53 protein-coding genes (1 of these 53 running past the window's edge) are annotated in these 54,863 nt (G+C 72.8%); 21 read left to right on the top strand and 32 right to left on the bottom strand.

Annotated elements, in window-relative coordinates; all coding sequences use genetic code 11:
- The coding region (locus tag MFF61_RS02595) for a transketolase C-terminal domain-containing protein (protein WP_283205957.1) at positions 1-325 on the top strand (325 nt) is incomplete at its 5' end.
- Here MFF61_RS02595 and MFF61_RS02600 read toward each other — a convergent pair.
- Positions 300-1,127 carry a tetratricopeptide repeat protein gene (locus tag MFF61_RS02600; protein ID WP_238233559.1) on the bottom strand — a complete coding sequence of 276 codons (828 nt, stop codon included), beginning with the start codon at positions 1,125-1,127 and terminating at the stop codon, positions 300-302. The genes MFF61_RS02595 and MFF61_RS02600 overlap by 26 nt on opposite strands.
- Before the next feature lie 120 nt (positions 1,128-1,247).
- On the opposite strand from MFF61_RS02600, the gene MFF61_RS02605 reads away from it, so the two are divergent.
- Positions 1,248-2,627, top strand: a complete 1,380-nt coding sequence (locus MFF61_RS02605; protein ID WP_238233560.1) for a leucyl aminopeptidase family protein — start codon at positions 1,248-1,250, stop codon at positions 2,625-2,627.
- On the opposite strand, the gene MFF61_RS02610 is transcribed toward MFF61_RS02605, so the two are convergent.
- A complete protein-coding gene (locus tag MFF61_RS02610; protein ID WP_238233561.1) occupies positions 2,618-3,571 on the bottom strand; it encodes an EcsC family protein in 954 nt (317 codons plus the stop codon). The two genes, MFF61_RS02605 and MFF61_RS02610, sit on opposite strands and share 10 nt — an antisense overlap.
- 158 nt (positions 3,572-3,729) lie before the next feature.
- On the opposite strand from MFF61_RS02610, the gene MFF61_RS02615 reads away from it, so the two are divergent.
- Complete coding sequence (locus MFF61_RS02615) at positions 3,730-4,170, top strand: acyl-CoA thioesterase (RefSeq protein WP_238233562.1); 441 nt, start codon at positions 3,730-3,732, stop codon at positions 4,168-4,170.
- Positions 4,171-4,219: 49 nt separating this feature from the next.
- Here MFF61_RS02615 and MFF61_RS02620 read toward each other — a convergent pair whose 3' ends face one another.
- Entirely contained in the window at positions 4,220-5,557 is a 1,338-nt protein-coding gene (locus MFF61_RS02620; protein ID WP_238233563.1) for an AmpG family muropeptide MFS transporter, read from the bottom strand.
- Between the two features lie 294 nt (positions 5,558-5,851).
- Here MFF61_RS02620 and MFF61_RS02625 point away from each other — a divergent pair, with 294 nt between their 5' ends.
- Positions 5,852-6,934: a sensor histidine kinase gene (locus MFF61_RS02625; protein WP_238233564.1), complete on the top strand. Its 1,083-nt coding sequence runs from the start codon at positions 5,852-5,854 to the stop codon at positions 6,932-6,934.
- 25 nt (positions 6,935-6,959) lie between these two features.
- On the opposite strand, the gene MFF61_RS02630 is transcribed toward MFF61_RS02625, so the two are convergent.
- The 7 genes from MFF61_RS02630 to sppA form a co-directional block, all read right to left on the bottom strand.
- On the bottom strand, positions 6,960-7,334 hold the full coding sequence (locus MFF61_RS02630) for a response regulator (protein ID WP_238233565.1): 375 nt from the start codon (positions 7,332-7,334) through the stop codon (positions 6,960-6,962).
- Between the two features lie 4 nt (positions 7,335-7,338).
- The gene (locus MFF61_RS02635; protein WP_238233566.1) at positions 7,339-8,844 is read right to left on the bottom strand and encodes an RAD55 family ATPase; all 1,506 of its coding nucleotides are present in this window, start codon (positions 8,842-8,844) and stop codon (positions 7,339-7,341) included.
- Positions 8,845-8,862: 18 nt separating this feature from the next.
- Positions 8,863-9,690 carry a sensor histidine kinase gene (locus MFF61_RS02640; protein WP_238233567.1) on the bottom strand — a complete coding sequence of 276 codons (828 nt, stop codon included), beginning with the start codon at positions 9,688-9,690 and terminating at the stop codon, positions 8,863-8,865.
- Positions 9,691-9,805: 115 nt separating this feature from the next.
- Positions 9,806-10,741, bottom strand: a complete 936-nt coding sequence (gene lhpI, locus MFF61_RS02645; RefSeq protein WP_238233568.1) for a bifunctional Delta(1)-pyrroline-2-carboxylate/Delta(1)-piperideine-2-carboxylate reductase — start codon at positions 10,739-10,741, stop codon at positions 9,806-9,808.
- 5 nt (positions 10,742-10,746) lie between these two features.
- The gene (locus tag MFF61_RS02650) at positions 10,747-11,091 is read right to left on the bottom strand and encodes a DUF1049 domain-containing protein (RefSeq protein ID WP_238233569.1); all 345 of its coding nucleotides are present in this window, start codon (positions 11,089-11,091) and stop codon (positions 10,747-10,749) included.
- Between the two features lie 187 nt (positions 11,092-11,278).
- Positions 11,279-11,599, bottom strand: a complete 321-nt coding sequence (gene ihfB / locus MFF61_RS02655) for an integration host factor subunit beta (RefSeq protein WP_238233570.1) — start codon at positions 11,597-11,599, stop codon at positions 11,279-11,281.
- Between the two features lie 71 nt (positions 11,600-11,670).
- Positions 11,671-12,627 carry a signal peptide peptidase SppA gene (gene sppA, locus MFF61_RS02660; protein WP_238233571.1) on the bottom strand — a complete coding sequence of 319 codons (957 nt, stop codon included), beginning with the start codon at positions 12,625-12,627 and terminating at the stop codon, positions 11,671-11,673.
- Between the two features lie 353 nt (positions 12,628-12,980).
- Here sppA and uvrA point away from each other — a divergent pair, with 353 nt between their 5' ends.
- The 5 genes from uvrA to trmFO all read left to right on the top strand — a co-directional run bounded on the left by uvrA (position 12,981) and on the right by trmFO (position 20,405).
- Positions 12,981-15,905 carry an excinuclease ABC subunit UvrA gene (uvrA, locus tag MFF61_RS02665; protein ID WP_238233572.1) on the top strand — a complete coding sequence of 975 codons (2,925 nt, stop codon included), beginning with the start codon at positions 12,981-12,983 and terminating at the stop codon, positions 15,903-15,905.
- Positions 15,906-16,297: 392 nt separating this feature from the next.
- Positions 16,298-17,302 carry a transporter family protein gene (locus MFF61_RS02670; RefSeq protein WP_238233573.1) on the top strand — a complete coding sequence of 335 codons (1,005 nt, stop codon included), beginning with the start codon at positions 16,298-16,300 and terminating at the stop codon, positions 17,300-17,302.
- Positions 17,303-17,500: 198 nt separating this feature from the next.
- Positions 17,501-18,472 carry a S1C family serine protease gene (locus tag MFF61_RS02675; protein WP_238233574.1) on the top strand — a complete coding sequence of 324 codons (972 nt, stop codon included), beginning with the start codon at positions 17,501-17,503 and terminating at the stop codon, positions 18,470-18,472.
- Positions 18,473-18,698: 226 nt separating this feature from the next.
- Positions 18,699-18,851: a DUF1127 domain-containing protein gene (locus MFF61_RS02680; RefSeq protein WP_238233575.1), complete on the top strand. Its 153-nt coding sequence runs from the start codon at positions 18,699-18,701 to the stop codon at positions 18,849-18,851.
- 132 nt (positions 18,852-18,983) lie between these two features.
- Positions 18,984-20,405, top strand: coding sequence for a methylenetetrahydrofolate--tRNA-(uracil(54)-C(5))-methyltransferase (FADH(2)-oxidizing) TrmFO (gene trmFO, locus MFF61_RS02685; RefSeq protein ID WP_238233576.1), 1,422 nt, complete (start codon positions 18,984-18,986; stop codon positions 20,403-20,405).
- A gap of 15 nt (positions 20,406-20,420) precedes the next feature.
- On the opposite strand, the gene MFF61_RS02690 is transcribed toward trmFO, so the two are convergent.
- Complete coding sequence (locus MFF61_RS02690) at positions 20,421-20,960, bottom strand: DUF3828 domain-containing protein (protein WP_238233577.1); 540 nt, start codon at positions 20,958-20,960, stop codon at positions 20,421-20,423.
- Between the two features lie 512 nt (positions 20,961-21,472).
- Here MFF61_RS02690 and MFF61_RS02695 point away from each other — a divergent pair.
- Positions 21,473-22,447, top strand: coding sequence for a sulfurtransferase (locus MFF61_RS02695; RefSeq protein WP_238233578.1), 975 nt, complete (start codon positions 21,473-21,475; stop codon positions 22,445-22,447).
- A 23-nt stretch (positions 22,448-22,470) separates the two neighbouring features.
- A complete protein-coding gene (locus tag MFF61_RS02700) occupies positions 22,471-23,724 on the top strand; it encodes a YeeE/YedE thiosulfate transporter family protein (RefSeq protein WP_238233579.1) in 1,254 nt (417 codons plus the stop codon).
- A gap of 19 nt (positions 23,725-23,743) precedes the next feature.
- Here the strand turns inward: MFF61_RS02700 and MFF61_RS02705 are convergent, their stop codons facing one another.
- From MFF61_RS02705 to yajC, 5 genes are read right to left on the bottom strand one after another with little or no spacing between them, the layout of a single operon-like run.
- Positions 23,744-24,604 (bottom strand): phytoene/squalene synthase family protein, encoded by an 861-nt coding sequence (locus tag MFF61_RS02705; protein WP_238233580.1) that lies wholly within the window; start codon positions 24,602-24,604, stop codon positions 23,744-23,746.
- 10 nt (positions 24,605-24,614) lie between these two features.
- Positions 24,615-25,004 (bottom strand): Mth938-like domain-containing protein, encoded by a 390-nt coding sequence (locus MFF61_RS02710; RefSeq protein ID WP_238233581.1) that lies wholly within the window; start codon positions 25,002-25,004, stop codon positions 24,615-24,617.
- A gap of 3 nt (positions 25,005-25,007) precedes the next feature.
- The gene (gene secF / locus MFF61_RS02715) at positions 25,008-25,955 is read right to left on the bottom strand and encodes a protein translocase subunit SecF (protein WP_238233582.1); all 948 of its coding nucleotides are present in this window, start codon (positions 25,953-25,955) and stop codon (positions 25,008-25,010) included.
- Positions 25,956-26,009: 54 nt separating this feature from the next.
- Positions 26,010-27,614, bottom strand: coding sequence for a protein translocase subunit SecD (gene secD, locus MFF61_RS02720; protein WP_238233583.1), 1,605 nt, complete (start codon positions 27,612-27,614; stop codon positions 26,010-26,012).
- 20 nt (positions 27,615-27,634) lie between these two features.
- A complete protein-coding gene (yajC, locus tag MFF61_RS02725) occupies positions 27,635-27,970 on the bottom strand; it encodes a preprotein translocase subunit YajC (protein WP_238233584.1) in 336 nt (111 codons plus the stop codon).
- A 320-nt stretch (positions 27,971-28,290) separates the two neighbouring features.
- On the opposite strand from yajC, the gene MFF61_RS02730 reads away from it, so the two are divergent.
- Both MFF61_RS02730 and MFF61_RS02735 read left to right on the top strand, forming a co-directional pair.
- The gene (locus MFF61_RS02730) at positions 28,291-29,616 is read left to right on the top strand and encodes a pilus assembly protein TadG-related protein (RefSeq protein ID WP_283205958.1); all 1,326 of its coding nucleotides are present in this window, start codon (positions 28,291-28,293) and stop codon (positions 29,614-29,616) included.
- 101 nt (positions 29,617-29,717) lie between these two features.
- On the top strand, positions 29,718-30,602 hold the full coding sequence (locus tag MFF61_RS02735) for an ATP-binding protein (protein WP_238233586.1): 885 nt from the start codon (positions 29,718-29,720) through the stop codon (positions 30,600-30,602).
- A 15-nt stretch (positions 30,603-30,617) separates the two neighbouring features.
- Here the strand turns inward: MFF61_RS02735 and tatC are convergent, their stop codons facing one another.
- From tatC to argS, 8 genes are all read right to left on the bottom strand, one after another.
- Complete coding sequence (gene tatC, locus MFF61_RS02740) at positions 30,618-31,412, bottom strand: twin-arginine translocase subunit TatC (protein ID WP_238233587.1); 795 nt, start codon at positions 31,410-31,412, stop codon at positions 30,618-30,620.
- Entirely contained in the window at positions 31,409-31,948 is a 540-nt protein-coding gene (gene tatB, locus MFF61_RS02745; protein WP_238233588.1) for a Sec-independent protein translocase protein TatB, read from the bottom strand. The genes tatC and tatB overlap by 4 nt, the downstream gene beginning before the upstream one ends.
- Positions 31,949-32,116: 168 nt before the next feature.
- Entirely contained in the window at positions 32,117-32,389 is a 273-nt protein-coding gene (locus tag MFF61_RS02750) for a twin-arginine translocase TatA/TatE family subunit (RefSeq protein ID WP_238233589.1), read from the bottom strand.
- 115 nt (positions 32,390-32,504) lie between these two features.
- A complete protein-coding gene (scpB, locus tag MFF61_RS02755; protein ID WP_238233590.1) occupies positions 32,505-33,188 on the bottom strand; it encodes an SMC-Scp complex subunit ScpB in 684 nt (227 codons plus the stop codon).
- A 3-nt stretch (positions 33,189-33,191) separates the two neighbouring features.
- Positions 33,192-33,965: a segregation and condensation protein A gene (locus MFF61_RS02760; RefSeq protein WP_238233591.1), complete on the bottom strand. Its 774-nt coding sequence runs from the start codon at positions 33,963-33,965 to the stop codon at positions 33,192-33,194.
- Positions 33,966-33,995: 30 nt separating this feature from the next.
- Positions 33,996-35,009: a beta-N-acetylhexosaminidase gene (nagZ, locus tag MFF61_RS02765; protein WP_238233592.1), complete on the bottom strand. Its 1,014-nt coding sequence runs from the start codon at positions 35,007-35,009 to the stop codon at positions 33,996-33,998.
- Positions 35,010-35,129: 120 nt separating this feature from the next.
- Entirely contained in the window at positions 35,130-36,452 is a 1,323-nt protein-coding gene (locus MFF61_RS02770) for an SPOR domain-containing protein (protein ID WP_238233593.1), read from the bottom strand.
- 147 nt (positions 36,453-36,599) lie between these two features.
- Positions 36,600-38,378 (bottom strand): arginine--tRNA ligase, encoded by a 1,779-nt coding sequence (gene argS, locus MFF61_RS02775; protein ID WP_238233594.1) that lies wholly within the window; start codon positions 38,376-38,378, stop codon positions 36,600-36,602.
- A 162-nt stretch (positions 38,379-38,540) separates the two neighbouring features.
- Here argS and MFF61_RS02780 point away from each other — a divergent pair, with 162 nt between their 5' ends.
- The gene (locus MFF61_RS02780; protein WP_238233595.1) at positions 38,541-38,747 is read left to right on the top strand and encodes a hypothetical protein; all 207 of its coding nucleotides are present in this window, start codon (positions 38,541-38,543) and stop codon (positions 38,745-38,747) included.
- A gap of 83 nt (positions 38,748-38,830) precedes the next feature.
- Here MFF61_RS02780 and MFF61_RS02785 read toward each other — a convergent pair whose 3' ends face one another.
- From MFF61_RS02785 to mmsB, 3 genes are all read right to left on the bottom strand, one after another.
- Complete coding sequence (locus tag MFF61_RS02785) at positions 38,831-39,064, bottom strand: hypothetical protein (protein ID WP_238233596.1); 234 nt, start codon at positions 39,062-39,064, stop codon at positions 38,831-38,833.
- Positions 39,065-39,204: 140 nt separating this feature from the next.
- Positions 39,205-39,402 carry a hypothetical protein gene (locus MFF61_RS02790; RefSeq protein WP_238233597.1) on the bottom strand — a complete coding sequence of 66 codons (198 nt, stop codon included), beginning with the start codon at positions 39,400-39,402 and terminating at the stop codon, positions 39,205-39,207.
- A gap of 165 nt (positions 39,403-39,567) precedes the next feature.
- Positions 39,568-40,458 (bottom strand): 3-hydroxyisobutyrate dehydrogenase, encoded by an 891-nt coding sequence (gene mmsB, locus MFF61_RS02795; protein ID WP_238233598.1) that lies wholly within the window; start codon positions 40,456-40,458, stop codon positions 39,568-39,570.
- Between the two features lie 188 nt (positions 40,459-40,646).
- Between mmsB and MFF61_RS02800 the strand changes: the two genes are divergently transcribed.
- On the top strand, positions 40,647-40,946 hold the full coding sequence (locus MFF61_RS02800) for a HigA family addiction module antitoxin (protein ID WP_238233599.1): 300 nt from the start codon (positions 40,647-40,649) through the stop codon (positions 40,944-40,946).
- 8 nt (positions 40,947-40,954) lie between these two features.
- Here the strand turns inward: MFF61_RS02800 and MFF61_RS02805 are convergent, their stop codons facing one another.
- The gene (locus tag MFF61_RS02805; protein ID WP_283205959.1) at positions 40,955-42,097 is read right to left on the bottom strand and encodes an acyl-CoA dehydrogenase family protein; all 1,143 of its coding nucleotides are present in this window, start codon (positions 42,095-42,097) and stop codon (positions 40,955-40,957) included.
- 157 nt (positions 42,098-42,254) lie between these two features.
- Positions 42,255-43,751, bottom strand: a complete 1,497-nt coding sequence (locus MFF61_RS02810) for a CoA-acylating methylmalonate-semialdehyde dehydrogenase (protein ID WP_238233600.1) — start codon at positions 43,749-43,751, stop codon at positions 42,255-42,257.
- Positions 43,752-43,854: 103 nt separating this feature from the next.
- Here MFF61_RS02810 and MFF61_RS02815 point away from each other — a divergent pair, with 103 nt between their 5' ends.
- Positions 43,855-44,766, top strand: coding sequence for a LysR family transcriptional regulator (locus tag MFF61_RS02815; RefSeq protein ID WP_238233601.1), 912 nt, complete (start codon positions 43,855-43,857; stop codon positions 44,764-44,766).
- Positions 44,767-44,999: 233 nt separating this feature from the next.
- Complete coding sequence (locus tag MFF61_RS02820; RefSeq protein WP_238233602.1) at positions 45,000-46,445, top strand: methyl-accepting chemotaxis protein; 1,446 nt, start codon at positions 45,000-45,002, stop codon at positions 46,443-46,445.
- Between the two features lie 112 nt (positions 46,446-46,557).
- Here the strand turns inward: MFF61_RS02820 and MFF61_RS02825 are convergent, their stop codons facing one another.
- Entirely contained in the window at positions 46,558-47,796 is a 1,239-nt protein-coding gene (locus MFF61_RS02825; protein WP_238233603.1) for a deoxyguanosinetriphosphate triphosphohydrolase, read from the bottom strand.
- A gap of 216 nt (positions 47,797-48,012) precedes the next feature.
- Here MFF61_RS02825 and MFF61_RS02830 point away from each other — a divergent pair, with 216 nt between their 5' ends.
- The 3 genes from MFF61_RS02830 to MFF61_RS02840 all read left to right on the top strand — a co-directional run bounded on the left by MFF61_RS02830 (position 48,013) and on the right by MFF61_RS02840 (position 50,612).
- Positions 48,013-48,339 carry a HesB/IscA family protein gene (locus MFF61_RS02830; protein WP_238233604.1) on the top strand — a complete coding sequence of 109 codons (327 nt, stop codon included), beginning with the start codon at positions 48,013-48,015 and terminating at the stop codon, positions 48,337-48,339.
- Between the two features lie 68 nt (positions 48,340-48,407).
- Positions 48,408-50,261 carry an aq_1923 C-terminal domain gene (locus MFF61_RS02835; protein ID WP_238233605.1) on the top strand — a complete coding sequence of 618 codons (1,854 nt, stop codon included), beginning with the start codon at positions 48,408-48,410 and terminating at the stop codon, positions 50,259-50,261.
- A gap of 75 nt (positions 50,262-50,336) precedes the next feature.
- The gene (locus MFF61_RS02840; protein WP_373324555.1) at positions 50,337-50,612 is read left to right on the top strand and encodes a hypothetical protein; all 276 of its coding nucleotides are present in this window, start codon (positions 50,337-50,339) and stop codon (positions 50,610-50,612) included.
- Between the two features lie 368 nt (positions 50,613-50,980).
- Here the strand turns inward: MFF61_RS02840 and MFF61_RS02845 are convergent, their stop codons facing one another.
- The gene (locus MFF61_RS02845) at positions 50,981-51,499 is read right to left on the bottom strand and encodes a hypothetical protein (RefSeq protein ID WP_238233606.1); all 519 of its coding nucleotides are present in this window, start codon (positions 51,497-51,499) and stop codon (positions 50,981-50,983) included.
- A 316-nt stretch (positions 51,500-51,815) separates the two neighbouring features.
- Here MFF61_RS02845 and MFF61_RS02850 point away from each other — a divergent pair, with 316 nt between their 5' ends.
- Positions 51,816-54,674: a GDSL-type esterase/lipase family protein gene (locus MFF61_RS02850; protein ID WP_238233607.1), complete on the top strand. Its 2,859-nt coding sequence runs from the start codon at positions 51,816-51,818 to the stop codon at positions 54,672-54,674.
- Between the two features lie 34 nt (positions 54,675-54,708).
- Here MFF61_RS02850 and MFF61_RS02855 read toward each other — a convergent pair whose 3' ends face one another.
- Positions 54,709-54,863 carry the 3' portion of a hypothetical protein gene (locus tag MFF61_RS02855; RefSeq protein ID WP_238233608.1) on the bottom strand. The gene runs 37 nt beyond the window's last position, so the window shows 155 of its 192 coding nt (coding positions 38-192); the start codon falls outside the window, past its right edge — the gene reads right to left on this strand; the stop codon is at positions 54,709-54,711.

A 54,863-nucleotide genomic window follows, 5' to 3' on the forward strand; every position in this document is an offset into this window, starting at 1 on the left:
GCCGCTGGACGAGGATCTGCTTCTGGACCTTGCGGGGAGCCACGAGGTTCTGGTGACGCTGGAGGAGGGCTCGACGGGAGGGTTCGGGGCTCTGGTGCTGCATCTTTTGTCGGCGCGGGGCGCTCTGGACGGGGGGAGCGTGCGGGTGCGGACGCTGACGCTGCCGGACGCCTACCAGGACCACGACACGCCGGAGCGGATGTACGCGCAGGCGGGGCTGGACGCGCCGGCCATCGTCAGGACCGTCCGCGACCTCCTCCCCGCGCAGCCGCGGGCCTCCAGCCGCGAGGCCGCCGTCGTCAGCGTCGCGCGGCGCCCGCGCTGAGCGACGCCTCGGTTCCGGGCCGGCGCTTCTCGGCCGAACGGATCGCCTGCCACGCGTTCGGCTGCGACACGAAGGCCCGCAGGGCCGCGGCGTTGCGGGCCGCCTCCTCGCCCCCGAGGTCGCGGCGCATCACCTCCTCGGCCTCCGCCGGGCGGCCTGCCAGCCCCAGCACCAGGGCGAGGTTCTGGCGCACCCGCGCATCCGCCCGCGGATCGGCCGCCGCCTGCCGCAGCACCCGCTCGGCCTCGCCGAGGCGCTTGGCGAGGGCGTAGGACAGGCCGAGATTCGACAGGATCGTCGGCTCGCCCGGCACGATCTTCAGGGCGGCCTCGTAGAAGCGCTGGGCCTGGGCGTGATCGCCCATCTGGTCGGCCACCGTGCCCTGCGCCGAGAGCACCCGCCAGTCCGGGTTCGCGGGCGAGTGCGCGTTCTGCAGCACCTCGGCCGCCTCGCCGTAGCGCCCGGCCTCCGCCAGGGTCTTGCCGTAGGCCGCCAGCACGGTCGGGTTCTTGGGGTTGCGCAGGGCCGCCTGCTGCAGCACCGCCGCGGCCTGCGCCGTCTGCTCGGTGCGCCGCAGGGCGTTCGCGTAGGCGATGGCCGTGCCGACATCGCCCGGATTGGCGTTGTGGCGCGCGCCGAGGCGGTCGAGGTCGCGCCGGTCGGGGGCGGCCTGCGCCCGCGCGTCGATCGAGCCGGTGGTGGCGGGCGAGCGCGACAGGCAGCCCGAGGCGAGGAGCGCCACCGCGCCGGCCGCCAGCAGGCGACGCAGTCCGGCCCGCGACACTTCGAACCCAGCACTCATCCGCCGCTCCACCCCGAGATCATGGCCGGCGGGCCTGCGTCGCGCCGCGCCGTCTGCGGTGGTAGAGCGTTAACCCTAACCGCGGGTTAAGCCGCGCCTCCAGCCAGGGGATCCTCCGCCGTGACAGCCCTCCTGCCCGCCGCCGACGCTGCCGCCGCGATCCCGATCTGGTGCGTCGAGGCCGGCGGCTGGCCGGCGCTCGCCGCATCCCTGGCCGAGACCCTGCCGGCCCCGGCCGCCGCCTTCGCCCGGGCGACCGGCTTCACCGCCAAGCCCGGCAGCCACTGCCTCCTGCCCGATGCCGGCGGCGGCTTGGCCGGCGTGCTGTTCGGGATCGATCCGGCCGGGGACCGCTTCGCCCCGGCCAAGCTCGCGGATCTCCTGCCGGAGGGGGCCTACCGGTTCGCCGCCCCCCCGCCCGACCCGGCCCTGGCGGCGCTCGGCTGGCGGCTGTCCGCCTACCGCTTCGGGCGCTACCGCGACAGGCCGGTGCCGGGCGCCCGGCTGGTTGCGCCGGAGGGCGTGGACGCGGCCGAGATCGGGCGCATCGCCGATGCCGTCGCGGCCGGCCGCGACCTCGTCAACACCCCGGCGAACGATCTCGGGCCGGGCGAGATTGAGACCGCCGCCCGCAGCCTCGCGGAGCGCTGGGGGGCGGCCTGCGCGGTCGTGTCCGGCGAGGACCTCGCGCGCGGTTTCCCGATGATCGCGGCGGTCGGCCGCGCCTCCGAGCGGGCGCCGCGGCTGATCGACCTGACCTGGGGCGACGCCGCCGCCCCGAAGGTGACGCTCGTCGGCAAGGGCGTCGCCTTCGACACCGGAGGCCTCGACATCAAGCCCTCCGCGGCGATGCTGCTGATGAAGAAGGACATGGCGGGGGCCGCCGCGGCGCTCGCCGCGGCCGAGATGGTGATGGGCGCGGGATTGCGGCTGCGCCTGCGCGTGCTCGTGCCCGCCGTCGAGAACGCCATCTCGGGCAGCGCCTTCCGCCCGGGCGACGTGCTGCGCAGCCGCCGCGGCCTCTCGGTCGAGATCGGCAACACCGACGCGGAGGGTCGTCTGATCCTCGCCGATGCGCTCGCCCTCGCCGACGAGGAGAGCCCGGATCTCGTGATCGACTTCGCGACCCTGACGGGCGCCGCCCGGGTGGCGCTCGGCCCCGACCTCCCGGCCCTGTTCACCCAGGACGACGCGCTCGCCGCCGCCATGGCCGAGGCGGGCCAGGCGGTGAACGATCCGGTCTGGCGCCTGCCGCTCTGGGCGCCCTACGCGAGCCTGCTCGACTCCAAGATCGCGGACATCAACCACGTCTCCGGCGGCTCCTTCGCGGGTGCCATCACGGCCGCGCTGTTCCTGCGCCGCTTCGCCCCGCAGGCCGGGGCGCACGCCCATCTCGACCTCTACGGCTGGAACCCGGGCACCAAGCCCGGCCGTCCGGAGGGCGGCGAGGTGCAGACCGCGCGGCTGGTCTACGAGCTCCTGAAGCGCCGCTACGCCTGAGGCGCCGCCTCCCCGGCCAGCGCCGCCCGCTCCGCCTCGTAGGCCTCGCGCACCACCTCCTTGCCGTAGGCGCGCTCCAGGCGCCGCACCGTGAAGTGGGCGCGGGCGATGCCCTGGAAGTGGTCCATGAAGGCGGCGTTGACCGCGGCGCCGCCGAGCGCGCCGATCACCGGCACCGCCTGGGCGGCGACCTTCTGCGAGACGACGAGGCCGAAGCGCGAGGCCACCTGCGCGGCGAAGCGCATCAGCACGGGCGCGCCCTCGTCGAGGAGGCCGCGGCCCGCCGCGTAGCGCGTCACCTCCGCCATGGTCTTGGCCAGCGCCCCCCGCACCGCGAAGTAGCCGCTGTCGGTGGCGGTCGCGGTCTCCGGGCCGCCGCGCCCGCCCAGCGCGAAGACCTGCATGCAGGCGAGCGCGGCCTCCGGCCGGCTCAGGTCCTCGCCCTCGCGCTGGGCGATCTCGGCGATGGAGCGCAGCATCAGGGTGGTGGAGACCGGCAGTTCCACGGCGAGCGTCGCGAGGCCGAAGGCGCCCCCGACCGCCCCCGAGACGGCGGCGAGCGCCTTGTGGCCGAAATCGCCCGGCGGGTAGCGCTCCAGGAGGTCGAGGGCGCGGGCGCGCAGGCCCGGGCGCCCGGCCTCTGCGGCCGGCACGATCGCGGCGCCCTCCCCGGCCTGCCGCGGCAGGGTGGCGAGCGCCACGGTGAGCGCGCCCTTCATGGCGGTCTCGGTGGCGTGGGTGATGGCCTCGCTCACCGTCTCGGGCAGCGCGCGGCCGATGAGGTCGAGGGGCGCGCCCGCGACGGCGGAGAGCCGGGCGGCGAGGCTCGGGCGCTCCAGCACCGCGACGGCCCGGCGAAGCGCCGCGCGGTCCGCCTCGCTCAGCGGCTCCGGCGCACGGGGCGGGACGGGAAGCGCGATGTCGGCGGCGACGATCTCGGTCACGGGAGCACCTCGGCCAGTGCGGGACGATCCGGTCCCTGACAAGCTGGGGAGCCCGGTCCGGGTTCCGCAAGGGCGTTCCGGTGGATCCGGCGCGCAAGTCCTGTAGCGGAAGGGCGTGCCGGCCGGCTACGAAGGGCGGACCGACCGGAGCCCGCCCGATGACCAGCGACCCGCCCGCCGCGCCCAATTGGGGCGCCCCCGTCATCCGCACCATCGCGATGCCGGCCGACACCAACCCGGCCGGCGACATCTTCGGCGGCTGGCTGATGGCGCAGATGGACCTCGCCGCCGGCAATGTCGCGGCCCGCCGGGCGCGCGGGCGCTGCGCCACCATCGCGGTCGAGGGCATGACCTTCCTGCAGCCGGTCTCGGTCGGGGACGAGGTCAGCCTTTACGCCCGCATCGTCGCGGTCGGGCGCTCCTCGATGCGCATCCAGATCGAGGCGTGGCGGCGCGCCCGCGAGAGCGAGGAGACCATCAAGGTCACGCAGGCCCTGTTCACCTTCGTGGCGATCGACCAGGACCGCCGCCCGCGCCCGGTGCCGCCCGAGCCGCCGCCCGCGACGGGCGGGCCGGGCTTCGACGCGTGGTCGATCTGAGCCCGCCGACGGGCCGCCGGCTCGGCGGCAGGGACGAGCCCGGGGCGTGTCAGGCCCGCGCGGCGATCCCGTCCGCGTGCAGCGCCGCGGGTGCGGCGTCGGGCGCTGGGCGCTCCTCCGGCAGCAGGCGCAGGGCGAGGCACAGGCCCACCACCGGCAGGCCGACCGCGGCGGTGGCGACGAAGAAGGCCGGGTAGCCCATCGCCTCGACGGCGAAGCCCGAGAGCCCGCCCACGAACTTGCCGGGCAGCGCGTAGAGCGAGGAGAGCAGCGCGTACTGCGTCGCCGCGAAGGCCGGCGAGGTCAGGCTCGACATGTAGGCGATCAAGGCGGTGCCCGCGAAGGCGCCCGCGAAGTTGTCGATGCTGATGCTGGCGACCAGCAGCGGCAGGTCGTGGCCGGCGAGCGCCAGCCACGCGAACATCAGGTTCGAGGCGGCCGCCGCGATGCCGCCTACCAGGAGTGAGGCGGTGAGGCCGATGCGGCTCACCGCGATGCCGCCCGCGAAGGCCCCGGCGATGCCGATCCAGACGCCGTAGACCTTCGACACCGTGGCGATCTCGGAGAGCGTGAACTTCATGTCGATGTAGAGCGGGTTCGCCATGATGCCCGAGACGATGTCGGGCAGGCGGTAGAGCATGATCAGCAGCAGGATCAGCACGAGGCCGAGCCCCTTGCGGCGCATCAGGTCCGAGAAGGGGTCGACCACCGCCTCGCGGGCCGCCACCCGCCAGCCCCGGCCCGCCGGCGGGTCGACGGCCGCGGCCTTCGGGGCGGCGAGGCAGCCCGCCACCGCGATCAGCATCAGGGCCGCCATGGTCGCGTAGGCGGGCGTCCAGCCGAACGCATCGGCGAGGTAGAGCGCGCCCGCCCCCGCGCAGATCCGCGCGAGGCTGTAGCCGAGCTGGTAGGCGGCCAGCATCATGCCCTGGCGCTCGGCCGGCGCGGAATCGATGCGCCAGCCGTCCACCACGATGTCCTGCGTCGCCGACGCGAAGGCGATCACCAGCGCGCAGACCACCATGTAGCCGAGCGAGCGCGACGGATCGCCGAAACTCATCGCGATCATGCCGGCCGCCACCCCGAGCTGGGCCGCCAGCATCCAGGCTCGCCGCCGCCCGAGGAGCCGCGCCAGCCCCGGCAGGTCGAAGCGGTCGATCACCGGCGCCCAGAGGAACTTCAGCGTATAGGCCAGGGAGACGTAGCTGAGCAGGCCGATGCTGGACCGCTCGATCCCGGCCGTGCGCAGCCACGCCGACAGCGTCGCGAAGACGAGCAGGATCGGCAGGCCGGCGCCGAAGCCGAGCAGCAGCATCAGCGCCATGCGCCGGTCGCGCGCGACGTCGCGCAGCGTGCGCTTGGTGCCCTCCAGCCAGCCGACGCTCATGGCTCTTCGTTCCCCGCGATGGTTCCGGCGCAGTACATCCGACGAGTGAGGCCGCATGATGGTTCGCGACCGGTTAACGGAGGTTGGGCCGCGGACGGGTGGCGAACGGAATTTCTCCCCACGAATGAACAATTTGCGTTCTAAAACAATGGTTGATGACATGTGTCGGTTCGTGGAACACTGGCATTTGTCGCAAGTCTGAGTGCGGCCGACGCGGATCGGGCGCCGGGATCGCGGATGGCCCGCGGAGCACAGCGAGGGGCGATGGCCGGCGCAGCCCGCCGATCGACCAAGATGTCCGGCAAGCGGATCGGCCGTCAGGTCGATCAGCGGCTCGGCGCGGCCGAGCCCGACGCGTTGCTCGCGGCGGCCTTCCAGGCCAGCGACGTCCCCATGCTGCTCGCGGAGGCCGGCCGGCCCGACCAGCCGATCCAGTTCGCCAACGCGGCCTTCTGCCGCCTCACCGGCTATGCCCCGGAGGAGGTGGTGGGCCGCGACCTGCAGATGCTGCGGGGGCCCGGGACGGATCCCGTGGCGCTCGCCCGCCTGTGCGCGGCGGCCGCCCGCGGCGAGACCCTGTCGACCGAGATCCTGGCCTGCCGCAAGGACGGGACGGCGCTCCTCGTGGCCGTCCGGCTGAGTCCCGTCCGGACGGCGTCGGGGGGGCGCTACGCCTTCGCGGTCGTGGAGGAGCTGGAGACCGGCCGGGCGGTGCTGCAGGCCGCCCTCGACCGCGCGACCGCCCGGGTGCACGAGGTCGATCACCGGGCCAAGAACACCCTGCAGGTCGTCGCCTCGCTGGTGCTGCTCAAGGCCCGCCGCACCGAGAATCCGGCCTGCCGCACCGCCCTCGACCGGGTGGCCGAGCGGATCGGCGCGCTCGCCTCCGTTCAGCGCCTGCTGCCGGCCGGCGAGGAGGCGGGCCATCTCGATCTGCGGGCCTTCGCGGTTGACCTCGCCGAGGAGCTCGCGGCCGAACTCGATCCCCCGCGCATCGCGTTGACGGTCGAGGTCGAGCCGGTGGCGGTCGCGGTCGACAAGGCGGCGCCCCTGGCGCTCCTCGTGCACGAACTCGCCACCAACGCCGTGCGCCACGCCTTTCCGGACGGCCGGCGGGGCCGGGTGCGGATCGCCGCCGGTTGCTCGGAGGACCGTCTCGTCCTGTCGGTCGAGGATGACGGGGTCGGTCTCGACGCCACTGCTCCGCCGTCGGATGCCTTCGGCCTCGCGGTGGTGGCGATGGTGACGCGGCAATTGTCCGGCACGCTCACCTGGGACCGGACGCCGCCGGGCACCCGGGTGCATGTGTCCCTGCCCTGGGCGCCGCCCGACGCACCCGATGCGCGAGCGGGGCTCGATGCCCTGAGCGGGGCTTGAAGCCTGAGCGGGGCTTGCCCCCGGCTCAGCCGCCGCGGCCCGCCCCGTCGAGCGCCGCCGCCACGGCTGCCCGGGCCTCCTTCAGCCGGAAGGGCTTGCGCAGGAACACCGCGTAGCCGTCGCAGCGCGCCCGCACCGCCGCCTCGGGCATCGAGCTCATCATCACGACCGGGATGTCCCGGGTCGCCTCCTCGGCCTGGAGCGCGCGCAGCATCGTCGGCCCGTCCATCACCGGCATCATGAAGTCGAGCACGATCAGGTGCGGGGCGGCCTCGGCCATGCGCTGCAGCCCGTGCCGGCCGTTCGCCGCAGTGAACACCGTGTGGCCCTCGTCGGTGAGGACCGATTCCAGCAGCTCGGCGATGCCGAACTCGTCGTCCACGATGAGCACCGTCGCCACCCGCTCACTCCCCGCCTCGACCCGATGGCAGGTGCCGGAGCTGGGCCAGGATCGCCTCGGCCCGATCCGGTCCGTCCTCGACGGCGATGCCGCCGGCCGCGATGCGGAAGCAGCGCAGGCGCTGGTCGATGACGCTGTCGCGCGCCTTGATGACCGAGACCATGCGGTGGAGGTCCGACCGGAGTTCGACGAAGCGCAGCAGCAGGATGTTCTCGGCGATCCCCGAGGCGCCCTGGAGGGACACGCCGCCGAGCGGCAGGCCCGATGCCAGCCCGTAGAGATCGGTCTCCACCGTGTACATCCCCGTCACGTCCAGCGCCCTCAGCTCGGCCGTCAGGGCGGCGAAGACGCGCACGATGCGGTCCCCATCGGGGGTGAGGCGCCTGAGGCCGTCGAGACCGTCGATGAACACGCGCCGCACCCGCCGGTTCCTCACCGCGGCGAACAGGCGGTCGCAGACCTCGTCGATCAGCCCTTCGGTGGCGGGATGCCACAGCACCTCGACCTGCCCGGTCTCCATCATGGCGGCGACCGGCAGGTTCAGCGCCCGCGCCTTGGCCTTCAGCGCCGCCTCGCTCTCGTGGAGGCCCACCAGCAATCCCGCATCGCCGGGGTCGCCCCCGAGGAACTGCAGCCCGAGCGTGGTCTTGCCGATGCCGGCCGGCCCGGCGAGCATCGTGGTCGAGTGCCGCGGCAGGCCGCCGCCGAGCATGCCGTCGAGGGCCGGGATCCCGAGCGGCACGTGCGGTCCCCCGACATGGTCGCGCCGGCTCGGCTCCCGGAAGCGCGCCTCGGTGCGGGGAAACACCACGATGCCGCCATCCGTGATGCGGAAGGCGTGGCGCCCGCGCAGGAAGCCGCTGCCCCGGAACTTGCGCACGTCGAGATCGCGCTCGGCCCGGCGCCCGCACAGCCGGCTCGACAGTTCGATCAGGCCGTCCACCATGGTGTGCTCGGCCGCCGCCATCGGGGCGCCGGCCGAGGCGCTGGTGAGGAGCAGCACCGTCGCGCCGTTCGCGCCGGCCTGGGTCTGGAGTTCGTGGATGAACTTCTTGAACTCCATGGCGGACCCGGCCGTCTCCTCCGCCGCCATCACGCCGTCGAGGACGAGCAGGCTCGCCTCGCTCTCGCCGATCTGCCGGCGCAGCAGGGTCAGCAGGCCGGCCAGGCCCTCGTCCTGAAGCGTCCGGAAGGCGCTGAGATAGGTCAGGCGGTCGGGGATCACGCTCGCGTCGAAGAAGCCCAGCGACGCGATGTGCCCGAGCATCCGGGCGTGGCTCTCCGCCAGCAGGGTGATGTAGAGCGCCCGCCCGCCCGCGGTTGCGTGGGTGTGGCAGACTTGGTTGGCGAAGATGGTCTTGCCGCTGCCCGGGGTGCCCTGGACGATGTAGACGCCGCCCTGAAACAGGCCGCCGCCCAGGATCTCGTCGAGCCCCGCGATCCCGGTCGCGACCCGCTCCAGGCCGCCATAGGCCCCGACCCGCTCCGTCCCCGGTCCCGACCCCGTCATCGTGCTCTCGATCGTTCTTCAGTGATGCAGGGGGAGAGTTACCGTGAAGGTCGATCCTTCACCAGTCCCGCTTCGCAGGGTCACGCCCCCGCCCATCGCCTCGGCGAGGCGGCGCACCAGCCACAGGCCGACCCCGAACCCGGTGCGGATCTCGGCCTCCGGCAGGCGCGCCTGCTCGAAGCGGGCAAAGACCCGCTCGTGGTCGCCCGGGGCGATGCCGATCCCCTGGTCGATCACCCGGATCACCCCGGACCCGCCCGCCCGCTCGGCCTCGATCACGATCGGCCGGCCGTCGCCGTACTTGATCGCGTTGGTCACGAGGTTGTCGAGGATCTGGTCGAGGGCCACGCGCTCGCAGGCGAGGAGGAGATCGTCGGGCACCCGCACCATGATGGTGCTGCCGGCATGGGCGGCGAGCGGCTCCAGCCCCGCCGCCACCTCGCCGGCCACCTCCGCGAGGCGCACCGGCACGCGGTCGAGGACGAGGCGCCCGGCCTGGGCGCGCGAGACGTCGAGGATCGTGGTCGCCCGGCGGATGTAGCGGTCGACGAGCCACTTGAGGCGCGCGAGGCCCTGCACGAGCCGGGGCGACGGCTGGCGCGCGCCCTCGGCCTCGGCGGCGGCGAGCAGCCGCTCGACCTGGCCGAGGATCGGCGTCATCGGGTTGCGCAACTCGTGCGCGATGCTGGTGAGGAACGCGTCCTGCTCGGCGAGCGCCCCCTGCAGGGCCGCGATCTCGCGGCGCAGGGCGGCGTTCTCGGCGATCAGTGCGCCGGTCAGGTCCGGCTCGGGCTCCGGGGCGGCAAGGGTCAGGGGGCCGGCGCGGCGGGTGTCCGGCTCGCTCATCGGGGTGATCCCTCCGCCTCGGCCACCGGAAAGGTGGCACGAACGCCCTGCACCGACAAGCTTTGCGGGGGTATCGAAGCGCCCGACGGTCGCCGCGCGTGTCCGTCCGGGGGGCTCAGGCCGGCGGGAGCCGGCGCCACACGGCCGCGGCGGCGGCGAGGTCCTCGATCGCGGCGCCCACCGATTTGAAGGCGGTGATTGCCGCGGGATCGGTCCGGCCCGGGACGCGGCCCCGGCAGAGATCGGCGAGGTCGCCGCGGACCGCCTCGCGCGCGAGCGCGCCCGCGGCGAGCGCGACCGCCACGTCGCCGCCCTTGGCGAGCGCGTCCGGCCCGTCCACGTAGATGGCGGCCCGGGCGAGCGCCGCGTCGTCGGCCTCGCGCATCCGGGGCGTGAACGAGCCGACGAGGTCGAGATGGGTGCCGGGGGACAGCCACGCGCCGCGCACCAGCGGCCGTTCGGACAGGGTGGCGCAGCAGACGATGTCGGCCTCCCGCACCGCCGCCTCCAGATCCGTGACCGCCCGCGCCGGGACGCCCTCGGCGGTCAGGCGCCGGCTCAGCGCCTCGGCGGAGGCCGGGCGGTGGTTCCAGACCGCGACCTCGCGGATCGGGCGCTCGGCCCGGTGCGCCCGCACCAGGAAGGGCGCGAGCGCCCCCGCCCCGACCATCAGCAGACGCGCGCTGTCGGGCCGCGCGAGGTGGCGCGCGGCCAGCGCCGAGGCGCCGGCGGTGCGCCAGAGCGTGAGATGGGGCGCGTCGAGGAGCGCGAGCGGCCGGCCGGTCGCCCGCTCGCTCAGGAGGAAGCCGCCCTGGAAGGTCGCGAGGCCCCGCGCGGCGTTGCCGGGGTGCAGCCCCAGCACCTTCACGCCGATGTGCTCGGCGTCCCAGGCCGGCATGATCAGCAGGGTCGCCTCGCCCGCCGGATCCGGGAGGGCGTGCACGTGGCGCGAGGGCGCGGCGACCTCCGCCCGGAAGGCGGCGTCGAGGGCTGCCACCATCGCGGCCGGCGTCAGGGCGGCGTCGATCTCGGCGGCGGAGACGATCCGCACCGGGGTCAGGCGCGGCCGGCGGGCGCCGGCAGGGCGGCCGGCCGGTCGAGGGACGCGGCGTTGCGCAGGCGGTCGCTCTCGGCGCGCAGCCGGTCGATCTCGCGCCCGCGCAGGCGGCGCTCGCGGCGGTTGGGCTCCTGGCCGAGCCATGCGCCGCAGCCGCCGATCAGGATGCCCAGCGCCACCGCCGCGAAGGCGAGCGCGTAGAGCGGGACCGTCAGGCTGAAGGCCGGCGCGCCCTGCGAGAAGGGATCGAACGACACGGTGACGGGCTGGCGGTTCGCCACCGCGAGCAGCACCACCACGATCGCGATGGGGAGGAGGATCAGGCCCTTGAGGAAGCGGATCATCGGACGGCTCGGGAGTACGGTGTGGCGGGGGATCTAGAGCATTGTCCGACGACGTGGATGCCGGTTCGTCGCAGACAATGCGGCAAAACCAAAAACCTGGAGCAGGCTTCACGGTTCGATCCGATCGAACCCGCTCGAGGACGGCGTCGCGTGCGAGCGAGGCTCGCCGCGCCGGCTCGGAACCGTCTCACGAGGCCTGGGCGGCCACCGGCTCCTCGGCGCCGATGCCGGCCTCGTTGAGGCGCAGGCGCATCTCCTTGCCGGTCTTGAACACGGGGATCGCCTTCTCGGCCACCGCCACCGCGGCGCCGGTGCGCGGGTTGCGGCCGCGCCGGGCCTCGCGCCGCTTCACCGAGAAGGCGCCGAACCCCCGCAGCTCCACCCGGTCGCCGCGGGCGAGCGCGTCCGCGATCGTGTCGAGGATGGCGTTGACGATGTTCTCGACGTCGCGCTGGTAGAGGTGCGGGTTCTGCTCGGCGATCCTGAGGACGAGCTCGGACTTGATCATGGCAGGCGGTCTCGGGCGGGTGTTTCGGGCAGGCCGGCTGGGCGGGCGCGGGGAGGCACCCGGGGGAGGTCTCAGCGGGGGGAGGCCGTGCCCGGGCGCCAGAGCGCCAGAAGGCCGCCGCGGGCGAGCGCGGCCGCCTCCTCTGAGGCGACGCGCAGGGAGGCGTCGCCGAAGCCGAGGAGCGCGGCGGCCGAGAACAGGTCGAAGCGGCTCTCGTTGCGCGGCTTCCAGTCCCGGACCGGCAGGTCCTTGGCGACGTTCTTCTCGCGCTCCAGCCACGCCACCGCCTGCCGCTCGCCGCCGGTCTCGTCGACGAGCTTCAGCGCCACGCTCTGGCGGCCGCTGAACACGCGCCCGTCCGCCACCGCGCCGAGCTGCTCGGGCGTCATCCGCCGCCGCTCGGCCACCAGGGTCTTGAACCACGAGAAGGTGTCGCCGACGATGGCCTGGAGCGCGGCCCGCGCCTCCGGCGAGGTCGGGTGGAAGCCGCTCGGCTCCGCCTTCAGCGGCGAGGACTTCACCTCCTCGACCCGCACCCCGACCTTGTCGAGGAGGCCCGAGAGGTCGGGATACTGGAACAGCACCCCGATCGAGCCGACCAGCGCGGTCTCGCGCGCCACGATGTGGTCGGCGGCGAGCGCCGTGATGTAGGCGCCCGAGGCGGCGGTGCCGTCCACGAAGGCGACCACCGGCTTCTTCTCGGCGAGCGCGCGCAGGTTGCGGAAGAGTTCCTCGGAGCCCGTGGTGGTGCCCCCCGGCGAGTTGATCGAGACGATCACCCCGGAGACCGCCCGCGACTCGCCCACCCGCTTCATCAGATCGCGGGTCTTCTCGCTGCCCGCGATGAAGCCGTCGATGCTGATGCGGGCGATCTGCGGCGTGACGGCGACGAAGCGGCCGCCGCCCGCGGCGCGCCAGCCGAGCGCGCCCGCCGCGACGATCAGCGCTCCGATCCCGAGGACCCGCCAGAAGGACAGCTTCCGGCGCAGGGAGCGGCGGTCGAGGAGAAGTTCGGCATCGATGGCCATGCGGCGCTCGTGTTCCTCATCTGGGTCCCGAACGGGCCGCACAAGTCCTTGGCGCGCCTCGTTCCCGGCGCTGTTCTACCTCCGCGCTTCCGGAAGCGGCAAGAGTGCGGGAAGGCGTGCGGGCGCGCGAATGCGGCGGGCCGGGACGATTTGCGCCACCCGCGCGGTCGGCCGGCTGTTGCCGCTGTACGTATTTTGTTCTAGCACTCGGCGCAGCGACGGGCCTTCCGGGGTACTCCGGCGGGGACTCCGGCCCTCCTCCCGCGCGGCGCCCCCGGGCCCGGATCGTGCAGCCTCGGCGGTCGACCGGTCCCGGCGCCCTCCCCGCTGCACGACCCGCTTCGAGCCCCGGCATGGCCCCTCTCGACACGATGTTCGACCATGCGGCCGAGGGCCGCGTCATCGCGGTGCGCGGCGCGCGCGAGCACAACCTGAAGAACGTCGACCTCGTGATCCCGCGCGACAAGCTCGTGGTCTTCACCGGGCTGTCGGGCTCGGGCAAGTCGTCGCTCGCCTTCGACACCATCTACGCGGAGGGGCAGCGCCGCTACGTCGAATCGCTCTCGGCCTATGCCCGCCAGTTCCTGGAGATGATGGCCAAGCCCGACGTCGACCAGATCGACGGCCTGTCGCCCGCCATCTCGATCGAGCAGAAGACCACCTCGAAGAACCCGCGCTCGACGGTCGGCACCGTCACGGAGATCTACGACTACATGCGCCTGCTGTGGGCGCGGGTCGGCATCCCGTACTCCCCCGCCACCGGCCTGCCGATCGAGAGCCAGACCGTCTCGCAGATGGTCGACCGCGTGCTGGCGCTGCCCGAGAAGACCCGCGCCTACCTGCTGGCGCCGGTGGTGCGCGGGCGCAAGGGCGAGTACCGCAAGGAGATCGCCGAGTTCCAGCGCCGCGGCTTCCAGCGCCTGCGCATCGACGGCGAGTACTACCCCATCGACGACGTGCCCAAGCTCGACAAGAAGCTCAAGCACGACATCGACGTGGTGGTGGACCGCATCGTGGTGCGGCCCGACATGGCCGCGCGGCTGGCCGATTCCTTCGAGACCGCGCTCGAACTCGCCGACGGCATCGCGGTGATCGAGATGGCGGACGCCCCCGAGGGCGCGGCGCCCGAGCGGATCACCTTCTCGTCGCGCTTCGCCTGCCCGGTCTCGGGCTTCACCATCCCGGAGATCGAGCCCAGGCTGTTCTCGTTCAACAACCCGTTCGGCGCCTGCCCGACCTGCGGCGGCATCGGGCACGAGATGCGCATCGACCCGACCCTGGTCATCGCCGACGAGGCGCTGAGCCTTGAGCGCGGCGCCATCGCCCCCTGGGCGAAGTCGACCTCGCCCTTCTACGGCCAGACCCTCGACGCGCTCGCCCGCCACTACCGCTTCCGCACCGACGTGCCCTGGGCCAAGCTCACGGCGGCGGCGCGCCAGGTGGTGCTGTTCGGCTCTGGCGGCGACGCGATCCGCTTCGCCTACAACGACGGCCTGCGCGCCTACGACGTGACGAAGCCCTTCGAGGGCGTGGTGCCGAACCTGGAGCGGCGCTACCGCGAGACCGAGAGCGATCAGGCCCGCGAGGACATCGCCCGCTTCATGGCCGAGACGCCCTGCCACGCCTGCGGCGGCAAGCGGCTCAAGCCCGAGGCGCTCGCCGTGAAGGTGGCGGGCCGCGACGTCGCCGACGTGGCGGCGCTGGCGGTGCGCGACGCGCAGCGCTGGTTCGTCGACCTGCCCGACCACCTCACGCCCAAGCAGAACGAGATCGCGGTCCGCATCCTCAAGGAGATCCGCGACCGCCTCACCTTCCTGATCGATGTCGGCCTCGAATACCTGACGCTCGCGCGCGGCTCGGGGTCGCTCTCGGGGGGCGAGAGCCAGCGCATCCGCCTCGCCTCGCAGATCGGCTCGGGGCTCACGGGCGTGCTCTACGTCCTCGACGAGCCCTCGATCGGCCTGCACCAGCGCGACAACGAGCGCCTGCTCGGCACCCTCAAGCGGCTGCGCGACCTCGGCAACTCGGTGATCGTGGTCGAGCACGACGAGGACGCGATCCTCCAGGCCGACTACGTGGTCGATGTCGGGCCCGGCGCCGGGATCCATGGCGGCGAGATCGTCGCCAAGGGCACGCCGCAGCAGCTCCTCGCCGACCCCAACTCGCTCACCGCCAAGTACCTCACGGGCGAACTCGCGGTGCGCATGCCGGCGGCCCGCCGCAAGATCCGCAAGGACAGGACGCTCCGCCTCGTCGGCGCGCGCGGCAACAACCTCAAGGACGTGACCGCCGAGATCCCGCTCGGCACCTTCACCTGCGTGACCGGGGTGTCGGGGGGCGGCAAGTCGACCCTCGTCATCGACACGCTCTACAAGGCGGTGGCGCGCAAGCTCAACGGCGCCCTGGAGCACCCCGCCCCGTTCGACCGGATCGAGGGCCTGGAGTTCCTCGACAAGGTCATCGACATCGACCAGTCGCCGATCGGGCGCACCCCGCGCTCGAACCCGGCCACCTATATCGGCGCCTTCACGCCGATCCGCGACTGGTTCGCCGGCCTGCCCGAGGCCAAGGCCCGCGGCTACCAGCCGGGGCGCTTCTCGTTCAACGTCAAGGGCGGGCGCTGCGAGGCCTGCTCGGGGGACGGCGTCATCAAGATCGAGATGCACTTCCTGCCGGACGTCTACGTGACCTGCGACGTCTGCAAGGGCAAGCGCTACGACCGCGAGACCCTGGAGGTGAAGTACCGCGAGCGCTCGATCGCCGACGTGCTCGACATGACCGTCGAGGAGGCCGCCGAGCTGTTCAAGGCGGTGCCGGCGATCCGCGAGAAGCTGGAGACGCTCGCGCGCGTCGGCCTCGGCTACGTCCATGTCGGCCAGCAGGCGACGACGCTCTCGGGCGGCGAGGCGCAGCGCGTGAAGCTGTCCAAGGAGCTGTCCAAGCGCGCCACCGGCCGCACCCTCTACATCCTCGACGAGCCGACCACCGGCCTGCACTTCCACGACGTCGCCAAGCTGATGGAAGTGCTCCACGAACTCGTGGACCAGGGCAACACCGTGGTGGTGATCGAGCACAACCTCGAAGTCATCAAGACGGCCGACTGGGTGATCGACATGGGCCCGGAGGGCGGCGACGGCGGCGGCACCGTGGTGGCGCAGGGCACGCCCGAGGCCATCGCCCGCGCCAAAGCCAGCCATACCGGCCGCTTCCTGCGCGAGGTGCTGGCCCGCCGCCCGGCCGGCCGGGCCGGCCGGGCCGGCAAGCAGGCGGCCGAGTAGCATCCCCCCGCGCGCCGACCCGCCGGGCCGCGCGGCCCAACCGGCGCCAATCACCCGGGAAGCACGCGCTCATCTTCAAGGATGGGCGCTTTTGCAGTGCACAACGCTCCGATTTCTATCGATCCGGCGCGAAGGCTCTTCAATCGAGCGCGTCCTGCGTGTGACGGAATTGCGACTTTTCCGCAACGCTTGTGGCGCTTCTGCCTGCGCGGCGGGCATTCCGCTGGCATTCTGAGCGTAGCTGTACAAAACTTCGAATCGTTCAGACTGTGTCGGGGCTGAGGGGCGCTCGAAGCAACGTCGATGCAAGCCTGCAGACCACAAGCGGGCAATCTCGACGAACTGCGCGAGGCGGCTGGTATTCAGCCTGCACCGGCGGGAAGGAAAAGGTAATGGTCAAGAATTGGCTCGCCGCGGGGGCGGCTGCTCTGTCTTTGGGCTTCACGGCGACGGCATCATACGCCCAGACCACCACGATCCCGGGTGAGCAGGTCGGCCTCGCCGTCGGTGCTCCTCTGCCCGAGGGCGTCTACGCCATCAACACGTTCACGTATCAGCGCGCCGACCAGCCGGGCTCGTCGGACCTGGGCGTCAACATCCCGGTTCTCGTCTGGTCCACGCCCTGGAAGGTCCTGGGTGCGCGCATCGAGGCCGTGGTGGCCCCCCCGACCCTGTTCTCCTTCAATCGCAGCGGCGGCCGCGACACCAGCGCGAATGTCGGGACCTTCATCGGCGGTATCTTCGCCTGGGATCTCGGCAACAACGTCGGCGTCAGCTACCTCGCGGGCGTGTACCTGAACGAGCTGAACGCCGGCCGCTTCGGCGGTCTGCAGCAGCTGGCGTCGAACACCTACCGTCAGGGCTTCGCGATCAGCTACACCGGCGACGGCTGGAACCTGACCGCGAACCTCACCTACAACTTCTACGACGTGCCCGCCCGGTTCGACGGCCCCGGCCTCGTCCCGGCCTTCTACGGCACGCAGGTTCCGTCCGATGCGCTCAACCTCGACCTGACGGCGACCAAGAAGTTCGGCAACTTCGAGATCGGCGCGATCGGCTACGGCACCACGAACCTGCGCAACCGGTCGTTCTTCCTCCTCTCCAACGCCACCCTCCCCACGGGCTGCGTCGGCTTCGCGCCGAACATCTGCGGGACGGCGGGCCGGAGCGGCGGCGGCCGGTTCGCCCTCGGCGGCCTCATCGGCTACGATTTCGGCAAGTTCTCGGTCCAGGCCTACGTCGCCCGCGACGTCGTGACCTCGGCGCAGTACGTCACGCCGGCGGGCTTCCTCCGGGACAACTACCGCACCGAGGGCTTCTTCCGCGTGATCGCCCCGCTCTACACGGTGGCGGCCGCCCCGCCGCCCGAGCCGGCTCCTATCATCCGCAAGTACTGAGATCCGGTCCGGCGCTCCGCGCCGGTCCCGTCCGCGACGCCGCCCGGCCCCGTGCCGGGCGGTTTCGTTTGTCGGCCATGTTCGTTTGTCGGCCATGCGTCTGTCGGCCATGCGTCCCCGGGCGCGGGTGTTGCTTCGCCGCGCGCGACCTATAACGACGGGAGACCTGCCCGTGGGGCGGGCACGAGGAGACCGTGCATGGCGTCGTCCGGGGAGTGGAGGATTCCGAGCGCGGCCCAGCCGCGGCCCGCCGACTACGCCTACGACCTCGACCGCGCCCTCACCGCCGTCGTCGCCCTCTCGGCCCGGGTGCCGGAGGCCGCCTTCACGGCCGAGGCGCTCGGCACCGAGCGGGCCGGCAACGGCGTGGTGATCGGCGCCGACGGGCTCGTGCTCACCATCGGCTATCTCGTCACCGAGGCCGAGACCGTCTGGCTCACAACCCAGGACGGGCGCAGCATCCAGGGCCACGTGGTCGGGTTCGACGCGGCGACCGGCTTCGGCCTCGTCCAGGCCCTCGGGCGGCTCGACCTGCCGGTGCTGGCGCTCGGCACCGCGGCCGACCTGGCCGTGGGTGATGCCGCGGTGGTGGCGGGCGCGGGCGGGCGCCACCGCGCGGTCGCCGCCCGCGTCGTCGCCCGCCAGGAATTCGCCGGCTACTGGGAATACGTCCTCGACGATGCGATCTTCACCGCCCCCTCCCACCCGCACTGGGGCGGCGCCGCCCTGATCGGGCCGGCGGGCGACCTCCTCGGCATCGGCTCGCTGCAGCTCCAGCAGAGCGGGGCGGAGGCGCGGGCGATCAACATGCTGGTGCCGGTCGACCTCCTGAAGCCGATCCTGCCCGATCTCGTCAGCCGCGGGCGCGCCGCCCGTCCGCCGCGCCCCTGGCTCGGCCTCTACGCCACCGAGATCGACGACGAGGTCGTGATCATGGGGCTCGCCGGCCGCGGGCCAGCCGCCGCGGCGGACCTCCAGGCGGGCGACACGCTGGTCGCGGTCGCCGGCAACCCGGTGCCCGGCCTCGCGGCCTTCTTCCGCCAGGTCTGGGCCCTCGGGGAAGCCGGAATCCCCGTTCCCCTCACGGTGCGGCGGGACGGCCGCACCTTCGCCCTCACGGTCCAGTCCGCCGACCGCGAGCGCTTCCTGATCGCTCCGCGCCTGCACTGATTCGCCGGTCTGCCGCGTTGCGCTGCAGCATCGTTCCGGGTGCTTCTTCTGCGAGCAGCGCATTGAGTTGACGAATCCTTGCGCGCCGCATGATGCGGGCGCATGGCTGGCTTACGAACTTCCGACTCCTCAGGCTCGGCCGCGACCCCATATGTTGCGTTGCAACAGAATTGGGCGTCGGTGCCGGTCGAAGCGGCACCGCCTGCCCACCGAGAGGTCAAGTTCCATGTTCGTGTCGCTCATCCTGAGCAAGCTCCGCTCCTACCTGCGCTACCGCGAGACCGTCCTCGAACTGTCGCGTCTGACCGACCGCGAGCTCGAGGATCTCGGCATCAGCCGCTACGACATCCGCGGCGTCGCCCGCAGCCACGCGGCCTAAGGCCCCACCGCCGGGCCTGACGGCCCGGTGCCGGGCTTGCCGGCCCGATGCCTCGTCGCCCGCCGCTCCGGCGGGCGTTCGCGTTTTTGGGGATGCGTTGATTCGCAAGCCCCGCATCCGATATGCGGGAGCATGTCCGGATCGAACCCCATCCACGTCATCGGCGGCGGCCTCGCCGGGTCCGAGGCGGCGTGGCAGATCGCCGAGGCCGGCCTGCCGGTCGTGCTGCACGAGATGCGGCCGCTGCGCGGCACCGAGGCGCACCGCACCGAGGGCCTCGCGGAACTCGTCTGCTCGAACTCCTTCCGCTCGGACGACGCGGAGCTGAACGCGGTCGGCCTGCTGCACCAGGAGATGCGCCGCCTGGGCTCGCTCATCATGCGGGCGGGCGACGCGAACCAAGTGCCCGCGGGCGGCGCGCTCGCGGTCGACCGCGACGGCTTCAGCCGGGCCGTGACCGCGGCGCTCGACGCCCATCCGCTCGTCACCGTCGCGCGCGAGGAGATCGACGGCCTGCCGCCCGCCGCCTGGGACAGCGTGATCGTGGCCACCGGCCCGCTCACCGCGCCGGGCCTCGCCGAGGGGATCCGCGGCCTCACCGGGGCGGAGGCGCTGGCCTTCTTCGACGCGATCGCCCCCATCGTGCACCGCGAGTCCATCGACATGGGCGTGGCGTGGTTCCAGTCGCGCTACGACAAGGCGGGCCCGGGCGGCACGGGGGCCGACTACATCAACTGCCCCCTCGACCGGGAGCAGTACGCGGCCTTCGTGGCGGCGCTGGTGGCGGGCGAGACGACCGCGTTCAAGGAATGGGAGGCCTCGACCCCCTATTTCGACGGCTGTCTGCCGATCGAGGTCATGGCCGAGCGCGGCCCCGAGACCCTGCGCCACGGGCCGATGAAGCCCTTCGGCCTCACCAACCCGCACAACCCCACCGTCAAGGCCTACGCGATCGTGCAGCTGCGCCAGGACAACGCGCTCGGCACGCTCTACAACATGGTGGGCTTCCAGACGAAGCTGCGGCACGCCGAGCAGGTGCGGATCTTCCGCACCATCCCGGGTCTGGAGCGGGCCGAGTTCGCCCGCCTGGGCGGCCTGCACCGCAACACCTACCTCGACTCGCCCCGCCTCCTCGATGCCACCCTGCGGCTCCGGGCCGCGCCGCGCCTGCGCTTCGCCGGGCAGATCACCGGCTGCGAGGGCTACGTCGAGAGCGCGGCGGTGGGCCTGATGGCCGGCCGCTTCGCCGCCGCTGAGCGCCAGGGCCGTGCCCTCGCGCCCCTGCCCCCGACCACCGCGCTCGGCGCCCTCATCGCCCACATCACGGGCGGGCACGTCTCGACCGAGGAGGTGGGCGGCCCCCGGTCCTTCCAGCCGATGAACGTGAATTTCGGGCTCTTCCCGCCCCTCGACTGCGCCCCGAAGGCGCCGGACGGCAAGCGCCTGCGGGGGACCGAGAAGGCACAGGCGAAGAAGCGGGCGCTCACCGACCGGGCGCGGGCCGACCTCTCGGCCTGGCTCGGCGAGCCGGGCCTGCCGGCGGCGGCGGAATAGGTTCTTGCGGGCGCGTCAGCGCCGGCAGGGCTTGCCCATGAAGCTCCCGCACGCGTAGGGCCGGGAGAGCGCCTGCCGCACCGAGACATCCTGGCCGTCCAGGCGGTTGACGATGTCGTCGATGCGCCACGCGCTGTCCTCCTCGACCATCCGGAAGCGCACGGTCACGGGCTTCCCGAAGCTCACGAAGCGGGCGGCGACCTCGGCACGCCCGTCCGCCGGCTCGGCGGTGACGGCGACGCGCAGGCTCTTCACCTCGCCGTCCTGGCCGCTGAGGAAGGGATCCGCCTCGATATGGCCGATGTCGCCGCTCTCGTCCTGGAAGCGGTCGTCCCGCGCCAGGAGGGCTGCGAGGCTGCGGCTGAACAGCCTGTCGCGATGCGGGGGACGCCACGGCGGCTGGACGCCCGGACCGGTCGCCGCGAGGGAGCGCACGGTCACGCGGTAGCCCTCCCGCACCGGCGCGTCGGGCTCGGCCGCCGCCGCCGTCCGGATCAGGGCGGCGAGGACGATCCCGGCGGCAATTCCCCGCCGGATCCCCTGTCTGACGATCATCGCGCGCATCCGTGGCTGAGGGCTGACCCGGCGCAGGGAGGAGCCGGACGAAGACCGGCTTGCCTTCGGGAGGGCGCAGGAGACCACGCCGCGCACGCGCGCTCAAGGCAGCGCTGCCGTGCCCGGCCGCCCGCGTCGTCGGTCACAGGGGCGTCCGCCGCTGCGGCGGCGACGATCGCGCGCGGAGGGCCGCGCTCGCGCAAGCCGGCCCCACGTTTCAGGGACGAAGATAGTCCTTCAGGCCGCAGCGGCGGCGAGGAGACGGAACTCTGCTTGGCATGAGCGAAAAAGGGAACCGGATTTTCTTGACCCGAACTTGAATGCCCCAATACTATTTGCCCCAAGCCGATCCCGTCGGCCGAAGAGCGTCAGACCTGCCGCTGGCAGTCACGGTGCTCGGTCGACGCTTCGGTGATGAAATCGATCAATCCCGCGATGGTTCCTGTGGGGCGGCCGTGCAGTCCTGCCGGCCGGTCCGCTGGAACGTGCCGAATGCTTCCGGAGTCTGTCCCGTGCCGCGCCTTCCCGCTCGCCTGCTCGCGCTCGTCGCGGGTATCCTCCTGCCCCTGACCGGGGCCGCCGCGCAGGAGCCGGCGGCGCGCCCGGGTGCCGCCGCGGCGAAGGACGACGCCAAGGAGAGCCCCCTCGTCTCCACCGAGTGGCTGGAGAAGAACCTCGACGCCAAGTCCCTGCGCATCGTCGAGGTCAGCGTCGAGCCGGGCGTGTTCGAGCGCGGCCATATCCCGGGCGCGCAGAACGTCGTGTGGCACACCGATCTGGTCGACACGGTCAGCCGCGACATCGCCGGGCCGGACAAGTTCACCGCCCTGGCGCGCCGCCTCGGCATCGACCGCACCACGACCGTGGTGCTCTACGGCGACAACAACAACTGGTTCGCCGCCTGGGGCGCCTGGGTCCTGGCGCAGTACGGGCTGGTGGACAACGTCAAGCTTCTCGACGGCGGGCGCAGGAAGTGGGAGGCCGAGAAGCGGCCCCTCGACACGCGCACCACCGAGGTGGCCGCCTCGACCTTCACGGCGCCCGCCCCCTCCCCGGCCCTGCGCGCCCGCTTCGGCGACGTGCTGGCGGTGGCCAGGAAGGAGCGCGACGAGCAGATCCTCGACATCCGCTCCCCCGACGAGTTCAGCGGCAAGGTCATCGCCCCGCCCGGCGTGCAGGAACTCGCGATCCGCGCCGGCCACATCCCGGGTTCCGTCAACGTGCCCTGGGCCAAGGCGGTCAACCCGGACGGGACGATCAAGTCCCCGGCCGAATTGAAGGCCCTCTACGCGGCGGCCGGCATCGACGGCACGAAGCCGATCATCACCTCCTGCCGCATCGGCGAACGCTCCAGCCATTCCTGGTTCGTGCTGAGCCGCATCCTCGGCTATCAGGCCCGCAACTACGACGGCTCCTGGACCGAGTACGGCAACGCGGTCGGCGTGCCGGTGGTCAACCTCGCCGGGACGGTCTGGGGCGGCAAGTGAACGGGTCAGTGGATGGGCCAGTGATGCGCCCATTGACCGGTCCGGTCGCGGAGCGGAGTGCGCCGCGCCCGCAGGATCGGGCGTCCGCCGGCACCGCCGGGCGGGCGCCCTCTCGCGTCCCCTATCGCGTCCTGGCGGCGCTCGCGGTCGCGGCCGGCCTCGCCGCCTGGGCCTGGTGGCTCGCGGGACAGCCCGGCGGCGCGCGGCTCGCCCTCTCGCTCAGCTTCGGCGCCCTGTTCGGCTTCGTGCTGCAGCGCAGCCGGTTCTGCTTCTACTGCCAGTGGCGCGACCTCCTCGTCGAGGGCGATCCGCGCGGCCTGCTCGGCATCCTGGCGGCGCTCGCGGCCGGCGTGGCCGGCTACGCGGTCGTCCTCGGGGCCTGGATGCCGGACCCGTCCGGGACCCGGCTGCCGCCGGACGCGCATATCGGGCCGGTCGGGCCCGTGCTGGTCCTGGCGGGCGCCGTGTTCGGGGCCGGCATGGCAGTGTCCGGCTCCTGCATCAGCGCCCATCTCTACCGCCTCGGCGAGGGCTCGCCGACCGCGCCCTTCGCGCTCGTCGGCACGGGCCTCGGCTTCGTCCTCGGCTTCGCGACCTGGAACCCGCTCTATCTCGCGAGCGTGTCCGAGGCGCCGGTGATCTGGCTGCCGCGGCATCTCGGCTATGCGGGGAGCCTCGTCCTGGCGCTGACGCTGCTCGCCGCCCTCGCCTGGCCGCTGCTGCACCGGCTGCCCGAGCCGGCCGGGCCGCGCCCGCGGCCCGAGCCGCTGCGGGCGGTCTTCACCGGGCGCTGGCCGGTCTGGCTCGGCGGCCTCGCGGTCGGGGCGATCGGCACGCTCGCCTATCTGCGGGTGGGTCCCCTCGGCGTGACCGCGGAGATCGGCGGGCGGGCGCGCCAGGCGGCCGGCGCCGCCGGCCTCCTGCCCGCCCGCCTCGAAGGGCTTGACACCTTCCGGGGCTGCGCCACCGCATTGCGCGACGCGGTGCTGACCCCGAACGGCCTGTTCGTCGGCGGCCTCGTGCTCGCGTCCTTCGCGGCCGCCCTGGCGGCCGGCCAGTTCCGCCCGGCCCGGCCGACGCGGGGGCAGGCCGGGCGCGGCCTCCTCGGCGGCGTGCTGCTCGGCTGGGGGGCGATGACGGGCCTCGGCTGCAGCGTGGGCACGCTGCTCTCCGGCATCATGGCGGGCGCCCTCTCAGGCTGGGTCTTCGGCCTCGCGATGTTCGCGGGCGCGGCCGGCACGCTGTGGCTCGGGCGGCGCACGGGCCACCTGGCGTAGGGGCGGATGCGGGCGTCCCTCAGAACCGCCGCGCCGCCCGCCACAGCCGCCACACCCGGCGCCAGCGGGGCATCTCCACGAGGCTCTGCAGCGGGTCGTAATCCGGGCGCTCCATCGCGCGCAGATACGTCTCGACCAGGGCCGCCGGCAGGAACGCCGGGCGCACCGCCGGGGCGAGCGCGGGCCGCGCCTGCGCGTAGGCCGCGAGGTGGCGGCGGGCGAGCGCCCGCAGATCGGCGCAGGCGCCCTTGAGACCGGGACCGCCGCGGCCCGAGACGATGTCCTCGCGGGTGACCCCGTGGGCCGCCAGCACGTCGGCCGGCAGGTAGACCTGCCCCCGCCGCGCGTGGAGCGGCAGCGCCCGCAGCAGGCCCGTCGTGGCGTAGGCGACCCCCGCATGGCCGGCGGCCTCTGCGCCGCCCGGCTCGGCCCCGTCCGCCAGGACCAGGGAGGCGAGGCGGATCAGGCTCGAGGCGGTCTCGCCGCAATACCCCTCGAAATCGTCGGTTGCGGGCATCGGGTCGTCGTAGAGGTCGAAGATGCGGGCATCGATCAGGTCGACGAAGGGCTGGCGCGGCAGGCGGTGGCGCACGATGGTGTCGTCGAGGGCCGCCGCGACCGGATGCGCGCGGACATCGCCCCGGGCCTCGCCCTGCAGCGCGTCGCGCCACCATTGCAGCCGGATCTCGCCGGGCAGCGGGCTCGACACCGCGTCGCGCACCCGTGCCACCTCCAGGCTGAAGGCGTAGAGCGCGAAGAGATGCGGGCGCTTGGCGGCGGGCGCGAACAGCGTGGCGACGTAGCGGTCCGGGTCGCCCTCGCGCACCAGCGTCTCGGCATGCGCGTAGGCCCAGTCCCGGCTCTCGGGTCCTTCGCTCATCGCGGTGGCGTCACGGCACCGCGACCAGGGCCGCCGCGACCTTGCGGTTCTCCGCCGCCAGGATGTTGTAGGTGCGCGCCGCCGCTCCGGTCTGCATCGCGTCGAGGCCGATGCCGGCGGCCTTGAGGCGCTGGCGCAGGGCGTCGGGCAGGAAGACGATCTCGGGCCCGGTGCCGATCAGCAGGAGGTCGATCTCCTGCGCGGCGGCGAAGACCGGGGCGAGGCTCGCCGCGTCGATCTCCCGCGCCTCGGTCACCGCCCAGGCGTGGACGCCGGAGGGCAGCGCCAGGATCGAGCCGCGATGCGACATCTCGGCGAAGCGGAAGCCGCCCGCCCCGTAGGCGTCGATGAGATGGCGCCCGGGGACGAAGCCCTCGCGGAACCGGTCGTCCGCGCCCATCGCCTACTCGGCCGCCTGCGGCAGCGCCGAGGCCTCGCGCTGGCCCGCGCGCGTCCCGCCCGCCTGCAGGCCGATATAGATCAGGAACGGCGTCGAGACGAAGATCGCCGAGTAGGTGCAGAGGAGGACGCCGATCAGCATCACCACCGAGAAGCCCTTGATCGCCTCGCCGCCGAACAGCACCAGCGCCACCAGCGACAGGGCCGTGGAGGTCGCGGTCATCACCGTGCGCGACATGGTGGAATTGATCGACAGGTTGAGGAGTTCCTCGGTCGGCATGGTCTTGTAGCGCCGCATCAGCTCGCGGGTGCGGTCGAACACCACCACGGTCTCGTTCAGCGAGTAGCCCACGATGGTGAGGATGGCGGCGATCGAGGTCATGTTGAACTCGATCCGGGAGATCACGAACACGCCCACCGTGAGCACGATGTCGTGCAGCGTGCCGACGATGGCGCCGAGCGCCAGTTCCCGCTCGAACCGGAACCAGAGGTAGAGCAGCACCGCCACGACCGAGAGCACGATGCCGATTGTGCCCGACTGCACGAGTTCGCCCGAGACGCGCGGGCCCACGGTCTCGACGCGGTCGAAGGCGTAGTCCTTGTCGAACGCCGCGTGGGCCTTCTGCATCACCAGGGTCTGCCCGGTCTCGCCGCCGGCCTGGAGCGGGAAGCGCACCGAGATCGAGCCCTGGTTGCCGAATTCCTGCACCTCGGTCTCGCCGAAGCCGAAGCTGTTGGCGGTGTGGCGCACCGCCGCCACGTCGGACGGCCCGGCCTTGGGCCGCAGCTCGATCAGGGTGCCGCCCTTGAAGTCGATGCCGTAGTTGAGCCCCATCAGGAGAAACAGCACCACCGTCGCCACCGACACCAGCGCCGAGAACGGGAAGCTGAAGCGCCGGAAGCGCATGAAGTCGAAGTGGGACTGGTCGGGCCAGAGGCGGAGGAGGCGCATCGTCGGACTCAAGGGGTTCGGCGTCGGGCGGGGCCGGCGGGCGGCCCCGGCGGATCAGATCGGCAGCACCTTCGGCCGGAAGCGGTGATACCAGAGCGCGATCATCATCCGGGTCAGCGTCACGGCGGTGATGACGGTGGTCAGGATGCCGAGGATGAACACCACCGCGAAGCCGCGCACCGGGCCGGAGCCGAGAAAGAACAGGATCACGGCGGCGATGGCCATGGTGGAGTTCGAGTCGACGATGGTCGCGAAGGCGCGGTCGAACCCGGCCTGGAGCGCCGAGGGGATCGAGCGCCCCGCCCGCACCTCCTCGCGCACGCGCTCGTAGATCAGCACGTTCGAATCGACCGCCGTGCCGATGGTGAGCACGATGCCGGCGATGCCCGGCAGCGTCATGGTCGCCTCCAGCACCGACATCAGGCCGAGGATCAGGCCGACATGGACGATGAGCGCGATGTTGGCGAACAGCCCGAACACGCCGTAGCAGGCGAACATCATGCAGATCACCAGCACGGCGGCGACGAGGGTCGCGAGCTTGCCGGCCTCGATCGAGTCGCGGCCGAGGCCGGGGCCGACGGTGCGCCGCTCGATGATGTTGAGCTTGGCCGGCAGTGCGCCCGCCCGCAGCAGCACCGAGAGGTCGTTGGCCTGCTGCACCGTGAAGCGGCCCGAGATCTGGCCCTGGCCGCCGGTGATCGGCTGCAGGATGCGGGGAGCCGAGACCACCTCGTTGTCGAGGACGATCGCCATCGGGCGCCCGACATTCTCGCTCGTCGCCTGACCGAAGCGCTGGGCGCCGCGCAGGTTGAACTTGAAGTTGACGATCGGCTCGTTGGTCTTCTGGTCGAAGCCGGGCTGGGCGTCGGTGAGGTCGGCGCCGTCCGCCATCACGCGGCGCTCCACCGGCACCTTCTGGCCGCCCGCGTCGCGGGAGGCCAGGAGGTCGACGTCGCCGGCCGCGCTGTCGGCCAGCATGCGGAACTCGAGCTTGGCGGTCTTGCCGAGCTGCTCCTCCAGCCGCTGCGGGTCCTGAAGGCCCGGCACCTGCACGAGGATGCGGTCGGCGCCCTGCTGCTGGATCGAGGGCTCGGTGGTGCCGCCGAGATCGACGCGGCGGCGCACCACCTCGATCGCCTGCTGCACGGCCCGGCGGACGCGGGCGTTGATGCCGGCCTCCGTGAAGGCGAGCTGGATCGTGCCGTTCGGCTCGTCGCGCACCTCCACGGTGCGGGCGCCGGTCTGGCCGAGCACCGCGTCGGTGATCGGCTGCGACAGGGCCTGGAGCTTCGGCAGCGCCTTGGCGCGGGCGGCCGGGTCGGAGAGGCGCAGCTGCACGCCCCGGGGCGTGATCTGGATGCCGCCGTCCGCCTGCACGCCCTCCTCGCGCAGCACCCGGCGCACGTCGTCGCGCAGGCCCTGCGACATGGTGCGCAGCAGGTCGGGCCGGTCCACCTCCAGCACGATCTGCGAGCCGCCCTGGAGATCGAGCCCGAGCACGATGGCGCGGGTGGGCAGGATCGCGGTGACCCAGGGCGGCACCGCGGCCACGAAGGCCCTGCGCTGCTCCGGCGAGAAGAAGCTCGGCACGGCGAGCGCCAGGCCGATCACGATCACCGCCAGCGTCGCGACGACCTTCGAGGTGGAGAAGCGGAGCATCGCGATCCCAATCCGTAACGTCAGGCCGCCTTGACCGGCTCGCCCTTGGCGCGGACCTCGGCGATCATGGTGCGCACGACCTTGACGCGCACGCCCTCGGCGATCTCGACCTCGATCTCGCTCGCCTCGTCGGTCACCTTGGAGACGCGTCCGACGATGCCGCCGGTGGTGACGACTGTGTCGCCGCGGCGGACGTTCTTGACCATGTCCTGATGCTGACGCGCGCGCCGCTGCTGCGGGCGCAGGATCAGGAAGTACATGATCACGAAGATGAGGACGAAGGGGACCACCTGCAAGATGACGTCCGTGCCGCTGGCGGCGGCCCCCGTTCCCTGGGCGTAGGCGGGCGTGATCACTCCGAGGTCTCCCGGTTCAAGACGAAAACGGGCCGCACGGGCATCCGGCGGCCTTGCAAAAGCGCGCGGACTATAGCCAGGGGCGACCCGAAAGCAACGGCGCCGCGCCGCGCCGCGCGGACGCGGGCACCGCCGCGGCGCCGGACCGGCTGCCGGCGGGCCGATCTCCGCCCCCGCGATCCTGCCCTTCAAAGTCTATACCGCCCGTCATCATCGATGTTCGGACGGCGACCCGGCCTGATTTCCAGTGTTCAGGTTCACCTTCCCGAAAGAGCAAAAGCGTAGGCTTTAGGGAATGAGGCTTGCAGCGATCGATCGTGATGCGACGGAATACTCGTACTCCCCTGCGGCATAAGGGGGATCCGCTCATCGGTTTTGCCAGGGATGCGCGCGGCAGCGTGAGCATCATGGTTGGAGTCACGTGCCTGGTGCTCGTGGCCCTGCTCGGGTCGGGGATCGATTACGGGCGCGCGCGCGCGGATCAGGCGACGCTCGACACCGCCCTCGACGCGGCCGTGCTCGCCGCCGCGCAGGCGATGAGGCTGGCGGACGCCCAGGGGCTGTCGGACGCCAAGGCCCGGAAGGCCGGGCGGGAGGCCGGCGTGGCGGCCTTCCGGTCCTTCGCGGCCGACACGATCGCCGCCACGGGGGCTGAGGCCGCGTTCACCATCACGCTCAAGGGGCGCAACGTCACGGTCAACGGCACCTACGCGGCCGACACGCGCACGACCGTGTTGCAGATGATCCAGATTCCCAAGATGCACCTCACGGGGCAGTCGGCCGCGAATGTCGAGCTGTCCGTGCAGATCGACATCTACCTCCTGATCGACGTGTCGGGCTCGATGGCGATCGGTGCGACGCAGGCCGACATCCAGGCCCTTGAGGCCAATATCGGCTGTGCCTTCGCCTGCCACGACGGCGTCTCCGTCAACGGCACCGCGCTCGACGGTTACCAGTGGGCGAAGGCCAACGGCATCAAGCTGCGGCTGCAGGAGATGAACGAGGGCATCCTCGACTTCGTGAAGTGGCTGCAGGCGCAGCCGAACGTGGCCAAGCGCGTCAGGATCGCGATCTACGCGTTCAGCACCACCCTGACCAAGGTGCTCGACGTGACAAGCGACCTGTCGCGGGTCGCCTCGAACCTGCCGCAGGCCCCGAGCACCTCGGGCGAGCACGACGGGGCGACGCTCTGGGCCGAAAGCCTCGCCCAGTTCACGCCGCTCGTCGGATCGGCCGGTGACGGGATCACGGCTCCGCGCAAGCTCGTGATGATCGCCACGGACGGCGTTCAGGATCCGGGCCGCTACTGGACCTGGGCGACGTGGATGCGCCCGTCCGTCACGGCCGCCAACCCGGATGCCTGCGCCGGCCTCAAGGTCGTGAACGCCGCGTCGAAGCAGGCGGTCTCGGTGGGGATCATCCACACGCCCTATCTGGCGATGCCGTGGGACTGGGGCTTCGCCGAAACCCTCGGGCAGCCGAGCCAGATCGGCGGGGGCGGAACGCGCCTCGACGACGTGCCCCGGCAGCTGAAGGCCTGCGCGACGAGCCCGGACCTCTACATCGACGCGACCAAGACCGCCTCGATCGGCCAGGCGATGAGGAACGTCTTCGCGAGCTTCGCGCAGGTGCGCCTGACCAAGTGACCGTCCGGGCCGGGCCGGGGCGACCGCGCCGGGGCGCGGGGGAGGTGATCGCGGGCGGATCGTGCGCTAAAGGCCGTCCGCCGTCCTCCGAGCCCCGGACCATGACCGTCGACCCGACTCTCGCCGACCTCCTCCCCCTCCTCCACCGTATCGCCGGCGCCCTGGAGCGCGCCGCGCCCGAGCCGCCGCACCGCCCCGACTTCGCGCAGGCGGACGCCTTCGTGTGGCTGGCCGAGGGGCGGCTGCAGCCGGTGCCCCGGGTCAACCGCGTGGCGATGGGGCTTCTGCGCGGCATCGACCGGATGCGCGACACGCTGTTCGACAACACCGACCGCTTCGCCCGCGGGCTGCCGGCCAACAACGCCCTGCTGTGGGGGGCGCGCGGCATGGGCAAGTCCTCGCTCGTCAAGGCGGTGCATGCCGAGATCAACGCCCGCCGCGGGGCCGGCACCCGCCCGCTCAAGCTCGTGGAGATCCACCGCGAGGACATCGAGGGCCTGCCCGCGCTGATGGGCCTGCTGCGGCCCGACCCGCACCGCTTCGTGGTGTTCTGCGACGACCTCTCCTTCGACGGGCAGGACACCTCCTACAAGTCGCTCAAGGCGGCGCTCGACGGCGGCATCGAGGGCCGGCCCGAGAACGTGGTGTTCTACGCCACCTCGAACCGCCGGCACCTGCTCGCCCGCGAGATGGTGGAGAACGAGCGCTCCACCGCCATCAACCCGGGCGAGGCGGTGGAGGAGAAGGTGTCTCTCTCCGACCGCTTCGGCCTCTGGCTCGGGTTCCACAAATGCTCGCAGGACGAGTATCTGGCGATGATCGACGCCTACGTGGCGCGCTACGGCCTGGCCCTCGACCCGGCGCAGCTGCGCGCCGAGGCGCTGGAATGGGCCACGACCCGCGGCTCGCGCTCGGGCCGCACGGCCTTCCAGTACATCCAGGATCTCGCCGGGCGGCTGGGCCGGCGCCTCGACGAGGAGGCGTGAGGGCGGCGCGACCGCCTACTCGGCGACCGCTTCCTGCGCCCGCGCCCGGCGCTTCTCCATGGTGCGCACCGAGATCACCGAGGCCTCGTAGAGGAGCAGCATCGGGATCGCGAGCGAGAGCTGGCTGATCACGTCGGGCGGGGTGAGCACGGCCGCCGCCACGAAGACCAGCACGATCGCGTAGCGCCGCCGCTCGGCCAGGAACTTCGCGTCGATGATCCCGATCTGCCCCAGCAGGGTCAGGATCACCGGCATCTGGAAGGCGATGCCGAAGGCGAAGATCAGCGTCATGATGAGCGAGAGGTACTCGTCCACCTTCGGCAGCAGCTCGATCGTGGCCTCGCCCGGCTGGCCGATCTGCTGCAGGCTGACCGAGAACTGGATCAGGATCGGCATCGCCACGAAGAACACCACGAGCGCGCCGAGCACGAAGAAGATCGGCGTGGCGATCAGGTAGGGCAGGAAGGCGCGCCGCTCGTTGCGGTAGAGGCCCGGCGCCACGAAGGCGTAGATCTGGGTGGCGACGATCGGGAAGGACAGGAAGCCCGCCCCGAACACGCTCAGCTTGATGTTGGTGAAGACCTGTTCGAGGAAGTGGGTCGCGATCAGCCGCGCCTTCTCGGCCCCCACCACCTGCACGTAGGGATAGACGAGCACGTTGTAGATGTGCTGGGCGAAGAAGAAGCAGACGAAGAACATCACCCCGAAGGCGAGGAGCGACTTGATCAGCCGCGAGCGCAACTCGATGAGATGGTCGATGAGGGGTGCACGCGAGGCCTCGATCTCGGCTTCGTCGGCCTCGGTGGTCATGGGGTCTGGCCTGTGATGGGCGGGGCCGCGGCGGGCGGCGCGTCGGGGTTGGAGGTGGCCGCACCGGCGGTGGCCGGGTGAGGGACGGCCTCCGGCGCGGCCGCGGGGGCGCCGGGCGCACTCTCGGCAAGGCTCTCGGGGGCGCTCTCGGGGGCATTCTTGGGCGGCAGGGCCGGCGTGGCCGCGGCCTCGGCCTGGAGCTGCGCGGTGGCGGCGGCGAGCGTCTCGTTCGAGGGCGGCGGGGCGGCGGGGCGGTCGACCGCGCCCTTGATCTCGTCGCGGATCGACTGGATCGGGTTGAAGGACGTGCCGGTCGAGACGGAGCGGTTGATGCCGTCGACCTCGCGGCGCACCTCGTCGAGTTCGGCCTCGCGCATCGCCTCGCTGAACTGGGCCTGGAACTCACCCGCCATCCGCTTGAGCTTGGCGGTCATCTGCCCGACGGTGCGCAGCGCCTTGGGCAGGTCCTTCGGGCCGATGACGATCAGCGCGACGCCGCCGATCAGCATCACCTCGCCCCAACTCATGTCGAACATGGCGTAACGGCCCTGCAGCGTGCGCGACGACCCGGGTGAGCCCCTCGCGGCGGGGTCTCCTCAGCACGGATGCGTGCGGCGCGCCACCGCTCCGTGCCGGGATCTGCGTGATCCCGCATCCGTTCTCCTCGCGCCGGCGCGGCCGAGCCGGCCGGGGCGCGGCCGCTCTCAGCCGACCTTGCGGTCGGCGGGCGTGGTCGCGGCCGGCACCGGCTCGACCGGATGGGGCGGCAGCGTGCGGACCGGCTCGGTCGCGGTCACCGGCGGGGGCGACTGGTTCACGGCCGGCGCCTGGGGCTGATCCTCGTCGGCCATCCCCTTCTTGAACGCCTTGATGCCCTTGGCCACGTCGCCCATCAGCTCGGAGACCTTGCCGCGTCCGAAGAGCAGCATGACGATCACGCCGACGACGATCCAGTGCCAGATGCTTGCGCCACCCATGACTCTCTCCTGCACCGCGCGCGGGCGCGGCGTGGTCTTTCTCGCGTGTTGGCCGGAACCTAAGGACGGCGGGGGGCGAACACAAGCGTCTCGTGGCCGCGCGCGGCCCTCGTCCCTACGCGATGTCGGGATCCGGCAGCCCGTCGGCGAGCGGATCCTCGTCGGGGCGCAGACCGGGATCGTCGGAGGGCACCGGCACGCCGAAGCCCGCGGGCAGGCGGCCCTCGATCAGGCCGAGGCCCTTCAGCTCGTCGAGCCCCGGCAGGTCGCCCACGCTGTCGAGGCCGAACTGCTCCAGGAAGGCCGGGGTGGTGCCGTAGGTCACGGGCCGGCCGGGGGTGCGGCGGCGCCCGCGCAGGCGCACCCAGCCGGTCTCCAGCAGCAGGTCGAGGGAGCCCTTCGAGGTCGAGACGCCGCGGATCTCCTCGATCTCGGCCCGGGTCGCGGGCTGGTGGTAGGCGATGATCGCCAGGGTCTCGATCGCCGCCCGCGAGAGCTTGCGCGGCTCGGGCGCGTCCCCGCGCAGCAGGCCCGCCAGGTCGGGGGCGGTGCGGAAGGCGTAGCCGCCCGCCACCCGGGCGAGGGTGATGCCCCGCCCCCGGTAGAGCCGGCGCAGCTCCGCCAGCACCGCCTCGACCTCGTGGCCGGGCGGCAGGCGCGCGGCGAGGTCGGCGGCCGCGAGCGGGCGGGGCGAAGCGAAGATCAGCGCCTCGGCGAGCCGCACCGTCTCCGCGGCGGGCTCGGGATCGGGCAGGATGGCCAGGGATGCGCGGGCAGCAAGGGGCGTGCGGCGGGCCATGCCTCAGGCGCTCCCGCCCGGACGCAGCCAGAGCGGGCCGAACGGCACGTCCTGGCGCAGCGCGATGCGGCCCTCGCGGGCGAGTTCGAGCACGGCCGAGAGCGAGGAGGCGCGCACTGTCGCCCGGCGCGACGGCTCGGCAAGGTACTCCGCCAGATAGGCGTCGAGGGGCGTCCAGTCGTCGCGGGGGCCGATCAGGCGCTCCAGCGCCTCGCGGGCCTCGACGAGCGACCACACGCTGCGCTGATGCAGCGACACCCGCGCCAGCGCCCGCTCCCGGCGCTGGCGGGCATAGGCGGCGAGCAGGTCGTGCAGGCTGGCGGCGAACGGCCCGGTGCCCTCGGGGCGCGCGGGCGCCGCCTCGGCGCCGCGCGCGAACACGTCGCGGCCGAGCTGCGGCCGCGCCAGGAGCCGCTCGGCCGCCGCCCGGATCGCCTCCAGGCGGCGCAGCCGCAGCGCGAGCTGGCCCGCCAGCGCGTCGGCGCTCGGCTCGGGGCCGCGCGGCGGCGCGGGCAGGAGCAGGCGCGACTTCAGGTAGGCGAGCCACGCCGCCATCACGAGGTAATCCGCCGCGAGTTCGAGGCGCAGGCGCCGCGCCTCCTCGATGAAGGCGAGGTACTGCTCCACCAGCGCGAGGATCGAGATGCGCGCGAGGTCGACCTTCTGGCGCCGGGCGAGTTCGAGCAGGAGGTCGAGGGGACCCTCGAATCCGTCGACGTCGACCACCAGGGTCGGTTCGTCGCGGCCCCTGTCCTCGGCATCGAACGCGAGACTCACCGCCCGCCCCTCACCTCCGCCCGCATCCGCTCAGGCGGCGGCGAGCCCGGCCTCAAGGCGGGCGCGGGCCTCGGCGACGTCGAATCCCGGCGCGGCCGCCCGGTTCAGGTGCGCCAGCGCGGCCTCGGCCCGGCGCAGGGCGGTGCCGGCGAGCGCCGGGGCCGCGGCCGCGACGCCCTCCATCTCGGCGCGCTCGCCGTTGCAGTGGAGCGCGACGTCGCAGCCGGCCCGGAACGCGGCCCGCGTCCGGTCGCTGAAGCTGCCCGAGAGCGCCTTCATGGACAGGTCGTCGGTCATCAGAAGGCCGTCGAAGCCGATCGCGCCGCGGACCACCTCCGCGATCACCCGCGCGGAGGTGGTGGCCGGGCCGTCGGGGTCGATGGCCGAGAAGACGACGTGGGCCGACATGGCGAGCGGCAGGTCGCGCAGCGCCCGGAACGGCCGGAAGTCGCGGGCCTCCAACTCCTCGCGCGCGGCCTCGACCACCGGCAGCGCGAGGTGGCTGTCGGCGGTGGCGCGGCCGTGGCCGGGCATGTGCTTGATCACCGGCAGGACGCCGCCGGCCAGCAGGCCCTCGGCCACCGCGCGGCCGAACACCGCCACGGTCTCGGGGTCCGTCCCGTAGGCGCGGTCGCCGATCACGTCGCTCGCGCCCGGCACCGGCACGTCGAGGACCGGGGCGCAATCGACCGTGATGCCCACCGCCGCGAGATCGTGCGCCATCAGCCGGGCGCCGAGGCGCGCCAGGGCCGGGCCGGTCTCGGGGCCTCCGGCGCTGAGATAGCGGCGGCCGGACGGATAGGCGGGCCAGTGCGGCGGTCCCATGCGCTGCACGCGCCCGCCCTCCTGGTCGATCAGCACCGGCGCGTCCGCGCGGCCGACCGTCTCCCGCAGGGCGTCGGTGAGCGCCCGCACCTGCTCGGGCGAGACGATGTTGCGCTTGAACAGGATGAAGCCCCAGGGCCGCGTCTCGCGGAAGAAGGCGGTCTCCTCGGGGCTCAGGGTCGGGCCGGCGCAGCCGAGGATCAGGGCAAGGCTCGTCATCGACGGCGTCTCGTCGTTCGAGGAGGGGGCGTCGGCCCCGCAGCGTACGGGCGCCGCCCGGTCCGGCCGGCTCCCGACGAGCAAGGCCTCGCCGTGCCCGGCCGCGCGGTGCGGGGCGACTCAGTTCTTGGCGACGAAGCAGGGACCGCCGGCGGCCTGCAGCTTGCCGCACAGGCCGTTCGCGCTCTCCTTCGACATCGGGCCGACACGGACGCGGAAGATGGTCTTGCCGTTGACCTCCGCCTGGCGGATCAGCGGCGACTGGCCGGAGAGTTCGGCGCGGTAGCGCTCCTGCGCCTGGACGAAGGCCGCGCGGGCCTCCTTCTCGGTGGCTCGCACCGAGAGCTGCACCGAGTAGCCGCCGACCGGCGCCTGGGTGTCGGCGCTCGGGGCGGGCGTCGGCGCCGGGGCGGGCCTGACCGGGGGCGGCTCGGCGGAGGCCAGCCGCTGCACGGCCGGCTTCGTCGACGACACGGTCTCGGCGGCCTGCGGCTCCGGCGCCGGGGTGGCGGTGGCGGCCTGCAGCGAGCGGGTGGCCGCGCGCGGCGTGGCCGGGGCCGGGGCGGCGTCGGGCAGCGTCATGGTCGGGATCGGCGGGGCGGCGGGGCCGCCCTGCGTCCCCTGCGCGGCGCGCTGCGCCTCGAACGGCGGCGGCTCGGGCTTCACCGAGACGGTGCGCACGCGGCGCGGCTCGCCGAGCGATTCGGTCAGCATGTTCACGGGCGCGCCGCTCGCCGGGGCGGGCGTGGCGGCGGTGGCGGCCTCGTTCACCAGCGCGCGGGCAGCCTGCTTGACGTCGAGGGGCTGCTCCTCGCGGTTGACGATCCGGATCTGGCCGTCCTTGGCGTTGCGCTCGTAGATCTGCTTGTTCTGGTCCGGGAACTCGACGCCGCCGGCGGCCTGCGGTGCCGGCGCGATCTTCAACGGCGCCTGATCGGCCATCACGACGATCGGCGTGCCGGCGGTGCGGCCCGGATGGAGGGCGCGCCACGTCAGGGCGCCGCCCACCGCCACCGCCACCACCGCGAGCCCGCTGCCCACCAGCATCAGCCGCCGGCGGCCGCGGGGCCGCTCCGGCGCCGGTTCGGGCGCGGGCTCCTCCACGGCGGCGGGGGCCTCCGGCTCCGGCACGGCTTCGCGCTGGACGGCGGCGAGGTACTGGTTGAAGGCGTCGGCCGGCGTGCCGGGCGGCGCGGGCTCCGCCTCCGGACCGTAGCTCGGGATCGTGGGCTCGACGCGGCCGGTGCCGCCCTCGTCGGCCGGGGGCCGGCGCGATTCCTTGGCCGCCAGCAGCGCCCGGAAGGGGTCGTCCTGCCCGACGATTCGGGCGAGTTCCGCCAGCGGGTCGCCCTTGGCGGCGCCGATGCCCGGACGCGCGGCGAGCGGCTGCCGGACCGGCTCGAACCCGTCGTCGACGGGGATCCGGGAAGCGTTGGTCGTCATGGCGGCCCCATCCTGTTCACGTTCGCATCGCCTCACCGCGTTCGCTCCCGGCGCGGCGACGCCTGCCGCCTCTCCCCGGCCGGGGTCGGCGTCATCCAACCATGCTGCCGACCCTCCACCGCGGAACGCCTGCGCGGGACGCCCGGTTCACCGCATCTCGTCGGGCGCGGTGACGCCGAGGATCCCGAGGCCCGAGGCGATCACGCCCCGCAGCGCCGCGACGAGGGCCAGCCTCGACAGGGTCGACTTTCGGTCGGTCTGATTAACAAACCGTAATTGCGGCAAGTCTTTGCCCTTGTTCCAAAAACTGTGGAGCGCGCTGGCCAGGTCGTGCAGGTAGAAGGCCAGCCGGTGCGGTTCGTGGGCGGAGGCGGCCGATTCGACCACCCGCGGGTACTGGGCGACGAGGCGCATGATCTCGACCTCGCCGGGGTCGCTGAGGAGCGAGAGGTCGGCGTGGGCGAGGGCGGCACCGGAGAAATCCTCGTCGGGAAACGCCTCGCGGGCCTGCCGGAAGACCGAGGAGGCCCGGGCATGCGCGTACTGGACGTAGAAGACCGGATTGTCCTTGGACTGCTCCACCACCTTGGCGAGGTCGAAATCGAGGGTGGCGTCGTTCTTGCGGTAGAGCATCATGAAGCGGACGGGGTCGCGCCCGACCTCGTCGATGACCTCGCGCAGCGTGACGAACTCGCCCGCGCGCTTGGACATCTTCACCGGCTCGCCGCCGCGCAGCAGGCGCACGAGCTGGCAGAGCTTCACGTCGAGGCTGGCGCGGCCTTCCGACACCGCCCGTACCGCCGCCTGCATCCGCTTGACGTAGCCGCCGTGATCGGCCCCGAGCACGTCGATGAGCTCGGTGGCTCCCCGTGCCAGCTTGTCGGCGTGGTAGGCGATGTCGGAGGCGAAGTAGGTGTAGGAGCCGTCCGACTTCAGCAGCGGCCGGTCGATATCGTCCCCGAAGGCGGTGGAGCGGAACAGCGTCTGCTCGCGGTCCTCCCAATCCTCCGGCAGCTGCCCCTTGGGCGGCGGCAGGCGTCCGACATAGACGAGGTCCCGAGCGCGCAGGCTCTCGATCAGCGCCGCGACGGCGCCCCCTTCCCTACCCCCTCCCTGGCCCCCTTGCCCCTGGAGCGTGCGCTCGGAGAAGAAGACGTCGTGGCGGATGCCGAGCGCGGCGAGGTCGTCGCGGATCAGGTCCATCATCGCCGCGATGGCGAAGGCGCGCACGACCGGCAGCCATTCCGCCTCCGGCCGGTCGAGGAGGGACCGGCCATGCGCCGCGGCGAGCCCCTGCCCCACCGGCCTGAGGTAGTCGCCCGGGTAGAGCCCCTCCGGGATCTCGCCCACCGGCTCGCCGAGGGCCTCGCGGTAGCGCAGGAAGGCGGAGCGGGCGAGCACGTCGACCTGCGCCCCCGCATCGTTGATGTAGTACTCGCGCACCACCGCCCGGCCGGCCGCGGCGAGCAGGCTCGCCAGCGCGTCGCCGAACACCGCGCCGCGCCCGTGGCCGACATGCATCGGCCCGGTGGGGTTGGCCGACACGTATTCCACGTTGACGAGGCCGGGCTTGGCCGCGCCGCGCCCGAACGCCGCGCCCTGGCCGAGAGCGGCGCGGATCACCGCGGCGTAGACCTCGGGGTCGAGGCGCAGGTTGAGGAAGCCCGGCCCGGCGACGCTCGCCTCGGTGACGCGGGGATCCCGGCGCAGCTCGGCGGCGAGCAGCTCCGCCAGCGCCTTCGGGTTGGTGCGCGCCTCCTTGGCCAGGACCAGGGCGGCGTTGGTGGCGAGGTCGCCGTGGCTCGGGTCGCGCGGCGGCTCGACCACGACCCGGCCGAGATCGAGCCCCGCGGGCAGGTGTCCGGCGCGCGTGAGGGTGGCGAGCGCCTCGCCGATGCGCTCCTCGAAGGCGGCGAAGATGTTCATGGTGCGACCGAAGCTGACCGGGGGCTTGGCGCCGCGCCGCGACGCCGTGAGCCCCGAAAGCCGGGCTCATCTCACGGCCGGGGGCCTCGCCGCAAGCGACAGAGAACCTGCGCCGGAACCCGCCGGTGGCCAAGGCGGCGCATCCATGACAGGATCCGGGGGATGACCGAGACCAACCTGCACCCCTTCACCATCGAAGTCGCACCCCTGACCTCTCCGAAAGGCAAGTTCGGGTGGGCGATCCGCCGGAACGGCAAGCTCCTCGAACGGTCGGACCGGCCGCACGACAGCGAGGACAAGGCCCACAGCAGCGCCCTCTCGGCGGTGGAGCGGGCCTTCCGCTCCCCCGCGGATGCGCGGCGGCGCTGAGACCGAGACCGTTCGCCGACGCGTCCGACGCGTCGGCGAACGATGCGGCGCCGGGCGAGGCCGGGCGCGGGGCGGCGAGGGCCTCAGCCGGCCGAGCGCACCACCCGGCTGATCGCGAGCGGGGGGCGCCCGGATTTCTCGGCGATCTCGCGGTCCTGCGCCTCGATGATCTCGCGGGCCGGCGCATCGCCGTCGAGCCCGTTGAGGGCGGCGCGGGGCACGCGCCGGTTCGAACGGCGCGACCCGTCCTCGTAGTAGACGTCGAACAGGACGAAGCCGCTCTCCTGCGGCTTGGGCTTCTGCTTGGAACGCAGCATTCTTCCGAACTCTTCCGTAAGGCGCGACGATTCGGGCGGCCGGCCGTGGCCGGACGCCGGGTGGAGGGCCCGGACCCCCGCACGGGTGCGGGCCGCCCGGCGCAGACCTTCATCGGGTCGGGCCGGGCGGCCCGCTGGCGTCAGTCCGTGTCGGGCGACTCGTCGGGACCGGAGGCGTCGGAGGGCCGTTCGGGCGCGGGGGCTGCCTTGGTCTTGGCCGGGCGGCGTTTCGCCGCCGGGACCTCGACCGTGGGCAGGGGCGCGAGCCGTGCCACCCGTTGCCTGAATTCCTCGTCGGACGGGCTGCGCGCCGTGCCCGTGATGGACGTCTTGGCCATGGTCGGCCCGATCTGAGTTGCCCGAACAAGCACCCGTGGCGGGGAACGGGCAGAGCGCCCCGCGCGACGGGATCGTCGCGGGACGCGCTCCGACTCCTTAGATGATGCAGGGGCGGCCGGTCTGCCAGGGGCATGGGTACAGAGCGCGGCCGTGCCGCACCGGTTTCAGCCCTCCCGGGCCATCTCCCGCAGGTGGCGCACGATGCCCGAGAAGTCGGTGCCGCCGTGGCCGGCCTCCTCGAAGGCGGCGTAGAGCGCCTCCGCATGCGCCCCGAGCGGCGTCGCCGCGCCGGCCTCCCGCGCGGCTTCCTGCGACAGCCGCAGGTCCTTCAGCATCAGGGCCGCGGCGAAGCCCGGCTTGTACTCCGCGTTGGCCGGCGAGGTCGGCACCGGCCCCGGCACCGGGCAGTAGGTGGTGAGCGACCAGCACTGGCCCGAGGAGGTGGAGGCGACGTCGAACAGCGCCTGGTGCGACAGCCCGAGCTTCTCGGCGAGCACGAACGCCTCCGACACCCCGATCATCGAGATGCCCAGGATCATGTTGTTGCAGATCTTGGCCGCCTGCCCGGCGCCGGCCCCGCCGCAATGCACCGCCTTGCGGCCCATGCGGGCGAGGAGCGGCTCGGCGCGCGCGAAGGCCTCGGGCGACCCGCCCGCCATAAAGGTCAGCGTCGCGGCCCTGGCCCCGCCGACGCCCCCGGAGACCGGGGCGTCGAGGCTCGCCAATCCCCGCTCCGCCGCCTTGGCGTGGGCCGCCCGGGCGCTCGCCACGTCGATGGTCGAGCAGTCGACCACCAGCGTGCCGGGCGCGAGAAGCGGCAGGATCCCGTCGAGGACGGCGAGCACGTGCCGGCCCGCGGGCAGCATGGTGATCACCGCCTCGGCGCCCGCCACCGCCGCCGCGGCGGAGTCCGCGACCGCCACGCCCTCCCGGCGCGCGGCCTCGCAGGCCGCCGGCACGAGGTCGAAGCCGGTCACCGCATGCCCGGCCTTCACGAGGTTGGCCGCCATCGGCCCGCCCATGTTGCCGAGGCCCAGGAAGGCGAGTGTGGTCACGGGGGATCTCCCTCAGAAGGTATTCTGTTTGACGGAATGCGGATCCCGGAATGGCTTGGGGGCGTGATCCGCTCCTTTGCCGACAGGAACGCCGAGCGGCTGTTCCGCGACGAGCCGGTTCGGGCTTCCGCTGGCAGGACGGGGACGCGTTCGCGGTCGAGATCGTCGACTCTCACTGAGGACGACCCATGCGCGATGAGACGCTCGATCCCATCCATCCCGGCGAGATCCTGCTGGAGGACTTCCTCAAGCCGCTCGATGTGAGCCAGAACCGGCTGGCGCGCGACATCGACGTGCCGGTGAGCCCGGTCGCGGGCATCGTCAGGGGGGAGCGCGCCATCACGGCCGACACCGCCCTGCGCCTCGCCCGCTTCTTCGGCACAAGTGCCGAGATGTGGCTCGGCCTGCAATCCGACTACGATCTGCGGATGGCCCGCCGTGCCGCGGGGCCGGAGATCCAGGCCCGGGTTCGTCCCCTCGCGGCCTGATCCCCCCGTCACGGCCGCACCAGACCGCGCGCCACGATCAGCCGCATGATCTCGTTCGTGCCCTCCAGGATCTGGTGGACGCGCAGGTCCCGCACGATCTTCTCGATGCCGTATTCCGACAGGTAGCCGTAGCCGCCGTGGAGCTGCAGCGCCTCGTTGGCGACCCGGAAGCCCGTGTCGGTGGCGAAGCGCTTGGCCATCGCGGAGCGCTGCGTCGCGTCCGGGTCGCCGCGGTCGAGGCTGGCGGCGGCGGCATAGAGCATCACGCGGGCGGCCTCCAGCTCGGTCGCCATGTCGGCGAGGCGGAACTGCAGGGCCTGGAACGCGTCGAGGCGCTGCCCGAAGGCGCGGCGCTCGGCGAGGTAGGCGAGCGTCCGGTCGAGGGCGCTCTGGGCGCCGCCGAGCGAGCAGGCGCCGATGTTGAGCCGCCCGCCGTCGAGGCCCGCCATCGCGATCCTGAAGCCGATGCCCTCCTGGCCGAGCCGGTTGGCCGCCGGCACGCGGCACTCCTCGAAGACGACCTGCCGGGTGGGCTGGGCGTTCCAGCCCATCTTGCGCTCGTTCTCGCCGAAGGACAGGCCGGGCGTGCCCGCCGGCACCACGAGCGTCGAGATGCCCCGCGGCCCCGGCTCGCCGGTGCGCACCATCGTCACGTAGAGGTCGGCGGCGCCGGCGCCCGAGATGAACTGCTTCGTCCCATTGAGCACGTAGGCGTCGCCGTTCCGCCGCGCGGAGGTGCGCAGCGACGCGGCGTCGGAGCCGGCGCCGGGCTCGGTCAGGCAATAGGCGGCCAGCAGGTCCATCCGGCACAGGCCCGGCAGCCAGCGCCCGCGCTGGTCCTCGGAGCCGAACCGGTCGATCATCCCGGCCGCCATGTTGTGGATCGAGAGATAGGCCGACACGGTCGGGCAGCCCGTCGCCAGCGCCTCGAAGATCAGGGCGGCGTCGAGCCGGGTCAGGCCGGAGCCGCCATGCTCCTCCCGCAGGGTGATCCCGCCCATGCCGAGGGACGCGGCCTCGCGCAGCACATCGACGGGAAAGTGCTTGCGCGCGTCCCAGTCGAGGGCGTGGGGCGCGATCCGCTCCGCCGCGAAGTCCCGCGCCATGTCGCGGACGGCGATCTGGTCCTCCGGCAGCGCGAACAGGGTCACGGCGGGCCTCCCTGGCAGTGCGGTGTCGTGCGTGCGCCGCTTCACGGCGCGGCGCCCCTCCTCCCCTGGCGGGAGGTCGAGGCGAGGGTCGCCGCGCAGGAAGCCGCGCGGCGCCCCCGGGTCCGGCCCCTCCCGGCGGCGGAAGGGGCCGGGCGCCCTACTGCATGATCGGCATCGAGAACTGCGCGCCTTCCTTCACGCCGGAGGGCCAGCGCGAGGTGACGGTCTTGGTCTTGGTGTAGAAGCGGATCGAGTCCGGCCCGTGCTGGTTGAGGTCGCCGAAACCCGAGCGCTTCCAGCCGCCGAAGGTGTAGTAGGCGAGCGGCACCGGGATCGGCACGTTGATGCCGACCATGCCGACATTGACCTTGGCGGCGAAGTCGCGCGCCGCGTCGCCGTCGCGGGTGAAGATCGCCACGCCGTTGCCGTACTCGTGCTCGGAGGGCAGGCGCAGCGCCTCGGCGTAGTCCTTCGCCCGCACCACCGACAGCACCGGCCCGAAGATCTCCTCCTTGTAGATGCGCATCTCGGGCGTGACGTGGTCGAACAGGCAGCCGCCGAGATAGAACCCGTTCTCGTAGCCCTGCAGCGTGAAGCCGCGGCCGTCGACCGCGAGCGTGGCGCCTTCCTTGAGCCCGATCTCGACGTAGTTGCGCACCCGCTCCAGCGCTGCCTTCGTCACCAGCGGGCCGTAATCGGCGCTCGGATCGGTCGAGGGGCCGATCTTGAGGGATTCCACCCGCGGGATCAGCTTCTGCATCAGGGCGTCGGCGGTCTTCTCGCCCACCGGCACCGCCACCGAGACCGCCATGCAGCGCTCGCCCGCCGAGCCGTAGCCCGCACCCATCAGCGCGTCGACGGCCTGGTCCATGTCGGCGTCCGGCATGATGATCATGTGGTTCTTGGCGCCGCCGAAGCACTGGGCGCGCTTGCCCGTCGCGGCGGCGCGGGCATAGACGTACTGGGCGATGTCGGAGGAGCCGACGAAGCCCACCGCCCGGATCAGGTCGTCGTCGAGGATCGCGTCCACCGCCTCCTTGTCGCCGTTGACGACGTTGAGGATGCCGGCCGGCAGCCCCGCCTCGATCATCAGCTCGGCAAGGCGCATCGGCACGCCCGGGTCGCGCTCGGACGGCTTCAGGATGAAGGCGTTGCCGCAGGCGATGGCGGGGGCGAACTTCCACATCGGGATCATCGCCGGGAAGTTGAACGGCGTGATGCCCGCCACCACGCCGAGCGGCTGGCGCATCGCGTAGATGTCGATGCCCGGCCCCGCCCCTTCGGTGAACTCGCCCTTCATGAGCTGCGGGATACCGCAGGCGAACTCCACCACCTCGACGCCGCGCTGGATGTCGCCCTTGGCGTCCGGAATCGTCTTGCCGTGCTCGCGGGCGAGCAGGTCGGCGAGACTGTCGGTCTCCTTGGCGATCAGGTCGAGGAAGCGCATCATCACCCGCGCGCGCCGCTGCGGGTTGGTGGCGGCCCAGGCGACCTGCGCGCGGGCGGCGTTCTCGATCGCGCCCCGCATCTCCGCGGCGCTCGCCAGCGCCACGCGCCCGATCACCGAGCCGTCCATCGGCTGGAAGATGTCCTGGTGGCGGCCGGAGCGGCCCGCCACGTGCTCGCCCCCGATGAAATGCCCGACCTCGCGCATCGCGTTCTCTCCCTGTCCGTGGCCTCGGATCGCCATTGGCCGGCACCTTGCCCTGCCTTAATGCAGAAAGGAATGGGCATGAACGCGGAACGGATGTGCGTGGATGCGGGAGGGCGACGGCGGCCACTGGGATGATTACCGCTTCGCGCTCGCGGTGTTCCGGGCCGGCACGGTCTCGGCGGCGGCGCGCCGGCTCGGGGTCGACCACGCCACGGTGATCCGCCGCATCGACCGGCTGGAGCGCCATCTCGGCGAGCGGCTGTTCCACCGCCGCGCCTCCGGCTACGTCGCCACCGAGGCGGGCCAGGCCATCGCCGCCACCGCGGACGCGGTCGAATCCGCGATCATCAACGGGCAGAGCGTCGTCGGGCGCTCGGCGGCGCGGCTGACCGGCACGGTGCGGATCGGTGCGCCGGACGGGTTCGGCAGCGCCTTCCTGGCCCCGCGCCTCACCGGCCTCGTCGAGCGCCACCCGGACCTCGACATCCAGCTCGTGGCCACCGCCCGCCTGTTCAGCCTCTCCAAGCGCGAGGCCGACATCGCCATCGGCCTGAGCCTGCCGCAGGAGGGCCGGATCGTCGGGCGCAAGCTCACCGACTACGACCTCAAGCTCTACGCCTCGCCCCTGTACCTGCGGCGCTTCCCCGCGATCGCGAGCCGGCGCGACCTCGAAGGCCACCGCTTCATCGGCTACATCGAGGAACTGCTCTACACCCCCGAACTCGACTACCTGCACCACGTCTCGCCGGCGATCTCCGCCCGGCTGCGCAGCGCCAACCTCAACGCGCAGCTTCACGCGGCGGTGGCGGGGGTGGGCCTCGCGGTGCTGCCCTGCTTCATGGCGGCGGACCGGCGCGACCTCGTCTGCGTGCTGCCCGACGAGGTCACGCTCACGCGCAGCTTCTGGCTGCTGATGCACGCCGACAGCCGCGATCTCGCCCGCATCCGCGCGGTGGCCGAGCACATCTACGCGGTGGTGGAGCGCGACCGGGAGGTGTTCTTCGGGCGGCGCTGAGCCCGGCGGCCCGGGCGCCGCGCGCTCCCCCGTCCGAGACGTCGCGTGTCCCGGAGACGCCGCCTCCGGCGGCGCTTTGTCGCTCCGCCCGGCGCCAGCCTGCGACTTGTCTGATTCCTCAGAGTAACCAGTGTCTTTGTAGGGGAATTTTTACCTTACGACCTTAATGCATACTGCGAGCTCGGCGCGAAGGGCGGGGATCGATCATCATGACATTTGCGGTTAAAGATGCGATGCTTGAGGCAATCGATCGGTCCCAGGGGCGGATCGAATTCGATCTCGATGGCACGATCCGGTTCGCGAACCCGTCGTTCCTCAACGTAATCGGCTACCGACTGGATGAGATCGCCGGACGGCACCACAGCATGCTGGTGCCGCAGGCCGAACGGGAGAGCGAGGCCTACCGGCAATTCTGGGACCGGTTGCGGCAGGGGGAATTCCAGGCGCGCGAGTTCAAGCGCGTTGCCAAGGACGGCCGCGTCATCTGGATCCAGGCCTCCTACAATCCGATTCTGGACCGCCGCGGGCGTCCGCGCCGGATCGTGAAGTTCGCCACCGACATCACGGCGCGCAAGGAACGCGACGCGCTGTTCGAAGGCCAGATCAGCGCGCTGAACCGCTCGCAGGCGGTGATCCACTTCTCCCTCGACGGGACCATCACGGAGGCCAACGAGAATTTCCTCGCGGCGATGGGCTACAGCCGCGACGAGCTGCGCGGGCGCCATCACAGCCTGTTCGTGACCGAGTCCGAGCGCGCCTCTCCCGCCTACGCGTCGTTCTGGAAGAGCCTCGCCGAGGGGCGCCATCACGCGGGCGAGTTCCGGCGCGTCGGCAAGGGCGGCCGGGAGGTCTGGATCTTCGGGGCCTACAACCCGGTGCTGGACGGCGACGGCAAGCCCTGTGCGGTGGTGAAGTTCGCCACCGACGTCACGCAGCAGGTGCAGGACCGGCTGCGGCGCGCGGAGGGCCAGCGCAGCATCGAGGCCGACATCGAGGCGATCACCCACGCGATGAGCGCCGTGGCCCAGCAGGCGGGCGCCACCACCCGGACGGCGGTGGAGACCTCGCACAACGTCCAGGCGGTGGCCGCCGGCGCCGAGGAATTCGCCTCCTCCATCGATGAACTGAGCCAGCACGCCACCCGGGCGAAGACGGCGGCGGATTCCGCCGTGGAGCGGGCGCAGGCCGCCAACACCATCTTCTCCGGCCTGACCCGGGCGACCGACCGGATCGGCGAGGCCGTCACGCTGATCCGCATGATCGCCAACCAGACCAACCTCCTGGCGCTCAACGCGACGATCGAGGCGGCCCGGGCCGGCGAGGCGGGGCGCGGCTTCGCGGTCGTCGCCGCCGAGGTCAAGGCGCTGGCGGGCCAGTCCTCGCGGGCGACGGAGGAGATCGGCAAGCAGATCGCCGCCGTGCAGGACGCCACCGCGCAGGCCGTCTCGGCCATCGACGTGATCTCCCGGAGCATCGCCGACCTGAGCGAGATCTCGCTCAGCGTGTCCTCCGCGGTGACCGAGCAGTCGGCCGTGACACGGGAGATGTCGCTGAACATGCAGAACGCCGCCGGCAGCGTCGCTTCCGTGCGCCAGACCATGGAGACCATCGCGCAGGCCGCCGAGGAGGTCGACGCCTCGGTGCGCAAGGTCGCGGCCGCGGCGCGGGCCCTGGCCTGAGGCTCGGCCGCGGCTCCGGGCGGGGTTGCGGCCGGCCCGTCGCTCGGGCGCGTGGCCCCGCAATCGTTCCGCCGCCGGCACGCCGGCCGCCCCGGCGCGGCCGGACCCCGCTCTAATCCCGGCCGCCCGGCCACGTCACCCAGTGCAGGTCCGGCGTCGTCGGGAACAGCCGCCGGTGCTGGCTCACCGCGTAGTTGTCGGTCATGCCGGCGATGTAGTCGGCGACGCGCCGGGGTGTGCGCGGGTCGTCCGGGCCGGACAGGCCCGCCCGCCACTCCTCGGGCATGAAGCCGGGGTCGGCCGTGAAGGCGCCGAACAGATCCCGGACGATCCCGGCCGCGCGGGCGCGCACCGCCATCACGCCCGGGTGGCGGTACATGCGGGCGAACAGGAAGGTCTTGATGTCCCGGTCGGCCGCGGCGATCGGGTCCGAGAAGGCGGCCACGGGCGCGCCGGCGCCCCGGATCGCATCCGCATCGGCGGGCGCGAGGCGGGCGAGGCGGCGCCCGGTCTCGGCGATGACGTCCTCGACGAAGCGCGTGATCACCCGGCGGGTCAGCTCGTGGATCACCCGCGAGCGGTCGAGGACGGGATGGAGCCTCGCGATCTCGGCCAGCAGGTCCGCGAGGAACGCCACCTCGCGCAGGTCGTCCAGGGCGAACAGGTCGGCGCGCAGGCCGTCGTCGAGATCGTGGGCATCGTACGCGATGTCGTCGGCGAGCGCCGCCACCTGCGCCTCCAGGCCCGGATGGGTGGCGAGCGCGAGATCCTGCACGGCGCTGTACTCGGTGATCGCCGCCGGGATGCCGGTCGCGGCGTAGCGCGGCGTCGGCGCGCCCGCGGGCGTGAGCAGCGGGCCGTTGTGCTTGACCAGACCCTCGAGCGTCTCCCAGGTGAGGTTCAGCCCGTCGAACGCGGCGTAGCGCCGCTCCAGCCGCGTGACGAGGCGCAGGGCCTGCGCGTTGTGGTCGAAGCCGCCCTGCCCGGCCATGCAGGCATGCAGCGCGTCCTCGCCGGTATGCCCGAAGGGCGTGTGGCCGAGATCATGGGCGAGCGCCAGCGCCTCGGCGAGGTCCTCGTCGAGACCGAGCGCGCGGGCGAGCGCGCGGGCGATCTGGCTCACCTCCAGGGTGTGGGTGAGCCGGGTGCGATAGTGGTCGCCCTCGTGATGCACGAAGACCTGCGTCTTGTGCTTGAGGCGCCGGAAGGCCGCCGAGTGCACCACCCGGTCGCGGTCGCGCTGAAAATCCGAACGGGTCGGCGAGGCGGGCTCGCCGATCAGGCGCCCGCGCGAGGCCGCCGGATCGCAGGCATAGGGCGCCCGCCACCGCTCACCGTTGCTGCCGCGCACGTTCGCGTCCCTCCGCCCTCCGACGCCGGAGACCGTTCGTGGCAGAAAATGGGGCGTCCTCCCAGCGGCGGGGGAGAGCCGGTCCACTGCGAACGCGCCGCAGCCGGCACGGAACCGGGCCGGCCGTCCCGCCCGCGGCCCCGATCCTGTTGCGGTCGCGCGCGTCCGTTCCTATCTTGCACCGCAGCCAGACGGTCGAGACAGCCCCATCCGCCGATGACCGAGATCACGCTCACGCCGCGCGCCGCGCGCCGCATCAACGAGATCATGGGCAGCGAGCCCCCCGGGTCCATGCTGCGCATCAGCGTGAACGGGGGCGGCTGCTCCGGCTTCCAGTACGCCTTCGACATCGCGCAGGACCGCGCGGGGGACGACAGGGCGGTGGAGCGCGACGGCGCCACCGTCCTGGTTGACCCGCTGTCGTTCGAGTACATGCGCGGATCGACCATCGACTTCGTCAACGACCTGATCGGGCAGTCCTTCAAGATCGAGAATCCGCAGGCCACCGCGTCCTGCGGCTGCGGCACCTCCTTCTCGCTCTGAACCGCCCTTCCCCTTTCGCGGAAACCCGACCCAGGACCCCGACCATGACCCGCTGGAAACGAACGGGCATGGCCCGGGCCTTGTTCGCTGCCGCCGCCTGCGGGGCGCTGGTGGGCGGAGACACGCTGGGGGCGGCCGTCTCGCTGGCGCTGCCGGGTGGCGGACGGCTCGAGATCGGCCGGGTCGGGATCGCCGGCGGGAGCGCGCCCTGGAGCCTCGTCGGCGCGGCCCTGGCGCAGGACGCCACGGTCGTCCTCGACGACGTGTCGCTGAAGTTCGGCACCACCCTCGTCAAGGCGCCGCGGATCGAGGTCGGCGGCACCCGCCTGTCGCGCGCCGACCTGCAGGCCCTGCTCGACCCGGCCGGGAGCGAGCCCTGGGCGGCCCGCCTCGCGCGCCTCTCGGCCGCGACCCTCGCCGCGCCCCTCCTGCGCGTCGAGCAGGCCGTGGGCGACCAGGTGCAGGTCACGGTCTACCGCGACGTCCTCGCCCGCGACCTCGTGGCGGGCCGGGCGCGCAGCCTCGACGCGGCGGGCGCGGTGCTCACCATCGAGGGCGCCAAGCCCGAGGCGGGACCGGGCTCGGGGGCCTACGGCCGGATCGCGGTCGCCGATCTCGACCTCGTGGGTCTCGCCCGGCTCCTCACCGAGCGCGGCGGACCGGACGCCCCGGCGATCCGGGTCTACGGCACCGTCGCGGTGGAGGACGTCGCCCTCTCCGGCCCGAAGGGCGCGACGCTGCGCATCGGCCGCATCGACGGGCGCGACTTCGGCGGACGCCCGACCGCGACCCCCTGGGCCGAGGCGCTCGGCCTCCTCACGGCGGGCGATCCCGAGACGGCGCCGCCGCCCGAGCGGGTGCGCAACGCGGGGCTGGCCGCCGACCTCCTCGACGCGGTGGCGGTCGGCACGATCGAGCTGCGCGACATCGCCGTCACCGATCCGGGGGACGGCGCGCCGACCCGGTTCGGCCTCTCGCGCGTGACCTACGCGAGCGAGGGCGGCACCGCGACCCTGCGCTCCGAGGCGATGAGCCTCGACGGGCCCGCCGGGCGCTTCGGGCTCAAGGGCCTGACGCTGTCGGGCCTCTCGCTGAAGCCCGCCCTCGAAGGGCTGCGCCGCCACGCCGCGGGAGGCCTCGACCCGGCCGAGATGCGCCGTTACGTGCCGCTCGTCGGCCGCGCGACCGTCGAATCGCTCGACCTTGACATTCCCGCCGGTCCCGGCGGCGATCCGGCCGCCGCGCCCCCGCTGCATCTGGGCCTGCGCGGGGCGGCCCTCGACCTGAGCGCGCTGCGCGACGGCATCCCCACCGCCACGCGGCTCGCCCTCGACGGCCTGACCTTCGCGGTGCCGCCCGCGCCCGGCAACGCGGCGCTGGCGAACCTCGCCTCCCTCGGCTACCGCGCCGTCGATCTCTCGGGCGTGCTCGATTCGAGCTGGAACGAGGAGGCGCGCGAGGTGTCGGTGCGCGAATTCTCGGTCACCGGCAAGGAGATGGGCACGGCCCGGCTCACCGCGACCTTCGGGGGCATCGGCCGCGAGGTGTTCAACCCGGACACGGCGGTCTCGTCCCTGGCGCTGCTCGGCGCGAGCGCCAAGGCGCTGGCGCTGACGATCGAGAACAACGGCCTGTTCGAGCGCTTCCTCGGCGAGCAGGCCAAGGCCGCGAGCCTCAAGGCCGCGGAACTGCAGCGCGAGTACAGCACGGCCGCGACGCTCGGCATCCCGGCGGTGCTCGGCAATTCGCCGAGCGCCAAGGCGCTCGGGGCCGCGGTGGCCCGGTTCGTGACCAAGCCCGGCCGCCTCACCATCACGGCCGCCGCCAAGGACCCGGCGGGCCTCGGCTTCCTCGAAGCCAGCACCGTGGGCAGCCCCGGCAAGGTGTTCGATCGTCTGAATGTGACCGCGACGGCGGAGTGAGCGGCGCGCCGCGCCGGAACCGTGACGCAGGGCGGACGGTTCGGTCCGATGATCCGATCGAACCGGGAGGCTCACATGAGCACCATGGCCCGCCGCGCCGCTCTCGCCGGCGCCCTCGTCCTCGTGGTTGCCGGCCCTGCGCTCGCCCAGCGCGGCGGGGGCGGCGATGCGGGCAGCGGCCTGTCGCCCTACGCGGCGCTCAGCGGCAACGACCGCTCGGCCGGCGTCAACAACGGCAATTACCGCAACCCGCGCCTCGACCCCTACGTGCAGGCCTATCCCCGCTACGGACGGCCGGTCGGCGAGCGCTACCGCCCGGTGCCGCGCCCGTACTACGGCTATCCGTACTGACCCGGACCGGACCGCCCGCGCCCCCGGAGCCGCGTCGTCGCGCAAAGGCCAAGCTTCATGGCCAAGCTTCATGGCCAAGCTTCATGGCCAAGCTTCGCGGCCGGCATCCGCTGATCAGGACTTGCGGATGCTTCACAATCTAGCCCGGGCGCGCCGGCTCGATTATGGTGCGTGAGTCGTTCGCGATGAGCGCGCCGCCGCTCGACTTGCGCCGCACAGGAGACTGACGATGAGCTTGGTGTTCTTTCTCGTCTTCGTTGGCCCGTGGATCGCCGTGGCGGCGATGGACTTGATGGCCCTGCGCAAGGAGGGGACGGGCGCGCGCCTCCACGCGCCGACGAGCTGACGGCCGTCCCACGGCGGAGCGCTCAGGCATCCCGTCTGGCCTGGGCGTTCTTCACGGATTGCGACACGCGGCCGACCTCGCCCGGCTCGATCACGGCGCTGCGGCGCTCGCTGTCGGCCGGGCGCATGCCGTGCCGGGCCGTCCGCCCCGATACGGGATGATGGCGGCGGTCCCCGCTCCTGCGCTCTAGGGCGCCGAGGAGGTTGGCACGCACCGCCTCGCGGCGCTTGGCGATCCGGAACCGGTCGAGCCGTGCGTTCAAGCGCTTGAGCGCGCGGGCGAAGACCTGCTTCTTGGCCGCCAAGCCCCGCTCGCTCGCCTGGGCCGCATCGACTCCGTGCGTCGCCGCCTTGCCGCGCCGCGCCCGTCGGCGTGCCGCGATGATGTCGCGGATGCGGTCCCGCTGAGCCCGCAGCCATCGGGCCAGGGCGAGCGTGCTCTCCGCATCGAGGGCGTCCAGAGCGGGATAGTGGCTGCGCGCGACCTGACGAAGCTCGTCCTCCGACAGCAGGCGGCGCTCGGACGCGATCTCGACACTCACGATCCCTACTCCCCGGCAACCCCGCATCGGCGATCGGCGCGGCCCTGCCCCGCGTGGCTTCTCTCTGCCCGACCGTCCCGCCCGACGTCGCGCCGGGACCGGCCGGTGCGGGATCCTCCCGACGCACGGGAGCCCGCCGACATCGATCCGCGATCGGACGTACCCGGCTGACTGTACGACATCGTACCGATATCCACGGGGCCGGTCAGTGATGGCGGCGCCGCTATACCTCCAAGGATAGCTTCTGTCGAGTTAAATCCAGTGTTACATCGCTTCCCGAAGCCCGCTCTGCCGGCTTAAACGGGAGGAATACTGAATGGCGACGATCACGCTGTTCGACCTCGACGGCACGACCGCGGGTCTCGATTCGACCCGGGCCTACCAGGCGAGTTTCGGGGAGGTCCTGCTGATCCCGAACGCCACCCTGACGGCCACGGGCGACTTCGCCGGGCAGACCTTGTCCGTGTCCGGCTTCCGGCCCGAGGTTCAGATCAGCTTCGCCGGCGGCGTCGACGACACCGCGGACCAAATCAGCGTGGACGGCCTCGTCATCGCCACGTGGTCGGGCGGCAGCAACGGGACGCCGCTCGTCTTCTCCTTCACCAGCAACGCCACGGCCGCGCGCGTGCAGACGCTGCTGCGGAATCTCACCTACGATTGGAACGAGGGCGCCGCTCCGGTCGCGTCGCAGAGCCTCTCGCTCACCCTCGCGGGCGTCGCGCGCAATGCGGCCATGACGGCGGCCACCCCGAATGCCGCCCCGAACCTCGATCTCAACGGAAGCGCGAGCGGCACCGGCGTGACGGCAAGCGCCGTCGAGCAGACGCCGCGGGCCATCGCCCCGGCCGCCACCCTGACGGATGCCGATTCCACGCAGCTGACGTCGGTCACCGCCACGCTCCTGTCCCGGCCGGACGGCAACGCCGCCGAGTCGCTTGCCTTGAGCGCCAGCGCGGCGGCGGCCGCGAGCGCGGCCGGCCTCACGGTCGGCTACGATGCGGCGAGCGGTGCGCTGACCATCACCGGCCGGGCCGCCACGGCCGTCTACCAGGATCTGGTGCGGGGGATCACCTACACCAACGCCAGCAACCAGCCGACTGCGGCCGCCAGGACCGTCCGCTTCGTCGCCAGCGATGGCGCCGCCGCGAGCACGGCGCGCGACGCGACGGTCACGGTGACGCCGGTCAACGACGCGCCGGTGGTCGATCTCAACGGGGCGGCCGCCGGGACCGGCGTCACCCTGCCGTACGGCGCCACCGGCTCCGTGGCCCTGATCGCGCCGGGCGGAACCCTCGCGGACGTCGATTCGCCGAACCTGAGCGGCGGGTCGCTGCGCGTGGCCTTCACGGCGAACGCCGCCGCGGGCGACCAGCTGCGCCTCGTGGCCGGCAACGGCATCACCCTCTCGGGCAGCACGGTCAGCGTGAACGGCGTCGCGGTCGGCAGCGTCACGGGCGGCAGCAACGGCGCGGACCTCGTCGTCTCCTTCACCAGCGCCAACGCGACCCTGGCGCGGGCGCAGACGCTCCTGCGCCAGATCGGCTACACGACCAATGCGGCCGCGCCGTCGCGGCTGACGCGGCAGCTCGCCGTGACATTGAACGACGGCGACGGCACCGCCAATGGCGGGCAGCCGGTGGGGACGGCCGCCGCGTCGATCACCTTTAGTGCGGCGGCGAACGTGGCCCCGGTCCTGACCGGCGACCTGCAGGCCGCGATCACCACCGGCGCGACCTACACGCTCACCACCGCGGACCTGTTCTACACCGACCCGGACGACACCGCCTCCGGCGTGACCTTCACCACGAGCAGCCCGGTCAACGGCAGCATCCTGGTCAACGGCGCCATTGCGGCGGCCTTCACCGGCCAGCAGCTCGCCGCCGGTCAGGTCGCCTTCCGGCACAACGGCGCGCAAGGGTCCTCCGCGTCGTTCTCGGTCAGCGTCGAGGACGGCAACGAGGACGGGTCGGTGCCGGCGGCGCGCAGCTTCCTCATATCCGTCACGCCGCCGCAGCCCGGGTCGAGCCTGAGCTTCGCCTCCGCCACCCGGGGCGTCTCGGCCAGTCTCGGCGCCGGCGCGTGGTCCTCGGCCCAGACCCTCATGCCGCTCGGCGATTCGATCACCTACGGCATCGCCCCTCCGGGCGTGGATGAGCACGGCTACCGCGGCTATTTCTGGTCCGATATGGCGGCGGCCGGCAAGCTGTTCGACATGGTGGGGCCGAAGACCAACGGCGCCATCCCGGATCCCAACAATGCCGGCTACCCGGGCGCCTGGGCGGACGACCTCGCGGAGATGCTGCCGGACCTGCTGACGGCCTACCGCCCCGAGACCATCCTGCTGATGGCCGGCGCCAACAACGTGCTGCAGGAGACCACCCCGCAGAACACGGTGCGGACCGCCCTGGCGACGATGCTCGACCAAGTGACGGCCTTCAACCCGGCCACGCGCGTCTACGTCGCCACCGTCCTGCCGCTCTCGGACGACGAGACGGGCGAGGTGGACGCCGTCAACACCGTGATCCGGGCCGAGGTCGCCAGCGCCATCCTCAGCGGGCAGAACGTCTCGCTCGTCGAGATGGCCGGCTTCACGACGAACGATCTGTTCGACGGCATCCATCCGACCGAGGCGGCCTATCAGCGGATCGCCGCCCACTGGTCGTCCGCGGTGCTCGCCGCTCCGCCGAACCCGCCCGCGACGACCGGGATCGACGCGGCCGTCACCGATCTGACCGGCTCCGCCTTCAACGATCTTCTGACGGGCGACGACCGGGCGAACCGTCTCGCCGGCGGGACCGGCTTCGACCGGCTCGGCGGCGGCCTCGGCGACGATCTGCTCGACGGCGGCGCCCAGGACGACACGCTCGTGGGCGGGGCCGGCAACGATACCCTGATCACCGGGACGGGCAGCGACCGGATCGAGTTCCGCGAGGCCGACAGCGGCCGCGACCTGGTGCAGGATTTCACCGACAACACCGACAAGCTGGTCTTCGATCGTCAGGCGACGGGGGTCGATTCGGTCTCCGACCTTGTGGTCAGCCTGCAGGGCGGCCGGGTGAACGTGGCCTGGAGCCCGTCGGTCGGCAGCGGCGTGACCGGCCGGGGCGACGTGACGCTGCAGAGCCTCACCGATCCGGCCCTGATCACGGCGTCCGATATCCTGTTCATCAACTGACCGGGTGCCGGACGGGGACGAGGAGGCCCCGCGCTCAGGTGCCGGGATTCACGAACAGGCTGTCGAACTGCTCGGGCGCATAGTCGCGGCCGGTGATGTCGGTGATCACCACGTGCTCGTGGCCGTCCGCCACCAATTCGTGAGCCTTGCGCAGGGCCGCCTCCGGCGAGGTGCGCTGGTGGGATTGCG

This window comes from Methylobacterium isbiliense, from assembly GCF_022179325.1.
Classification (GTDB): domain Bacteria; phylum Pseudomonadota; class Alphaproteobacteria; order Rhizobiales; family Beijerinckiaceae; genus Methylobacterium; species Methylobacterium isbiliense.

What these genes read in the sequence shown, in the direction of transcription:
- MFF61_RS02600 (WP_238233559.1), bottom strand. Translation starts at nt 1,127, where the DNA reads ATGAGTGCTGGGTTCGAAGTGTCGCGGGCCGGACTGCGTCGCCTGCTG.
- MFF61_RS02615 (WP_238233562.1), top strand. Translation starts at nt 3,730, where the DNA reads ATGACCAGCGACCCGCCCGCCGCGCCCAATTGGGGCGCCCCCGTCATC.
- MFF61_RS02620 (WP_238233563.1), bottom strand. Translation starts at nt 5,557, where the DNA reads ATGAGCGTCGGCTGGCTGGAGGGCACCAAGCGCACGCTGCGCGACGTC.
- MFF61_RS02625 (WP_238233564.1), top strand. Translation starts at nt 5,852, where the DNA reads ATGTCCGGCAAGCGGATCGGCCGTCAGGTCGATCAGCGGCTCGGCGCG.
- MFF61_RS02635 (WP_238233566.1), bottom strand. Translation starts at nt 8,844, where the DNA reads ATGACGGGGTCGGGACCGGGGACGGAGCGGGTCGGGGCCTATGGCGGC.
- MFF61_RS02640 (WP_238233567.1), bottom strand. Translation starts at nt 9,690, where the DNA reads ATGAGCGAGCCGGACACCCGCCGCGCCGGCCCCCTGACCCTTGCCGCC.
- MFF61_RS02650 (WP_238233569.1), bottom strand. Translation starts at nt 11,091, where the DNA reads ATGATCCGCTTCCTCAAGGGCCTGATCCTCCTCCCCATCGCGATCGTG.
- ihfB (WP_238233570.1), bottom strand. Translation starts at nt 11,599, where the DNA reads ATGATCAAGTCCGAGCTCGTCCTCAGGATCGCCGAGCAGAACCCGCAC.
- sppA (WP_238233571.1), bottom strand. Translation starts at nt 12,627, where the DNA reads ATGGCCATCGATGCCGAACTTCTCCTCGACCGCCGCTCCCTGCGCCGG.
- uvrA (WP_238233572.1), top strand. Translation starts at nt 12,981, where the DNA reads ATGGCCCCTCTCGACACGATGTTCGACCATGCGGCCGAGGGCCGCGTC.
- MFF61_RS02670 (WP_238233573.1), top strand. Translation starts at nt 16,298, where the DNA reads ATGGTCAAGAATTGGCTCGCCGCGGGGGCGGCTGCTCTGTCTTTGGGC.
- MFF61_RS02675 (WP_238233574.1), top strand. Translation starts at nt 17,501, where the DNA reads ATGGCGTCGTCCGGGGAGTGGAGGATTCCGAGCGCGGCCCAGCCGCGG.
- MFF61_RS02680 (WP_238233575.1), top strand. Translation starts at nt 18,699, where the DNA reads ATGTTCGTGTCGCTCATCCTGAGCAAGCTCCGCTCCTACCTGCGCTAC.
- trmFO (WP_238233576.1), top strand. Translation starts at nt 18,984, where the DNA reads ATGTCCGGATCGAACCCCATCCACGTCATCGGCGGCGGCCTCGCCGGG.
- MFF61_RS02690 (WP_238233577.1), bottom strand. Translation starts at nt 20,960, where the DNA reads ATGATCGTCAGACAGGGGATCCGGCGGGGAATTGCCGCCGGGATCGTC.
- MFF61_RS02700 (WP_238233579.1), top strand. Translation starts at nt 22,471, where the DNA reads ATGCGCCCATTGACCGGTCCGGTCGCGGAGCGGAGTGCGCCGCGCCCG.
- MFF61_RS02705 (WP_238233580.1), bottom strand. Translation starts at nt 24,604, where the DNA reads ATGAGCGAAGGACCCGAGAGCCGGGACTGGGCCTACGCGCATGCCGAG.
- MFF61_RS02710 (WP_238233581.1), bottom strand. Translation starts at nt 25,004, where the DNA reads ATGGGCGCGGACGACCGGTTCCGCGAGGGCTTCGTCCCCGGGCGCCAT.
- secF (WP_238233582.1), bottom strand. Translation starts at nt 25,955, where the DNA reads ATGCGCCTCCTCCGCCTCTGGCCCGACCAGTCCCACTTCGACTTCATG.
- secD (WP_238233583.1), bottom strand. Translation starts at nt 27,614, where the DNA reads ATGCTCCGCTTCTCCACCTCGAAGGTCGTCGCGACGCTGGCGGTGATC.
- MFF61_RS02730 (WP_283205958.1), top strand. Translation starts at nt 28,291, where the DNA reads ATGCGACGGAATACTCGTACTCCCCTGCGGCATAAGGGGGATCCGCTC.
- MFF61_RS02735 (WP_238233586.1), top strand. Translation starts at nt 29,718, where the DNA reads ATGACCGTCGACCCGACTCTCGCCGACCTCCTCCCCCTCCTCCACCGT.
- tatC (WP_238233587.1), bottom strand. Translation starts at nt 31,412, where the DNA reads ATGACCACCGAGGCCGACGAAGCCGAGATCGAGGCCTCGCGTGCACCC.
- tatB (WP_238233588.1), bottom strand. Translation starts at nt 31,948, where the DNA reads ATGTTCGACATGAGTTGGGGCGAGGTGATGCTGATCGGCGGCGTCGCG.
- MFF61_RS02750 (WP_238233589.1), bottom strand. Translation starts at nt 32,389, where the DNA reads ATGGGTGGCGCAAGCATCTGGCACTGGATCGTCGTCGGCGTGATCGTC.
- scpB (WP_238233590.1), bottom strand. Translation starts at nt 33,188, where the DNA reads ATGGCCCGCCGCACGCCCCTTGCTGCCCGCGCATCCCTGGCCATCCTG.
- nagZ (WP_238233592.1), bottom strand. Translation starts at nt 35,009, where the DNA reads ATGACGAGCCTTGCCCTGATCCTCGGCTGCGCCGGCCCGACCCTGAGC.
- MFF61_RS02770 (WP_238233593.1), bottom strand. Translation starts at nt 36,452, where the DNA reads ATGACGACCAACGCTTCCCGGATCCCCGTCGACGACGGGTTCGAGCCG.
- argS (WP_238233594.1), bottom strand. Translation starts at nt 38,378, where the DNA reads ATGAACATCTTCGCCGCCTTCGAGGAGCGCATCGGCGAGGCGCTCGCC.
- MFF61_RS02780 (WP_238233595.1), top strand. Translation starts at nt 38,541, where the DNA reads ATGACCGAGACCAACCTGCACCCCTTCACCATCGAAGTCGCACCCCTG.
- MFF61_RS02785 (WP_238233596.1), bottom strand. Translation starts at nt 39,064, where the DNA reads ATGCTGCGTTCCAAGCAGAAGCCCAAGCCGCAGGAGAGCGGCTTCGTC.
- MFF61_RS02790 (WP_238233597.1), bottom strand. Translation starts at nt 39,402, where the DNA reads ATGGCCAAGACGTCCATCACGGGCACGGCGCGCAGCCCGTCCGACGAG.
- MFF61_RS02800 (WP_238233599.1), top strand. Translation starts at nt 40,647, where the DNA reads ATGCGCGATGAGACGCTCGATCCCATCCATCCCGGCGAGATCCTGCTG.
- MFF61_RS02810 (WP_238233600.1), bottom strand. Translation starts at nt 43,751, where the DNA reads ATGCGCGAGGTCGGGCATTTCATCGGGGGCGAGCACGTGGCGGGCCGC.
- MFF61_RS02815 (WP_238233601.1), top strand. Translation starts at nt 43,855, where the DNA reads ATGCGGGAGGGCGACGGCGGCCACTGGGATGATTACCGCTTCGCGCTC.
- MFF61_RS02820 (WP_238233602.1), top strand. Translation starts at nt 45,000, where the DNA reads ATGCTTGAGGCAATCGATCGGTCCCAGGGGCGGATCGAATTCGATCTC.
- MFF61_RS02830 (WP_238233604.1), top strand. Translation starts at nt 48,013, where the DNA reads ATGACCGAGATCACGCTCACGCCGCGCGCCGCGCGCCGCATCAACGAG.
- MFF61_RS02835 (WP_238233605.1), top strand. Translation starts at nt 48,408, where the DNA reads ATGGCCCGGGCCTTGTTCGCTGCCGCCGCCTGCGGGGCGCTGGTGGGC.
- MFF61_RS02840 (WP_373324555.1), top strand. Translation starts at nt 50,337, where the DNA reads ATGAGCACCATGGCCCGCCGCGCCGCTCTCGCCGGCGCCCTCGTCCTC.
- MFF61_RS02850 (WP_238233607.1), top strand. Translation starts at nt 51,816, where the DNA reads ATGGCGACGATCACGCTGTTCGACCTCGACGGCACGACCGCGGGTCTC.